Annotated in this window: 50 protein-coding genes and 3 pseudogenes (1 of these 53 cut by a window edge); 18 read left to right on the forward strand and 35 right to left on the reverse strand. The window is 69.7% G+C overall.

Annotated features, from left to right (window positions below; genetic code table 11):
• On the forward strand, positions 1-856 hold an 856-nt coding region (locus ACIDOCELLA78_RS89780; protein ID WP_201728833.1), incomplete at its 5' end, for a tyrosine recombinase XerC.
• On the opposite strand, the gene ACIDOCELLA78_RS89785 is transcribed toward ACIDOCELLA78_RS89780, so the two are convergent.
• From ACIDOCELLA78_RS89785 to ACIDOCELLA78_RS89800, 4 genes and pseudogenes are all read right to left on the reverse strand, one after another.
• Positions 849-1,382 (reverse strand): GNAT family N-acetyltransferase, encoded by a 534-nt coding sequence (locus tag ACIDOCELLA78_RS89785; protein ID WP_201728896.1) that lies wholly within the window; start codon positions 1,380-1,382, stop codon positions 849-851. The two genes, ACIDOCELLA78_RS89780 and ACIDOCELLA78_RS89785, sit on opposite strands and share 8 nt — an antisense overlap.
• Before the next feature lie 24 nt (positions 1,383-1,406).
• Positions 1,407-2,660 (reverse strand): annotated as a pseudogene (locus ACIDOCELLA78_RS89790) (RsmB/NOP family class I SAM-dependent RNA methyltransferase); the annotation flags it as partial.
• 3 nt (positions 2,661-2,663) lie between these two features.
• Positions 2,664-4,163: an IMP dehydrogenase gene (gene guaB, locus ACIDOCELLA78_RS89795; protein WP_201728834.1), complete on the reverse strand. Its 1,500-nt coding sequence runs from the start codon at positions 4,161-4,163 to the stop codon at positions 2,664-2,666.
• A 110-nt stretch (positions 4,164-4,273) separates the two neighbouring features.
• The gene (locus tag ACIDOCELLA78_RS89800; protein ID WP_201728835.1) at positions 4,274-4,924 is read right to left on the reverse strand and encodes a hypothetical protein; all 651 of its coding nucleotides are present in this window, start codon (positions 4,922-4,924) and stop codon (positions 4,274-4,276) included.
• A 204-nt stretch (positions 4,925-5,128) separates the two neighbouring features.
• Here ACIDOCELLA78_RS89800 and ACIDOCELLA78_RS89805 point away from each other — a divergent pair, with 204 nt between their 5' ends.
• A complete protein-coding gene (locus ACIDOCELLA78_RS89805; RefSeq protein ID WP_201728836.1) occupies positions 5,129-6,754 on the forward strand; it encodes an acyl-CoA synthetase in 1,626 nt (541 codons plus the stop codon).
• 13 nt (positions 6,755-6,767) lie between these two features.
• Here ACIDOCELLA78_RS89805 and ACIDOCELLA78_RS89810 read toward each other — a convergent pair whose 3' ends face one another.
• The 5 genes from ACIDOCELLA78_RS89810 to ACIDOCELLA78_RS89830 are packed head-to-tail and all read right to left on the reverse strand — an operon-like array spanning position 6,768 to position 10,183.
• Entirely contained in the window at positions 6,768-7,730 is a 963-nt protein-coding gene (locus ACIDOCELLA78_RS89810) for a glycosyltransferase family 2 protein (protein WP_201728837.1), read from the reverse strand.
• Between the two features lie 10 nt (positions 7,731-7,740).
• The gene (locus ACIDOCELLA78_RS89815; protein WP_201728838.1) at positions 7,741-8,646 is read right to left on the reverse strand and encodes a polyprenyl synthetase family protein; all 906 of its coding nucleotides are present in this window, start codon (positions 8,644-8,646) and stop codon (positions 7,741-7,743) included.
• Positions 8,643-8,909: an exodeoxyribonuclease VII small subunit gene (locus ACIDOCELLA78_RS89820; RefSeq protein ID WP_201728839.1), complete on the reverse strand. Its 267-nt coding sequence runs from the start codon at positions 8,907-8,909 to the stop codon at positions 8,643-8,645. The genes ACIDOCELLA78_RS89815 and ACIDOCELLA78_RS89820 overlap by 4 nt, the downstream gene beginning before the upstream one ends.
• 38 nt (positions 8,910-8,947) lie before the next feature.
• A complete protein-coding gene (locus ACIDOCELLA78_RS89825) occupies positions 8,948-9,877 on the reverse strand; it encodes a histone deacetylase family protein (protein WP_201728840.1) in 930 nt (309 codons plus the stop codon).
• 27 nt (positions 9,878-9,904) lie between these two features.
• Entirely contained in the window at positions 9,905-10,183 is a 279-nt protein-coding gene (locus tag ACIDOCELLA78_RS89830) for a sulfurtransferase TusA family protein (protein WP_201728841.1), read from the reverse strand.
• An 85-nt stretch (positions 10,184-10,268) separates the two neighbouring features.
• Between ACIDOCELLA78_RS89830 and ACIDOCELLA78_RS89835 the strand changes: the two are divergent.
• A pseudogene (locus ACIDOCELLA78_RS89835) lies at positions 10,269-11,164 on the forward strand (ROK family protein).
• Between the two features lie 9 nt (positions 11,165-11,173).
• Here ACIDOCELLA78_RS89835 and cysQ read toward each other — a convergent pair.
• Positions 11,174-11,944, reverse strand: coding sequence for a 3'(2'),5'-bisphosphate nucleotidase CysQ (gene cysQ / locus ACIDOCELLA78_RS89840; RefSeq protein ID WP_201728842.1), 771 nt, complete (start codon positions 11,942-11,944; stop codon positions 11,174-11,176).
• Between the two features lie 92 nt (positions 11,945-12,036).
• Between cysQ and ACIDOCELLA78_RS89845 the strand changes: the two genes are divergently transcribed.
• Complete coding sequence (locus ACIDOCELLA78_RS89845; RefSeq protein WP_201728843.1) at positions 12,037-13,581, forward strand: leucyl aminopeptidase; 1,545 nt, start codon at positions 12,037-12,039, stop codon at positions 13,579-13,581.
• Entirely contained in the window at positions 13,520-14,662 is a 1,143-nt protein-coding gene (locus tag ACIDOCELLA78_RS89850) for a DUF563 domain-containing protein (protein WP_249675903.1), read from the forward strand. The genes ACIDOCELLA78_RS89845 and ACIDOCELLA78_RS89850 overlap by 62 nt, the downstream gene beginning before the upstream one ends.
• Here the strand turns inward: ACIDOCELLA78_RS89850 and ACIDOCELLA78_RS89855 are convergent.
• Genes ACIDOCELLA78_RS89855 through ACIDOCELLA78_RS89880 form a run of 6 tightly spaced genes read right to left on the reverse strand, consistent with a single transcriptional unit; the run spans position 14,653 to position 22,621 of the window.
• Complete coding sequence (locus ACIDOCELLA78_RS89855; protein WP_201728844.1) at positions 14,653-15,180, reverse strand: YqhA family protein; 528 nt, start codon at positions 15,178-15,180, stop codon at positions 14,653-14,655. The genes ACIDOCELLA78_RS89850 and ACIDOCELLA78_RS89855 overlap by 10 nt on opposite strands.
• The gene (locus ACIDOCELLA78_RS89860; RefSeq protein ID WP_201728845.1) at positions 15,177-17,243 is read right to left on the reverse strand and encodes an FUSC family protein; all 2,067 of its coding nucleotides are present in this window, start codon (positions 17,241-17,243) and stop codon (positions 15,177-15,179) included. The genes ACIDOCELLA78_RS89855 and ACIDOCELLA78_RS89860 overlap by 4 nt, the downstream gene beginning before the upstream one ends.
• The gene (parC, locus tag ACIDOCELLA78_RS89865; protein WP_201728846.1) at positions 17,230-19,464 is read right to left on the reverse strand and encodes a DNA topoisomerase IV subunit A; all 2,235 of its coding nucleotides are present in this window, start codon (positions 19,462-19,464) and stop codon (positions 17,230-17,232) included. The genes ACIDOCELLA78_RS89860 and parC overlap by 14 nt, the downstream gene beginning before the upstream one ends.
• Positions 19,454-20,209, reverse strand: a complete 756-nt coding sequence (gene recO, locus ACIDOCELLA78_RS89870) for a DNA repair protein RecO (RefSeq protein ID WP_201728847.1) — start codon at positions 20,207-20,209, stop codon at positions 19,454-19,456. Before recO ends, parC begins: the two co-directional genes overlap by 11 nt.
• Positions 20,210-20,228: 19 nt before the next feature.
• A complete protein-coding gene (locus ACIDOCELLA78_RS89875; RefSeq protein WP_201728848.1) occupies positions 20,229-21,455 on the reverse strand; it encodes a hypothetical protein in 1,227 nt (408 codons plus the stop codon).
• An 11-nt stretch (positions 21,456-21,466) separates the two neighbouring features.
• Positions 21,467-22,621 carry a M20 aminoacylase family protein gene (locus tag ACIDOCELLA78_RS89880; RefSeq protein WP_201728849.1) on the reverse strand — a complete coding sequence of 385 codons (1,155 nt, stop codon included), beginning with the start codon at positions 22,619-22,621 and terminating at the stop codon, positions 21,467-21,469.
• A gap of 276 nt (positions 22,622-22,897) precedes the next feature.
• On the opposite strand from ACIDOCELLA78_RS89880, the gene ACIDOCELLA78_RS89885 reads away from it, so the two are divergent.
• Together ACIDOCELLA78_RS89885 and panB are read left to right on the forward strand one after the other, a co-directional pair.
• Positions 22,898-23,386, forward strand: coding sequence for a carbonic anhydrase (locus tag ACIDOCELLA78_RS89885; RefSeq protein WP_249675906.1), 489 nt, complete (start codon positions 22,898-22,900; stop codon positions 23,384-23,386).
• Between the two features lie 165 nt (positions 23,387-23,551).
• Positions 23,552-24,358 (forward strand): 3-methyl-2-oxobutanoate hydroxymethyltransferase, encoded by an 807-nt coding sequence (gene panB, locus ACIDOCELLA78_RS89890; protein ID WP_201728850.1) that lies wholly within the window; start codon positions 23,552-23,554, stop codon positions 24,356-24,358.
• Positions 24,359-24,452: 94 nt separating this feature from the next.
• Here panB and ACIDOCELLA78_RS89895 read toward each other — a convergent pair whose 3' ends face one another.
• From ACIDOCELLA78_RS89895 to ACIDOCELLA78_RS89955, 13 genes are all read right to left on the reverse strand, one after another.
• On the reverse strand, positions 24,453-24,593 hold the full coding sequence (locus ACIDOCELLA78_RS89895; RefSeq protein ID WP_201728851.1) for a hypothetical protein: 141 nt from the start codon (positions 24,591-24,593) through the stop codon (positions 24,453-24,455).
• 99 nt (positions 24,594-24,692) lie between these two features.
• Entirely contained in the window at positions 24,693-25,307 is a 615-nt protein-coding gene (gene rpsD / locus ACIDOCELLA78_RS89900) for a 30S ribosomal protein S4 (RefSeq protein ID WP_007423933.1), read from the reverse strand.
• A gap of 166 nt (positions 25,308-25,473) precedes the next feature.
• Positions 25,474-27,000: a Hint domain-containing protein gene (locus tag ACIDOCELLA78_RS89905; protein ID WP_249675909.1), complete on the reverse strand. Its 1,527-nt coding sequence runs from the start codon at positions 26,998-27,000 to the stop codon at positions 25,474-25,476.
• Positions 26,898-29,972 carry a hypothetical protein gene (locus tag ACIDOCELLA78_RS89910; protein WP_249675911.1) on the reverse strand — a complete coding sequence of 1,025 codons (3,075 nt, stop codon included), beginning with the start codon at positions 29,970-29,972 and terminating at the stop codon, positions 26,898-26,900. Before ACIDOCELLA78_RS89910 ends, ACIDOCELLA78_RS89905 begins: the two co-directional genes overlap by 103 nt.
• 63 nt (positions 29,973-30,035) lie before the next feature.
• Complete coding sequence (locus tag ACIDOCELLA78_RS89915; protein ID WP_201728852.1) at positions 30,036-31,682, reverse strand: class I adenylate-forming enzyme family protein; 1,647 nt, start codon at positions 31,680-31,682, stop codon at positions 30,036-30,038.
• Between the two features lie 10 nt (positions 31,683-31,692).
• Positions 31,693-32,661: a cyclase family protein gene (locus tag ACIDOCELLA78_RS89920; protein ID WP_201728853.1), complete on the reverse strand. Its 969-nt coding sequence runs from the start codon at positions 32,659-32,661 to the stop codon at positions 31,693-31,695.
• Between the two features lie 94 nt (positions 32,662-32,755).
• Positions 32,756-33,985 (reverse strand): NO-inducible flavohemoprotein, encoded by a 1,230-nt coding sequence (hmpA, locus tag ACIDOCELLA78_RS89925; protein WP_201728854.1) that lies wholly within the window; start codon positions 33,983-33,985, stop codon positions 32,756-32,758.
• Between the two features lie 192 nt (positions 33,986-34,177).
• Positions 34,178-35,338 (reverse strand): rod shape-determining protein RodA, encoded by a 1,161-nt coding sequence (rodA, locus tag ACIDOCELLA78_RS89930; RefSeq protein WP_201728855.1) that lies wholly within the window; start codon positions 35,336-35,338, stop codon positions 34,178-34,180.
• A complete protein-coding gene (mrdA, locus tag ACIDOCELLA78_RS89935) occupies positions 35,335-37,218 on the reverse strand; it encodes a penicillin-binding protein 2 (protein WP_201728856.1) in 1,884 nt (627 codons plus the stop codon). The genes rodA and mrdA overlap by 4 nt, the downstream gene beginning before the upstream one ends.
• A 6-nt stretch (positions 37,219-37,224) precedes the next feature.
• Positions 37,225-37,749, reverse strand: a complete 525-nt coding sequence (locus ACIDOCELLA78_RS89940; protein WP_249675914.1) for a rod shape-determining protein MreD — start codon at positions 37,747-37,749, stop codon at positions 37,225-37,227.
• Positions 37,750-37,771: 22 nt separating this feature from the next.
• Positions 37,772-38,629, reverse strand: a complete 858-nt coding sequence (mreC, locus tag ACIDOCELLA78_RS89945) for a rod shape-determining protein MreC (protein ID WP_201728858.1) — start codon at positions 38,627-38,629, stop codon at positions 37,772-37,774.
• Positions 38,630-38,709: 80 nt separating this feature from the next.
• The gene (locus ACIDOCELLA78_RS89950) at positions 38,710-39,123 is read right to left on the reverse strand and encodes a phage holin family protein (RefSeq protein WP_201728859.1); all 414 of its coding nucleotides are present in this window, start codon (positions 39,121-39,123) and stop codon (positions 38,710-38,712) included.
• A 30-nt stretch (positions 39,124-39,153) separates the two neighbouring features.
• Positions 39,154-39,567, reverse strand: coding sequence for a DUF883 family protein (locus ACIDOCELLA78_RS89955; RefSeq protein ID WP_201728860.1), 414 nt, complete (start codon positions 39,565-39,567; stop codon positions 39,154-39,156).
• 166 nt (positions 39,568-39,733) lie between these two features.
• On the opposite strand from ACIDOCELLA78_RS89955, the gene ACIDOCELLA78_RS89960 reads away from it, so the two are divergent.
• The 7 genes from ACIDOCELLA78_RS89960 to ACIDOCELLA78_RS89990 are packed head-to-tail and all read left to right on the forward strand — an operon-like array spanning position 39,734 to position 46,973.
• Positions 39,734-40,678, forward strand: a complete 945-nt coding sequence (locus tag ACIDOCELLA78_RS89960) for a LysR substrate-binding domain-containing protein (RefSeq protein WP_201728861.1) — start codon at positions 39,734-39,736, stop codon at positions 40,676-40,678.
• The gene (locus tag ACIDOCELLA78_RS89965) at positions 40,675-41,394 is read left to right on the forward strand and encodes a lysophospholipid acyltransferase family protein (protein WP_201728862.1); all 720 of its coding nucleotides are present in this window, start codon (positions 40,675-40,677) and stop codon (positions 41,392-41,394) included. The genes ACIDOCELLA78_RS89960 and ACIDOCELLA78_RS89965 overlap by 4 nt, the downstream gene beginning before the upstream one ends.
• Complete coding sequence (locus tag ACIDOCELLA78_RS89970; protein ID WP_201728863.1) at positions 41,379-42,617, forward strand: 3-deoxy-D-manno-octulosonic acid transferase; 1,239 nt, start codon at positions 41,379-41,381, stop codon at positions 42,615-42,617. Before ACIDOCELLA78_RS89965 ends, ACIDOCELLA78_RS89970 begins: the two co-directional genes overlap by 16 nt.
• Entirely contained in the window at positions 42,617-43,564 is a 948-nt protein-coding gene (lpxK, locus tag ACIDOCELLA78_RS89975; protein ID WP_201728864.1) for a tetraacyldisaccharide 4'-kinase, read from the forward strand. The genes ACIDOCELLA78_RS89970 and lpxK overlap by 1 nt, the downstream gene beginning before the upstream one ends.
• Positions 43,561-44,448 carry a lysophospholipid acyltransferase family protein gene (locus ACIDOCELLA78_RS89980; protein WP_201728865.1) on the forward strand — a complete coding sequence of 296 codons (888 nt, stop codon included), beginning with the start codon at positions 43,561-43,563 and terminating at the stop codon, positions 44,446-44,448. Before lpxK ends, ACIDOCELLA78_RS89980 begins: the two co-directional genes overlap by 4 nt.
• 51 nt (positions 44,449-44,499) lie before the next feature.
• A complete protein-coding gene (locus tag ACIDOCELLA78_RS89985; protein WP_201728866.1) occupies positions 44,500-45,909 on the forward strand; it encodes an APC family permease in 1,410 nt (469 codons plus the stop codon).
• Entirely contained in the window at positions 45,909-46,973 is a 1,065-nt protein-coding gene (locus ACIDOCELLA78_RS89990; RefSeq protein WP_201728867.1) for a tartrate dehydrogenase, read from the forward strand. Before ACIDOCELLA78_RS89985 ends, ACIDOCELLA78_RS89990 begins: the two co-directional genes overlap by 1 nt.
• A gap of 6 nt (positions 46,974-46,979) precedes the next feature.
• On the opposite strand, the gene ACIDOCELLA78_RS89995 is transcribed toward ACIDOCELLA78_RS89990, so the two are convergent.
• Genes ACIDOCELLA78_RS89995 through ACIDOCELLA78_RS90005 form a run of 3 tightly spaced genes read right to left on the reverse strand, consistent with a single transcriptional unit; the run spans position 46,980 to position 49,605 of the window.
• On the reverse strand, positions 46,980-47,414 hold the full coding sequence (locus ACIDOCELLA78_RS89995) for a GNAT family N-acetyltransferase (protein ID WP_249675922.1): 435 nt from the start codon (positions 47,412-47,414) through the stop codon (positions 46,980-46,982).
• Positions 47,414-48,184: an inositol monophosphatase family protein gene (locus tag ACIDOCELLA78_RS90000; protein ID WP_201728869.1), complete on the reverse strand. Its 771-nt coding sequence runs from the start codon at positions 48,182-48,184 to the stop codon at positions 47,414-47,416. The genes ACIDOCELLA78_RS89995 and ACIDOCELLA78_RS90000 overlap by 1 nt, the downstream gene beginning before the upstream one ends.
• Positions 48,181-49,605 (reverse strand): cytochrome c family protein, encoded by a 1,425-nt coding sequence (locus ACIDOCELLA78_RS90005; protein ID WP_201728870.1) that lies wholly within the window; start codon positions 49,603-49,605, stop codon positions 48,181-48,183. The genes ACIDOCELLA78_RS90000 and ACIDOCELLA78_RS90005 overlap by 4 nt, the downstream gene beginning before the upstream one ends.
• A 104-nt stretch (positions 49,606-49,709) precedes the next feature.
• Here ACIDOCELLA78_RS90005 and ACIDOCELLA78_RS90010 point away from each other — a divergent pair, with 104 nt between their 5' ends.
• From ACIDOCELLA78_RS90010 to ACIDOCELLA78_RS90025, 4 genes are all read left to right on the forward strand, one after another.
• A complete protein-coding gene (locus tag ACIDOCELLA78_RS90010; protein WP_201728898.1) occupies positions 49,710-50,441 on the forward strand; it encodes a 3-deoxy-manno-octulosonate cytidylyltransferase in 732 nt (243 codons plus the stop codon).
• Entirely contained in the window at positions 50,438-51,301 is an 864-nt protein-coding gene (locus tag ACIDOCELLA78_RS90015; protein WP_201728871.1) for a prephenate dehydratase, read from the forward strand. Before ACIDOCELLA78_RS90010 ends, ACIDOCELLA78_RS90015 begins: the two co-directional genes overlap by 4 nt.
• A 183-nt stretch (positions 51,302-51,484) precedes the next feature.
• Positions 51,485-53,329 (forward strand): Hint domain-containing protein, encoded by a 1,845-nt coding sequence (locus ACIDOCELLA78_RS90020; RefSeq protein ID WP_201728872.1) that lies wholly within the window; start codon positions 51,485-51,487, stop codon positions 53,327-53,329.
• A gap of 181 nt (positions 53,330-53,510) precedes the next feature.
• Complete coding sequence (locus ACIDOCELLA78_RS90025; RefSeq protein ID WP_201728873.1) at positions 53,511-53,804, forward strand: hypothetical protein; 294 nt, start codon at positions 53,511-53,513, stop codon at positions 53,802-53,804.
• Positions 53,805-53,992: 188 nt separating this feature from the next.
• Here the strand turns inward: ACIDOCELLA78_RS90025 and ACIDOCELLA78_RS90030 are convergent.
• The 3 genes and pseudogenes from ACIDOCELLA78_RS90030 to ACIDOCELLA78_RS90040 all read right to left on the reverse strand — a co-directional run.
• A pseudogene (locus ACIDOCELLA78_RS90030) lies at positions 53,993-54,588 on the reverse strand (ribonuclease HII).
• Positions 54,581-55,078 carry an NADH-quinone oxidoreductase subunit B family protein gene (locus ACIDOCELLA78_RS90035; RefSeq protein ID WP_201728874.1) on the reverse strand — a complete coding sequence of 166 codons (498 nt, stop codon included), beginning with the start codon at positions 55,076-55,078 and terminating at the stop codon, positions 54,581-54,583. Before ACIDOCELLA78_RS90035 ends, ACIDOCELLA78_RS90030 begins: the two are co-directional and overlap by 8 nt.
• Positions 55,071-55,558, reverse strand: partial view of a Ni Fe-hydrogenase III large subunit gene (locus ACIDOCELLA78_RS90040; RefSeq protein WP_249675979.1) — the end only. The gene runs 781 nt beyond the window's last position; 488 of the gene's 1,269 nt are visible here — the last part of the coding sequence; the start codon falls outside the window, past its right edge; its stop codon occupies positions 55,071-55,073. The genes ACIDOCELLA78_RS90035 and ACIDOCELLA78_RS90040 overlap by 8 nt, the downstream gene beginning before the upstream one ends.

Consider the following 55,558-nt stretch of genomic DNA (forward strand, 5'->3'; position numbering starts at 1 on the left):
CGCCCTCACGGTGTCGACCTATGGCGCGGACCTCGCCGAATTTCTCGGCTTCGTCAGCCAACATATCGGCGCCGAGCCGGCCGGCGCCGATCTCGCCGCGCTGAGCCTTGCGGATTTCCGGTCCTGGCTGGCCAGGGCCGCCACCGATGGCATCGGCAATGCGACACGTGCGAAGAAACTCTCCGCGGTGCGCAGCTTCTTCCATTGGCTCCGCCGGCGCCATGGCATCGTCAACGAGGCGCCCGGCCTCCTGCGCACACCCAGATCCCGCCGCCCCCTGCCGCGTGCGCTGAGCGCGCCGGATGCCGCCGCCGTGGTCGAAAGCCTCGGCGACGATGCGTCAAGCCCCGCGCTCGCGGCGCGCGACACGGCGCTGATGGCGCTGCTCTACGGCGCCGGGCTGCGAATTCACGAGGCGCTCGGGCTCGATATCGGCGATCTCCCGCCGGACGGCGCGCCGCTGGCGGTCCATGGCAAGGGCGGGCGACAACGGATCGTGCCGCTGCTGCCGGTGGTTCGGCGGGAAATCATCGCCTGGCTGCGGCATCATCCCTCCTCCGCGCCCGATGCGCCGCTGTTTCTCGGCGCGCGCGGTGGGCGGCTCAATCCCGGCGTGGTGCAGCGCCGGCTGCGCGAGTTCCGCCGGCTCAACGGTCTTCCCGAACACGCAACACCGCACGCGCTGCGGCATTCCTTTGCGACCCATCTGCTGGCCAACGGCGCCGATCTCAGAGCGATCCAGGAGTTGCTCGGCCATGCCAGCCTATCCACCACCCAGCGCTACACCGCGGTGGATACCGAGCGGCTGATGGATGTCTGGCAGGCGGCGCATCCGCGCGCGAGGGGGATCAGATGAAGCGCTCGATCCCGTCCCAGCGATAGGCGATCTGCGGCACGTCGACCCCGCCGACCTCGACGCTGCCATCCGCCACCCGCCGCCCGCCCATGCGCTCATAGAACCAGCGGGCGGGGTTGTCGGCCAGAACCCACAGCATCGCCGAGGCGCAGCCCCGTCCGGCAAGATGCGCCAGCGCCGCCGTGAGCAGCTGCCGCCCGAGCCCGCGCTCGCGGAAATCGTCGAGCACGTAGAGCGTCTCGATTTCGGCATCGGCCACGCCGTCGCCGCGGCGCCGCCCGGTCACAAAGGCGACGACATCGCCGCGGCGGCCGGCTTCCGGCAGTTCGGGACCGGAGGCGACGGCCACATGCACGACGGCGCCGCTGCGGATCACCCGGTTGTAATATCCTGCCTGGTCCGGCGCCGAGAGGCCGGTGAGCACCGGTTCAGGCAGCACGCCGGCATAGGCGCTCCGCCAGCTCTCCACATGCACGGCGCCGATGCCGCGCGCATCCGCGGTCCGGGCGCGGCGGACGGTGATCATCCGCGCCGCTCCATCCGGCAGGCGAAAAAACCCGTCAGTGCCGTCCCGCGCGGGGGACAGGCGCAGCATGTCGCCATGCAGGTAAGGCGGCAATCCGTCGGTGACCGGCAGGATGGCGAAATCGGTGTGCCGGGCCAGAAACGCTTCGATCTGCGCCTCGTTCTCCGGGCGCAGCACCGAGCAGGTCGCATAGACCAGCCAGCCGCCGGGCTTGACCAGTCGCTGCGCCGCATCGAGGATCACCGCCTGCTTGGCCGTGAGTTCGGCGAGATCGGTCTCGGTCAGCTTCAGCCTTGCATCCGGATTGCGCCGCCAGGTGCCGGCACCGGTGCAGGGCGCATCGACCAGCACGCGGTCGAATTTCTTTTCCTGCCGCTTCACCCATTTGTCGCCCGCTTCGAGCAGATGGCGCTCGGCATTGTGCACCCCGGCGCGGCGCAGCCGGCGGATCGCGCCGTCGAGCCGCGGCGCGGAGACATCGCAGGCAATGATGTGTCCCTTGTTGGCCATCGTCATCGCCATCGCCAGCGTCTTGCCGCCGGCGCCGGCACAGTAATCGGCGACGCGCATGCCCGGTTGCGCCCCGGCGAGCAGGGCGACGAGCTGGCTGCCCTCGTCCTGGATTTCCACCAGCCCGTCGCGGAACGGCGCGGCGGCCGTCACGTTCTGCCGGCCGGCAAGGCGCAGGCCCCACGGGCTGAGCCGTGTCGGCTCCGCCTTCAGCCCGGTGCGCGCCAAAGCATCCAGCGCCGCCTCGCGCGTGGCCTTGAGCAGGTTGACCCGCAGATCGAGCGGCGCTGGCTGCATCATCGCCGCGCATTCCGCCTCGAGCCTGTCGCCGAAGCGCTCGCGCAGCAACGGCAACGCGAACCCGGGCATTTCCAGCCGCACTGCCTCGGGCATCGACGGATGGTCGAGCGTATGAGTGTCGAGCCGGTCGAGCGCGCGCCGCTCGGCGGCGTCGAGCGGCGGCGGGGCGAACCGCATCACGCCGAACAGCCCGGCGACGCGCGGCGCCGGCATGCCGGTGAGCACGCGCAGGGCGGCGATGAGCAGGCGCGGCGTCGCCTCGGCGCCGACCCGTTCCAGCCACCAGCCGAGCCGGCGGCGGGCGCGCAGCACCGACCAAACGATCTCGCCGATCTCGCGCCGGTCGCCACCGCCGATGAAGCGGCGGGTGCGCAGGAAGTCGTTGGCAATGGCGTCGGCCGGCCGGCGATCTGCCTCGATCGCGTCCAGCAGCTCGATCGCCGCCTGCAGCCGGCCCGCGGGGGTCAAGGCTCAGTCCTGCCGGTAATTCGGGGCCTCGCGGGTGATCGCCACGTCATGAACGTGGCTCTCGCGCAGGCCGGCGCCGGTGATGCGGCGGAACCGCGCCTTGGTCTGCAACTCCGCGATCGTCGCACAGCCGGTATAGCCCATGCCGGCGCGCAGGCCGCCGACGAGCTGATGCACCACCCCGGCCATCGGCCCCTTGTAGCCGACCCGGCCTTCGATCCCTTCGGGCACGAGCTTCAGCGAGTCCTTGATGTCCTGCTGGAAATAGCGGTCGGCCGAGCCGCGGGCCATCGCGCCCAGGCTGCCCATGCCGCGATAGGATTTGTATGACCGGCCCTGGTAGAGAAACACCTCGCCGGGCGCCTCGTCGGTGCCGGCGAGGAGCGAGCCGATCATCACGCAGTCGGCCCCGGCCGCGAGCGCCTTGACCACGTCGCCAGAGGTGCGGATGCCGCCATCGGCGATCGCCGGCACATCGGCCGCGTGGCAGGCGGCGGCGGTTTCCATCACGGCGGAGAATTGCGGCACGCCGACGCCCGCAACCACGCGGGTGGTGCAGATGCTGCCCGGCCCGATGCCGATCTTGACCGCATCCGCCCCCGCCGCGATCAGCGCCGCGGCGGCTTCGGGGGTGGCGACGTTGCCGGCGACGATCTGAACCGCGTTCGAGCGTTCCTTGATCCGGGCAACCGCGCGCAGCACGCCCTCGGAATGGCCATGCGCGGTATCCACCACCACGACATCCACACCCGCCGCGATCAACGCCTCGGCGCGGCGCGCTCCATCCTCGCCAACGCCGGTCGCCGCGGCAACGCGCAGGCGCCCCAGCTCGTCCTTGTTGGCCAGCGGATGTGCCTCGGCCTTGTCCATGTCCTTCACGGTGATCAGGCCGACGCAGCGATACGCCTCGTCCACCACCAGCAGCTTCTCGATCCGGTGCTTGTGCAGCAGCGACCGCGCAACCTCGGGCGCGACATTCGCCGGCGCGGTGACGAGATTGTCCCGCGTCATCAGCTCATGGACCCGCGCGGCCGGGTCGGTCGCGAAGCGGACGTCGCGATGGGTGAGAATGCCGACAAGGCGATTGGTGCCGCGCTCGACCACGGGAACGCCGGAAATCCGGTGCTGCGCCATCAGCGCCTGCGCCTCGGCCAAAGTCTGCTCGGGATGGATGGTCAGCGGGTTGACCACCATGCCGCTCTCGAATTTCTTGACCTGGCGCACATGGTCGGCCTGGTCCTCGATCGAGAGGTTCTTGTGCACCACGCCGATGCCGCCCTGCTGCGCCATGGCGATCGCCATCTGCGCCTCGGTGACAGTATCCATCGCGGCGGAAATGACCGGGATGTTGAGCGAGATGGTGCGCGTCAGCCGCGAACGGGTGTCCGCCGCCGCCGGCAGCACCGTCGAAAAGCCGGGCACGAGCAGAACATCGTCGAAGGCATAGGCCTCGGTGATGCGGTCTGCGCCGCGCGGGAGAGAGAGTTCGTTGCTGGGAGCCATGGTGCGTCCTTGCCGGTTTGCGGACCTTGGCGATCCCTACTATCTGGCTCCCACCGATCCGGCAAGGCCGGCGGCGCAGGGCAGACCGCGCGCCACCGGAGCTTGCGGCCTCAACCGACCGCGTGCGCCCGGCCGGGAACCAGATCCTCCGCCTCGATCGTCTTCGAGGGCGGCGGCAGCGCGTCCGCCGGCAGGCGCGGATGGGCCTGCGGGTGAAGCGCCCGCGGCGGATAGCCGCTAAGTGCCCGCGGCGGATAGCCGCTAAGTGCCCGCGGCGGATAGCCGCTAAGTGCCCGCGGCGGGTAGCCGCGAAGCGCCTGCGGCGGGTGGCCCGGCATGGCGGCGGCCTGCGGCGGGCAGCCGGCGCTGCGGCGAACGAACACATGCATCCGGCCATCGCGCCCCGGCACGATCGCCATCTGCTCGCTGCACACACCCTCGCCGTCCCCCGCGCGGGCCATCGTGATCCGGGTGACGCCGCCGGGCACCGCGCCGGGACCCGCCATCGCCGAAACCAGCGCCAGCGGGCTGGCGGCGAGCTGCCCCAGCGCTTGCATCCGAACCTGCATCGCGCGCTGCATCTCGTCGATCTGGCGGATCAGCGCGGCCGGGGCGGCCGGAATCGCCATCACCGGCACAGGCGCCACCGCGACGGGCACGACAACAATTTCCGCGGGCACATTCCCGGCGGGCGGCGCGGCAAGGGCGGCGGCCGGCATCGCCAGAATAGCCACGGCAAGGGGCAGGAACGAACGAATCATCGGCGTGACTCCTCCAGTGCGGGATCAGCGGTTCGGCTCCGGCGGGCTTGGCGCCGCACGTCCGCGATCTTGGCGCCCCACCCCCGCATGTCCAGCATCATCCGCGCCCCGCCCGTTCACATCGTCGCGCGCGGGCGGGATGGCGGCTCCGGAGGGCGGCTGATATCCTCAAGGCAACCAAACCGCCAAGCCGAGGAAACCACCATGACCGATTTCACCACCGGCCTCGAAAAGACCGAAGCGAACTATCAGGCGCTGTCGCCGCTGTCCTTCCTTGCGCGGACAGCGAAAATCTGGCCGGAGCGGACGGCGGTCGTTCACGGCTCGATCCGGCGCACATGGTCGGAAACCTTCGCCCGTTGCCAGCGGCTCGGCGCGGCGCTCGCCGCGCGGGGAATCGGTCCGGGCGACGTCGTCGCGGTGATGGCGCCGAACATCCCGGCCATGGTCGAAGCGCATTTCGGCATCGCGATGGCGGGTGCGGTGCTGAACACGCTCAACACAAGGCTGGATGCCCCGACCATCGCCTATATCCTGCGCCACGGCGAGGCGAAGCTGCTGCTGACCGACACCGAATTCGCTCCCGTGATCGGCGCGGCGCTGGCGGAACTCGGCGATGCCGCGCCGCCGGTGATCGACATCGACGATCCCGAGGGGCCGGGCGGCACGCGGCTTGGCATCATGGAATATGAGGCGTTGCTCGCCACCGGCACGGCGGCGTTCGACTGGCGGTTCCCCGATGACGAATGGTCGGCGATCGCGCTGAACTACACCTCGGGCACCACCGGCAAGCCCAAGGGCGTCGTCTATCACCATCGCGGCGCCTATCTGAACGGGCTCGGCAACGCCATCACCTGGAACATGCGCCAGCACCCGGTCTATCTCTGGACATTGCCGATGTTCCACTGCAACGGCTGGTGCTTCCCCTGGACCATCACCGCGCTGGCGGGAACGCATGTCTGCCTGCGGCGGATCGACGCGCCGAATATCGCCGCCGCCGTCGAGCGCCACGGGGTGACGCATCTCTGCGGCGCGCCGGTGATCATGAACATGATGATCAACGCGCCGGAGCCGCAGCGCGCGGTCTATGCCGGGCGCGGCGTCGCGATGATGACCGCCGGCGCGCCGCCGCCGGCCGCCGTGATCGAGGCGATGGAAGGGCTCGGCGTCGATCTCACCCATGTCTACGGGCTGACCGAAACCTACGGCCCGGTCACCTACTGCGCCTGGCAGGAGGACTGGAACGGCAGCCCGGCGGCGGAACGCGCAGCACTGCGGGCGCGGCAGGGCGTGACCTACGCGGTCGAGGAAGGGGCGATGGTCGCCGATCCGGCCACCCGCGCGCCGGTTCCGGCCGACGGGATGACGATGGGCGAGGTGTTCCTGCGCGGCAACATCGTCATGATGGGCTATCTGAAAGATCCGGCTGCAACGGAAAAATCCTTCGCCGGCGGCTGGTTCGCGACCGGCGATCTCGGCGTCATGCACCCCGACGGCTATATCGAGCTGAAGGACCGCTCGAAGGACATCATCATCTCCGGCGGAGAAAACATCTCGACCATCGAGATCGAGACCGTGCTCTATCGCCATCCGGCGGTTCTGGAAGCCGCTGTCGTGGCCGCGCCGGACGACAAATGGGGCGAGGTACCCTGCGCCTTCGTCGTGCTGCGGCCGGAGATGACCGCCACGGCGGAGGACATCATCGCCTTCTGCCGGCAGAACATGGCGCATTTCAAGGCGCCGAAGCGAATCGTGTTCAGCGACTTGCCGAAAACCTCGACCGGCAAGATCCAGAAATACGTGCTGCGCGAGCGCGCGCGGGCGGGCTGAGCCACGGCCGCGGTCAGAACAGGAAACCGCGCTCGCCGTTCCATCGCGCGACCAGGCCGCGCGCCTCGGCCGATTCGTCGAGCAGCCGGCCGTGGGCGCGAGCCAGCGCCTCGGCATGGTGCAGCGCCGCGGCAAGCGCGCGCATCGCCGGATCGGACGGCGCCGTGTGGCGCAGTTCGCCGCCGCGATAATCGATCGGGTCGCATACCATCCGCACCGGATCGACCGGCTGGGCCAGATAAGCCGGCTCGCGCAGCAAGCTCGCCGGCGCATCGCGCAGCCGCTCGAAGGGCACCCGGTAATGCGCCGAATATCCCGCCTGCTCCGCCAGCCCGCCGGCGGCCAGCACCTTGAGCCAGCCGATCCCGCTCTTCTGCAGGTCGTGCCAGCCGGAGCGGCGGGGAAAATGCGCGAGCGCGGCACCGGCAAGACTGAACTGCGGCAGCGCAACGCCGTCGACCGACGCACCATGATTGCCTGGCGCGACCGCGCAGCGCGCACCGAATCCGCCGCGCACGAAGACCTTCGGCACCAGCGGTATCTCCCGCGCGCGCCAGCGCATCCGCCGCGGAATCACCAGCTCGGCGGGATCGTCATCCATCGTGTCGAAATAATGCACGAGCGGCAGCATCACCGCCGGTGCCCGGGCCCCCGCAAGCGAGGCCGCCAGCCCGTCCCCACCCGCGACGATGAACTCGTCAACGTCGAGAAACGCCACCCAGTCCGGCCGATGCAGCCCGTCGGCGGTCTCGTAGAGCCACGAATTCACCCGCGCTTCATCAAAGCCCACGGCGCGCGCCTGGAACACCGAGAGCGGCAGCCCCTCGTCGCGCAGCGCCCGCAGGATCGCGAGCGTGCGGTCGGTGCTGCCATTGTCGAGGAAGAGCAGATGCGCCGCGAAGGCGGCGTTGTGGCGCACGAACGCCTCGACAATGTCCTCCTCGTTCAGGATCCGGCTGGCGATGACGATCCGCATCGCCCGCCGGTCAGCTCCGGCGGCTGACGGTAAAGGCGGCGAGCGCGCGCAGCAGGTCGGCCTTTGCGCCGAAACTGTCGAGATAGGCGGCGGCCTGGCTTGCGAGATGCGCCGCATGGGTGCGCGCGCGCTCGATCCCCATCACCGCGACCATGGTCGCCTTGCCCTGGGCCGCATCCTTGCCGGCGGTCTTGCCGAGGCTTGCATCAGAGCCCTCCTCGTCCAGAATGTCATCGGCAATCTGGAACGCAGCACCGAGATCCCGCCCGTACCCCGCGATATGATGCCGCTGCGGCCCCTGCGCGCGGCCGAGAATGGCACCGGCCTCGGCGCTGAACTGGATCAGCCGCCCGGTCTTGAGCGCTTGCAAGCGGGTGATCACCGGCGGTTCGAGCTGCTTTCCTTCCGAGACGATGTCGATCATCTGGCCGCCGACCATGCCGCGCGCGCCGGAGGCCGCCGCAAGGGCGAGCACCAGCTCGCAGCGCACCTCGGGGTCGGAATGGGTGTCCGGCTCGGCCAGCACCTCGAAGGCCCGGGTTTGCAACGCATCGCCGGCGAGGATCGCGGTCGCCTCGTCGAACGCCTTGTGGCAGGATGGCTTTCCACGGCGCAGGTCGTCATCGTCCATCGCCGGCAGGTCGTCATGCACCAGCGAATAGGCGTGCAGCATCTCGACCGCGGCGGCCACCCGCACCGCGCAGGTGAGGTTGACCGAAAACAGCCGCGCTGTCTCGATCACGAGAAACCCGCGCATCCGCTTGCCGCCGCCGAGCACCGCATAGCGCATCGCCTCGACCAGCGGCCGCTCCTCGCCGTCCGGCAAGGGCAGCAGCACGTCCAGCTCGGTCTCGATCAGCGCGGCGGCATCCCGCAGCGCCGCGGCGAGCGCGGCTTCCGGCCCGGCGGCGCTCATTGGTCGTCCTTCAGCGCGAGCGCGCCATCGGCCCGCGCGACGATCGACTGCACACGGCTCTCCGCTTCGGCCAGCCGAGCCTCGCATTGCTGCTTCAGGCGGCTGCCCCGCTCATAGGCGGCAATCGCGTCCTCCAGCTTCTGCTGCCCGGTTTCAAGCCCGCGCACGATGCGCTCGAGCTCGGCCAGGGCATCCTCGAACGACATCTTGTCGATGTCCGGGCCCGAATCGGGGACGCCGGCATCCGGCTTGGCTGCGGCCATGATCGAAACTCCCAAGTTTTCCCCGCGATAGCGCCGGATCAGTGCCGCATCAAGGCGCGGACATGGGCGGCGGTGCCGGCGGCGAGCGCATCGAGGTCGTAGCCGCCCTCGAGCAGCGAGACCACCCTGCCGCCGCAATGCCGGTCGGCGACGCCCACCAGCGACTCGGTCAGCCAGGCGAAATCGGCGGTTTCGACATTGAGTTCGGCGAGCGGATCGAATTTGTGCGCATCGAACCCGGCCGAGATGATCAGCAGTTCCGGCGCGAACCGCTCCAATGCCGGTATCAGCGTCTCCTGCCAGGCGGCGCGGAAGGCGTCAGACCCGGAGCCGGGCGGCAGCACCGCGTTGACGATGTTGCCGGCAACGCCGCGCTCGGAAGGCCGGCCAGTGCCGGGATAACATGGAAACTGGTGCGACGAGGCGTAGAACAGATCGGCGTCGGTCTCGAACATCGCCTGGGTGCCGTTGCCGTGATGCACGTCGAAATCGACCACGGCGATGCGCCGAAGGCCGTGCGCGCGGGCATGATGCGCGGCGATCGCGGCATTGGCGAACAGGCAGAACCCCATCGCCCGGTCGGGTTCGGCGTGATGGCCGGGCGGGCGCGTGGCGACGAAGGCGGCCCGCGCCCAGCCCTCCATCACCGCGTCAACCCCGCGCATCGCGCCGCCGGCCGAGCGCAGCGCCGCGGCAAGACTGCCGCTGCTCATCAGCGTGTCGGCATCGAGATGCACCGTCTCGCCCTCAGCCGGCAATTTCGCGAGAATCGAATCGACATAGGCATCGTGATGCACGGCCCGCAACGCCGACTCCGGCGCTTCCGGCGCCACCTCGCGCAGCAGATGCTGGAATTCGGGGGTCTCCAGCGCGCCGAGCACGGCGCGCAACCTTGCCGGACGCTCAGGATGGTGCGGGCCGGTATCGTGCTCGAAGCAGGCCGGGTGGGTGATCAGCGCAACGGACATTTTTCTTGTTTCTCCCCAGGCGTTTCCTCATTTTGCCGGACCGCGCGGCGCCGTTTCATGGGGCGCGGCCTCGCGCGCGGCGCCCGCCGCTCGAATGGTGAAGCTGAACAAGCCCTTCACCTCGCTCCACGAGACCAGGGCATGCCCTGCATCGCGGCAGAAATCGCGAAAATCGACGACGGTGCCGGGATCAGTCGCCAGCACGCGCAGCCGGGTTCCGGGGGCGAGGCTGCGCAGCTCCCGGGCCGCCCTCAGCACGGGCATCGGCCCTTTCAGATAGCGCGCGTCGAGCTGTCTGTCCGCCATGGCAACATGGTGACGCCTCGCCGCCTCTTGAGCAATAGGCCCAATGGCGTGATAGAGGCGCGGAACGCAACGGACGGGACAGATCATGACCTATCGCATCGGCATCGACCTGGGCGGGACCAAAATCGAGATCGCGGCGCTGATGCCGGACGGGTCTCTCGCGCATCGCATGCGCGTCCCGACCCCCAGGATTACGGCCGCACGATCGAGACCATTGCCGATCTCGTGCGGGAGGCCGAGGCGAAGCTCGGCACCGCGCACGGTATCGGCATCGGCATTCCCGGAACGATCAGCCCGGCCACCGGCCTCGTCAAGAACGCCAATTCCGAGCGGCTGAACGGCAACCCGTTCGACAAGGACCTCGAAGCGAAGCTCGGCCGGCCCGTCCGCGTCTCGAACGACGCCAACTGTTTCGCGATGAGCGAGGCGGCGGACGGCGCCGGTGCCGGCGCGCATTGCGTCTTCGGCGTGATCATCGGCACCGGCTGCGGCGGCGGCATCGTCGTCGATGGCAAGGTGCTCGAAGGGCGGCACCACATCGCCGGCGAATGGGGACATACCCCGCTGCCCTGGCCTCGAATGGAGGAAATGCCGCTGCGCCGGTGCTGGTGCGGCAAATCCGGGTGTCTCGAAACCTACATCGCCGGCCCCGCCCTTGCCGCCGAGGCGGACGGGCCGGGCGCGCGCGACGCCGGCCGGCTGCCGGCGCGCGCCGCCGCCGGCGAGGAGCGCGCCGTTCGCGCCCTCGCGACACATGCCGAGCGGCTGGCCCGGGGCCTGGCGATGATCGTCAATATCCTCGACCCTGACGTGATCGTGCTGGGCGGCGGGCTGTCCAATCTCGATCACCTCTACACCGACCTGCCGGAACTGATGAAACCCTACATCATCAGCGACACGTTCGACACGCCGGTAGTCCGCAACAAGCACGGCGATTCCTCGGGCGTGCGGGGCGCGGCCTGGCTCTGGCCAGCGCCCTGAGCCGGGTCTTCAGCCGTCGGCGCGGCCGAAGCAGAGGAAGTGGGGGTTCTCGAACCCCGCCTTGCCGTAGCGCAGCGGGGTTTCATCCGCCATGGTGACGACCCGGCCGCCCGCCGCTTCCAGCACCGCCTGCGGCGCCGCGGTGTCCCATTCCATGGTCCGGCCGAGGCGGGGATAGAAATCCGCCACCCCCTCGGCAAGGCGGCAGAATTTCAGCGCCGAGCCGATATTGGTCAGCCGCGCCACCTTGTAGCGGGCAAGATAGGCGGCGAGTTGCGGATCGTCGGCATAATGGCGCGAGGCATAGACGGTAATCCCCTCGTCCGGCGGCGTACGCGCCGCGATCGGATGCCGCCCGGCACCGTTCTGCCGCCAGGCCCCCTGCCCGACGATCCCGCCATACACCGCCCCCTCCGCCGGCGCGCCAACCGCGCCGAGACGAACCCGCCCATCGACCACGAGCCCGATGCAGACGGCGAACTCGTCGCGCCCCGCGGCGAATTCCCGCGTGCCGTCGAGCGGATCGACCAGCCAGAAGCGCCGGCCCGGATCGGTCTGCCGCCCGGCCGCGACCTCTTCCTCGGCGATCACCGGAATTTCGGGCGCGGCGCGGCGCAGACCATCGACGATCAGCCGTTCGGCCCGCATGTCGGCGAGCGTGACCGGGGTTTCGTCGGCCTTGCGATCGACCGAGAAGCCTCCGGCGCGGACGGCGAGGATTTCACGCCCCGCGTCCTCGGCCAGCGAGGCGGCGAGTTCGAGCAATTCACTGTCATTCATGGACGCCTGATATCGCGGGGCTTGGAAAACGCCAAATTGGCGGGCATGCTGGATCGCGACGCGAAACAAAACGGAAAACGGGACAAGACGGCATGATCGACATCGGCTTCGCCAAGACCGCACTGCCCGAAAGCGGCGCCCTCGCTTTGCTGCTGGCCGAGGGGGCGGCGCCGGAGGGTGTGGCGGCCGCGCTTGATGCGGCGCTCGAAGGCGGGCTTGCCCGCGCGATGGCGGCGGCGCGCTTCACCGGCAAGCGCGGGCAGACCGCGACGCTGATCGCACCCGGCGCCGGTCTCGACCGGGTCGCGCTGGTCGGCCTCGGCGCCGCCGACGACATCACGCCGCATCGCGCCGAGCGCGCCGGCGCTTCAGCCGCAGCGCTGCTGCTGAAGGAACCGCTTGCCGCGCTGGCCGCCGATGCGCTCGATCCCGCCCTGCTCGCCCATGCTGCCCTCGGCGCGCGGCTGCGCAGCTACCGGTTCGACCGCTACCGCACCCGCCAGAAGGAAGAGCAGAAGCCGAGGCTCGCCCGCCTCACCGTGCTGGCGCAGGATGCCGCCGCGACGCGCACCGCCTTCGCCCCGCTCGCCGCTCTCGCCGCCGGGGTGGAGCTGACGCGCGATCTCGTCTCCGAACCCGCCAACATCCTCACCCCGGCCGAGATGGCCGACCGCGCGAAGGCGCTGAAGTCGCTCGGCGTGAAGGTCGAGGTGATGGACCAGCGCGATCTCGAGAAGCGCGGCTTCGGCGCGCTGCTCGGCGTTGCCCGCGGCAGCGTCAACGAGCCGCGCGTGGTGGTGATGCAATGGCTCGGCGCCTCCGAGCCCGAAGCCCCGGCCCGCGGCCGCAAGGCGCAGGCGAAACAGGCGGCGAAGCCCGCGCGCAAGGAGCGCGCCGCCCCGCGCGATCCGCTGGTCTTCATCGGCAAGGGCGTCACCTTCGACACCGGCGGCATCTCGCTCAAACCCGCCGCCGGGATGGAGGACATGAAATGGGACATGGCCGGCGCCGGCACGGTGATCGGCCTGATGGCCGCCCTGGCCGGGCGCAAGGCGCGGGTCGATGCGGTCGGGCTGGTCGGCCTGGTCGAGAACATGCCCTCCGGCAGCGCGCAGCGGCCGGGCGATGTCGTGACCTCCCTGTCCGGCCAGACGATCGAGGTGCTCAACACCGACGCCGAAGGGCGCCTGGTGCTCGCCGACGTGCTGACCTACGCGCAGGAGCGGTTCAAGCCGCGCTTCATGATCGACCTCGCGACGCTGACCGGCGCGATCATCGTGGCGCTCGGCCACGAGAATGCCGGCCTGTTCTCAAACGACGACACGCTGGCCGGGCAACTCGCCGAGGCGGCGAGGATCACCGGCGAGGGCGTATGGCGCATGCCGATGGGCGAGGCCTATGACAAGCTGATCGACTGCGACATCGCCGACATGAAGAATATCGGCGGCGGCCGGGCCGGCGGCTCGATCACCGCGGCGCAGTTCCTCCAGCGCTTCGTCGACAAGGTGCCCTGGGCGCATCTCGACATCGCCGGCATGGCCTGGGCAGGCAAGGACGGCGCCGTGGGCCCAAAAGGTGCGACCGGCTTCGGCGTGCGCCTACTCGACCGGCTGGTGGCCGACCATTACGAGCGCTGAAGCCTCCGGCCTGCTGCGCGCGGCGGGCGGCGCGATCCCGCGGGTCCGCCTCGTCGGCGCGGCGAAGCCGGCGCCCTTGCCCATACCGCAGCCGGCGGACCCCGAATTCATCGCGCCGGAATGGATAGCGCTTCACGCCGAGGCGCCGCGCGCGCCCTTCGATCTTGCCCTGCTCGGGCCGATGCGGGCGCGCCTCGCCGGGCCTGGGCTGGTCTGGCATGGCGGCGCGCTGCTCGACGACGAGAGCGTCATGCCCGTCTATGTCCGCCGGATCGTGCAGCAGGAGGACGGGGCGATGCCGGCGCATCTCGCCGCCCTGCCGGTGCGGCGCGAGACCCGGCCGGGCTTCGTCTTTCACGGCTGGGGCGTGCGGGTCTATGGCCACCTGCTGATCGAGATGCTGCCGAAGCTGCTGCTGGCCATCCGGTTCCTGTCGCTGCTCGACGGGGTGCGCCCGGTGCTCGACCGCGAGATGCCGGACTGGTTCATCGCGATCATGCGCGATCATTTCGGTATCGATACATACGAGGCGATCTGGTACGATTCCGCACGGGAACAGCTCGATCTCGACCACGCCATCGTCCTGCCGCTGCTCGGCCGGACAGGCGGGTATCATCCGCTCACGGGCGGGCTGATCGACCATATGCTCTCCCGCATCGCCCGCCCGCCGGCGACGCCGATGACGCGGATCTTCGTTGCCCGCGGCGATTTTGCCAACCCGCATGCGCCGCTGCGCCGCTACGCCAACGAGGAGGAGATCGCCGCCATCGCCCGCGACGAATTCGGCTTCGCCGTGCTGCGGCCGGAAACCCTGCCCTTCGCCGAACAGATGGGGCTGTTCGCCGGCGCGCGGGCGATCGTGGGGCCGATGGGCTCGGGGCTGCACAACGCGATCTTCGCCGGGCCGGACTGCGTGACCGGCGTGATCCGCTGCCACGCGCTCGACCAGTCGGCGATCGCGGCACTGCGCGGCCAGCGGATCGGCCTGCTTAGCGAGGGCATCCACGAGACCGCGCCGCAGGCCTATACCGTGGAGCCCCGCCGGTTCCGCCGGTTCCTCGCGGCGCTGCTTCAGTCGTGACCCGCGATGCGGTCGGTCAGCGCCAGCAGCAGGCCGGTAAGCACGAGGGCGAGCATCAGGCCTGACTGATACAGCACGACCCGATCGGGCTCTGCGCGGACTTCGAGAAACACCCGCAGGACATGCACCGCCGCGATCACGGTGATCGAGCCCAGCATTTTCAGCTTGAGCCCGCCGAAATCGATGCTGCCCATCCATTCCGGCCTGCGGTCGCCTTCCGCCAGGGTGATGCGCGCGACGAAATTCTCGTAGCCCGAGAGAATGACGAGCACGATCAGGTTGGCGGTGAGCGAGAGGTCGATCAGCGACAACGTCGCCATGATCACCTGCGTCTCGCTCATCGCGATCAGGCCGGGCGCGGCATGGATAAGCTCGACGATGAACCGCGCGACGATCAGCGCCAGCAGCACCAGCATCGCGAGATAGAGCGGCGCGAGCAGCCAGCGGCCGCCGAACAGCAGCGCCTCGATGATGCGCACCACGCCGCCATTGCGGCGGGCCGGGCCTTGATCGCTCATGCGATGGTCTCCGAAGTGACGGGTTGGCGGACAAGTTCCGCCTGCCGGGCCAGCCGCGCAAGCCCGTCATCGATCGCGGGCAGGCCTACCGGCAGGGGCAAGGGCGGCGGATCTGGCAAAGCAGGGTCGAACCAGGCGGCGAGCACCTCGCCCCAGGCCCGGCACCCGGCCCTCGCCGCCACCTCCAGGCGGGGTTCGAGGGCCAGCGCCGCCAGCCGGCCGGCCGTGCGGCGCAATGCGGCATCGGTGACGATCGCGGCGCGCAGCAGCTTGTCGTCGTCGCGATGCGGCTCCATCATCACCCGCGCGATCGACGCTTCGAGATTGTTGCTCGCCAGACCCGCCTGCCGCCGCGCGGCCTCCGGCGGCGGCGCATCGCCGGCCAGATGGGCGAAAGTCGCGACGAGATAGGCCCGGTGCGCGGCGACGGCCTCGCGCCGCGCTGCGCCAAGCCGGTTGCCCTCGAAACTCGGCCAGAGGGCGAGATTGGCGGCAACCGCGAGGATGCCACCGGCCAGCGTGAAGCCGACGCGCGAGGCGGCGACAACCCACTGGTTCGCCCCCGGATCGATCTGCTCGATCAGCAGCACGATCATCGGTGTGAGCAAAACGACCCAGGCGCTGTAGTTCACCCCGCGCACCGCGAAGGCGAACAGGGTAAGCGGCACCATCGCCATCGCGAGTTCCTGCCTGGTGTGAACCAGCAGGCCGATGCCGGCGGCGAGCAGCCCACCCGCCACGGTGCCGCCGACGCGCTCGACCGCGCGGACCCAGGTGGCCGAGAAATGCGGCTGCAACACAAGAATCACGGTGATGGCGAGCCAGTGGCCGAACGGATTGCCAAGCCAGGCAACGAAAGCGAGAACCAGCGTCGCGACCAGCGCGGTGCGCAGCGCATGGCGCAGCGGCACCGACGCCAAGGTGAGATTGGAGCGCAGCGGCGCGAGGATCGCTTCCTTCAGCCCCGGCTGCGCGCTCTCGGCCGCAACCGGCGCGCCGGGCGCGTTCGAGACCGTGATAAGCACCGAAAGCCGGTCGAGAGATGCGGCCAGCGGCCGGCGTAGTGCCGGATCGCCCCCGTCAATGGCGACTCCATCGCGCAGCGCCGCAAGAGCGGCGCGGAACGAGGCGGTATCGAGCGACTGGCCCGCCTCCAGCGCCGGCGCCATCGCCGCCAGCACGTCGCCGATCCCGGCCACCGCCCGTCGGGCCGCCGGATCATCGGTGCCACGGGCCGCCATGTCCTCGCCCAGTGCGATCAGCGCGCCGAACAGCTGATCGAAGGTGGCGATGCGCAGAACGAGCGCGTTCGCCCGCTGGCTGGCCGCGCCGCGCCGGCGGAGCGTTGCCTGGGTCACGGCGCGGGCACGCTCGATCGCCTCGCGCACCGCCCGACGATGGCCGCGGGCATGCAGGTCGAACCCGGTCTCGCCCTCGGCATCGGCCTTGCGCGCAGCAAGGTCGCGGGCAAGCTCGGCGAGCGCCAGCGCCGCATCGGCCAGCGCGGCGCGCGCCGGGCCGAACGGGCGGATGCGCCAGAGGGCAAGGGTCAGGATCGCGGCTTCCGCGGCCCCCGCCCAGAAGCCGAACGCCGCATGCAGTGCCGCGACCGGGGAGCCGGTCGGCATGTCGAGCGCCAGCACGATGGTGACGCCGAGCAGATTGCCCGCGAGCAGCCCGCCCTGCCCATAGATCCGCGCGAGGCTGCAACAGAAAATGCCAAACCCCGCAACCGGAATGGCCAGCAGCGGGCTCACCCCGTCCAGCAGCCGGAACAAACCAAGGCAGATCGCCCCGCCGACGCCGAACACCAGCATGGGCGGCAGGCGGGCGCGCAGCGCGCCGCCGGGATCGGTAAAACAGGCCAGCAGCGCGCCGAGCGCGGCAAGGCCGAGCTGCGGCAGGCCGAGCACGGCGCCGGCGCCCAGCGTGCCCGCGACGGCAATCGCGGCGCGTACCCCCTCAAGCAGCGAGACGGCACGGAAATTCAGGGCGAGGCTGCCACCCGCCAGCGGCAACCCGGCGCGATCGGTCAGGCGCGGCCGGGCATCAGCCCGCGTCATCATCCGGCGGGCCGAACGTGCCCGAGCGCGGGAAGCCGGTCGGCGGCAGCCGTCCGGCCTGCCCGCGCGCGCCCAGCCATTCGGCAAGCCGCGTCTCGGTGCGCAGCTTGTCACCGAGGCGCCAGCTCAACCCGGCGGCAAGGGTGAAGCCCTTGGCATCGGCCAGCCCGCCATCCTTGTATTTCTGCAGCATCACACCGGCGCCGCGCGCCATTTCCGGCACCTGATCGAGCGGAAAGACCAGCAGCTTGCGGTTCTGCCCGATCACCGCGAGATGATCGCCCGCAACCTTGCGGCACAGCAGGGCCTCCTGCCCCGGGCGGACGGCGAGGATCTGCTTGCCGGTGCGTTTCTCCGCGCCGAGTTCCGCGCCAGCCACGATGAACCCCCGCCCGTCGGTGCCGGCGACGAGGTAACGCGCCTCGGGTTCGGCGACGAAGAGCGCCGTCACCTCGTCCTCGTTGCCGAGATCGACCATCAGCCGGATCGCCTGGCCATCGCCGCGGCCGCGCGGCAGCTCGGCGGCGCGCAGGCTGTAGACGCGCCCATTGGTCGCGAACACCGTTACCCGATCAAGGCTGGAGCAGCGCAACAGCGCCTTCAGCCGGTCGCCCTCCTTGAATTTCAGCTCGGACTCGGCCACGGCATGACCCTTGAGCGCGCGGATCCAGCCTTTTTCCGATAGGATCACGGTGAGCGGCTCGCGCTCCACCAGCGCCTCGACCGCCACCTCGGTGACCGGCGCCGCACCGCTGATCGTGGTGCGCCGCGCCCCCGGACCGCCGCCGAATGTCTTCGCCGTCGCCTCGATTTCAGCCTCGATCCGCGCCCAGCGCTTCGCCGGGTCGGCGAGCATCGCATCCAGCGCCTTGCGCTCGGCGGTCAGCGCCTTGTGTTCCTTGCGGATTTCCATCTCCTCAAGCTTGCGCAGGCTGCGCAGACGCATGTTGAGGATCGCCTCGGCCTGGGTATCGGTCAGGGTAAAGGCGGCGATGAGGGCGGGTTTCGGCTCGTCCTCGGTGCGGATGATGCGGATCACCTCGTCGAGATTAAGAAAGACCGCGAGATAGCCTTCGAGGATTTCCAGCCGGCGGGCGATCGCGGCGAGCCGGTGGCGGGAGCGCCGCTCCAGCACCACGTGCCGGTGATCGAGCCATGCCAGCAGCATCTCGCGCAGCCCCATCACGCGCGGCGTGCGGTCGGCGTCGAGCACGTTCATGTTCATGCTGAACCGCTGCTCGAAAGCGGTGGCGCGGAACAGGCTCGCCATCAGCATGTCGGGATCGACGGTGCGCGATTTCGGCTCCAGCACGATTCGCACACGCTCGGTGCTCTCGTCGCGGATATCGCCCAGCAAAGGCAGCTTGCGCTCGGCCATCAGCTGCGCGACCTGCTCGATGAGCCGGGATTTCTGCACCTGATACGGAATTTCGGTGACCACGATCTGCCACGTCCCGCCCTTGAGATCGCTGCGGCTCCAGCGCGCCCGCACCCGCAGCGAGCCGCGGCCGGTCTCATACGCCGAGAGCAGGGTCGCACGGTCCTCGACCAGTTCGCCGCCGGTCGGGAAATCCGGCCCCTGCACGACATCGAGCAACGACGCGGTGTCGGCGTCCGGATGACGGATCAGATGGATCGCGGCGGCGCACAGCTCGGCCGCGTTGTGCGGCGGGATCGACGTCGCCATGCCGACGGCGATGCCGGCCGCGCCATTGGCCAGCAGGTTGGGAAACGCGCCGGGCAGGACGACGGGCTCGGAATCCTCGTTGTCATAGGTCGGGCGGAAATCGACGGCGTCCTCGTCGATCCCTTCCAGCAGCGCGGCGGCGACCTCGGTCAGCCGGCTTTCGGTGTAGCGCATCGCCGCGGCGTTATCGCCGTCGATATTGCCGAAATTGCCCTGCCCCTCGATCAGCGGATAGCGCGAGGCGAAATCCTGCGCGAGGCGGACCAGCGCCTCGTAGATCGACATGTCGCCATGCGGATGGAACTTGCCCATCACGTCGCCCACCACGCGGGCGCATTTCTTGAAGCCCGAGCCCGGATCGAGCCGGAGCTGCCGCATCGCGAAGATCAACCGGCGATGCACCGGCTTCAGCCCGTCGCGGACATCCGGCAGCGATCGCGCCATGATGGTCGAGAGCGCATAGGCAAGATACCGCTCGGAAAGGGCGGTGGCGAGTTTCGTGTCCTGAACATTGCCCAGGAGATCATCGGGCATCGTCGTCTCCGTTCAGTCTGCGGTTCAGCCGGTCATAGAGGTCGAGCCGGGCCGTGGGAAGCGGGGCATGGCGCGCGCCGAACGCATCGCGGGTGAGGAAATGGCCGGTAAGCGCCAGCCCGTCGCGGCAGGCGGCAAGGTCGGCCTCGTCGTCGGCGCCGTCCTCATCGAGCAGGAAGCCCGGCAGCCTCAGCAGCCGCGGCGCCCAGTCCCCGGCGGCTTCACGCGCCACGGCGCGGCCGGTGCGCGGCGAGACGAAGGCGAGATCCTCGGCCACACCGGACAGCGCGCAGCACGACAGGTCAAGCCCGTAGCCGAGTTCGCGCAGCAATTCGAGTTCGAAGCGCACCAGCGCTGGCAGCGCCGCGCCGGCGACGCCGATGCCCCCCAGCAGCCGTGCGAGCCGGATGAAGACGCCGCGATGCGCCTCGCGCTCCGGCAGCGCGCCGGCCGCAACCGAACAGGCCGCGCGCAGCACAGCCAGCGCCAGCTTGTCCGCCATCGCGATCGCGGCGGCGGGGTGCACCAGCTCGCCGCTGAGACTGCCAAGCTGTTCCGGCAGGCGCGCGACCCAGCGGGCGTTGATCAGATTGCCTTCCTGCCAGGTCGCCGCGCCGCGCCGTCCGGCCCCGCCGCGCGCGAGGCCATGCCAGGCGCCATGCGTCTCGGCAAGGACAACGGCGCGCAGGTCGCTCTCGCCGAACGCGGCGACGCTGAGGACGATCGCCGGCTCGCTCCACTCCACCCGGAAGGCCCGTCGCCGTTCAGAGCAACGCCGGATCGTGGAGTTCGAGCCACCCGCCCTGCCCGTTCCCCTCGGCCACCGTCGCCTCGAAAACAATCTCCAGCTCGCCGAAAAACACCGGCAGGTCGAACCGCCAGATCACGCTTTCGCCCGGCCTGATCTCGCGCGCGGCGCGATGGATCGTGCGGCCCGTGTCCGCGGCGGCGAACCCGATCGCAAGCCGGGTCGGTGCGACCGGCGCGGGCAGCAGCCGCAACCCCGCCTCGAACCCTGAAGCGCCGGCGGCGAAGCAGCGCAGCGCAAGCCGCACCGCCTCCCCGCCGGCAGGCGGGGCGAGGCAGAACCCGGTCTCTCCGGCCGGTCGCCAACCCTGCGCCGGCATGGTGCAGGCGATGGTCTCGCCGGCAAGGTCGAACACCTTCTGGCGGCGCGACGAGGCGCGCGGCCCGGCAGCGGCGCGATCGAAGGTAACATGACGCGGCGCCCTCCCAGCCCGCCAGGCCGGCGGCGCCAGACGGTCGGCCAGCGCGATCTCCGCCCCCGCAGCCCCAACCCTGACCATGATCCGTCTGAAGGCGGACAGATCGCCGTCGATCGCGGGGTTGGCGAGGTCGGGGCAAACCGCCGGGTCGATCACCAGCAGGTCGGCATCCTGCCAGCCGAAATGCCGCAACACCTGGCCGAGGCCGAGTGTCGCGATCTCGCCGTTCGGATCCGCCACCAGCAGCTCGCCGCCGGTCGCGGGATCGGTAAAGACCGAAAGGCGGGTGCCAGCGACGCCGACGGGATTGTGGACGGTGGCAATGCGTCGCCACGGCAGCGTGTTGAGCGCGTGCAGCCGGGCGCGGTCCGGCACCGGCTCGACGCTGACCAGCCCGGCATCCGGATAGGATGCGGCAAGTGCCACCGCGAGATAGGCATCGCCGATCACCATGATCCGGTGCGGCAAAAATGGCAGATCGAGCCCGCCGCCCGCCTCCCGCACCGCCGCGATGGCAGCCGCCGCATCGCCGCTGCCCGCGCGGATCCACAGCGGATAGGCAAGGCTGGGCAAGGCGACACTCACCAGCCCGATCCGCCCGGCCACCGCCGCGCCCACAAGACCAGCGGCGTCCTCCGCCACCGGGCGGCGGTCCGCGGCGGCCGCCGCGCCGGCATTGCCCTCGCCCGCGGCAAGCCGGCGGGCGATATCGCGCCGCATCGCCGCGGTGAGCGCAACCGGCGGGCGGGGCTGAAACTCTTCCATCGCCGTCCCGTTCAGCCGGCCAGCGCCGCTTTCGCCACGCCCGCGAGATAGCCGGCGGCAACCGGCAGGATCGCGTCGTTGAAATCGTAGTTCTGATTGTGCAGGAACGCGCCCTGGTCGGCAGGGCCATTGCCGATCCAGGCATAGGCGCCGGGAATGTCCTGCAGGAACCAGCCGAAATCCTCGCTCGCCATGGTCGGCGGCAGGCCGGCGAGAACCGGCATCCCACGCTCCTGCGCCACGCGCCGGCCCATTGCCGCCTCGTCCTTGTGGTTGATGGTCGCGGCGAGCCGTCGCTCGAAGGTCACCTCGCCGCGGCACCCCATCGCGGCGGCGGTGTGCCCGACGATCTCGCGAATTCGCGCGGCGACGCTGTCGAACACCTCGGGCAGCAGGGCGCGCACCGTGCCGCGCAGCGTCACCGTGTCGGGCACCTGGTTGTCGGCCTCGGCCCCCCGCAGCCCGCAGATCGACACCACCGCGGCGTCGAGCGGATTGACGCTGCGCGCGACGACCGATTGCAACGCGACGATGATCTGCGCCGCGCAGACCACCGGATCGGCGGTCAGATGCGGCATGGCCGCATGGCCGGCATGGCCGTGGATGGTGATGCCAAGGCGCTCGCCCTGCGCCATCATCGGCCCGTCATGGATCATGATCGCGCCAGCTTCCAGGCCAGGCCAGTTGTGATAGCCGAAGATGCGCTCCATCGGGAACCGGCGGAACAGCCCGTCCTCCATCATCGCCAGCGCGCCGCCGAAGCCTTCCTCGGCGGGCTGGAACACGAAATGCACGGTGCCCGACCAGTCCGGGTCGTCGCGCAGCAGCATCGCCGCGCCGAGCAGCGAGGTGGTATGCCCGTCATGCCCGCAGGCATGCATCACGCCGGGGGTTTTCGAGGCATAGGGCAGGCCCGTCGCCTCGGTGATCGGCAGCGCATCCATGTCCGCCCGCAGGCCGACGCTGCGGTTGCCGCCGCGCCGCAGCGTGGCGACGACGCCATGCCCGCCGATCCCCGCCTCGAATGGAATCCCGAGCTCGCTGAGCCGTTCGCAGACGAACGCCGCGGTATTCTGCTCCTGCAACGAGAGTTCGGGGTGCTGGTGCAGGTAGCGGCGCCATTCGGTCAGTTGCGGGGCAAGACGCTCGGCATGGGTATCGGGCATGGATCACCTGTGAAGCTTGCGTGGCAGAGTATGCGCCGCCGCCGCATCGCGGCAAGGGGTGGCGTCGCCTCAGGCCAGGCGGTTCACGGAATGAGACAAGGTTTGCCGCATCGCGGCATGGGTGTTAATCGACAGAGGAGACGGCGTCCCGCGCCTTCAATTCGTGGGTGAATCCCAGGGACGGGCAGGCCGCCGCGACGCCGAGTTTTCAGAGTGTCCATCCTGAGCGTGAAACCCGGTGGTTTTCAGCTTCGGGACACTGGATAAGGAGCCGAGATGGATGAGCTGCTGGCCGGATATCGGCGGTTCCGCAACGGACGCTGGCCGTCGCAGCGGGAAACCCTGGAGGCGCTGGCGCGCGACGGGCAGAAGCCGCATACGCTCGCCATCGGCTGCTGCGATTCCCGGGTGACCCCGGAGATGATCTTCGACTGCGCGCCCGGCGATGTCTTCACCGTGCGCAACATCGCCAATCTCGTGCCCCCTTACGCGCCGGACACCGCCAATCACGGCACCTCGGCGGCGCTCGAATTCGCCGTGCGGGTGCTGCGGGTTCGGCGCATCGCGGTGATCGGCCATTCCTCCTGCGGCGGCATCGCGGCGCTGCTGCACGAGCCGCCGCCCGAGGCGCGCGATTTCGTGGCGAACTGGGTGCGGATCGCCGAGCCGGCCCGCAAGCGCGCCGCCCGCTTCGCCGACGATCCGGTCGAGGCGCCCGCCGCGCCGAGATCGAGAGCGTGCGGGTCTCGCTCGAAAACCTCATGACCTTCCCTGGATCGCCGAGGCGCACGAAGCCGGCCAACTCGGCGTCTATGGCTTCTATTTCGACGTGTCGAGCGGTACGTTGCGCGAGGTGACGGCGGATGGCGAGCGGCTGATTGCCGAAGCCTCGTGACGCGCGGGCAGGTCCCGGCACAGAAAGGCAGGACGATGGAAACGGCAGATCGCAAGGCCGACCGGAAATCGATCGGATCATGGGAACGCGCGAAGCGCAACGGCGAGCGCCGCGCCCTGATCACCGCCTATGACTATCCCTTCGCGAAGCTCGCCGAGGCCGCCGGGATCGACGGCATCCTGATCGGTGATTCCCTCGGCATGACGGTCCAGGGCGAGCGCGACACGCTGCGGGTCACGCTGGAGCAGATGGTCTATCACACCGGCATGGTCGCGCGCGGCGCGCCCTCCTGCCTGATCATGGCCGACCTGCCTTTCGGCAGTTTCGAGACCGGCCCAACCCAGGCCTTCGCCAGCGCCGCCCAGCTGCTCAAGGCGGGCGCCGACATCATCAAGCTCGAAGGCGGTGCGGCGATGGTCGAGACCGTCGGGTTCCTGTCCGCCCGCGCCGTGCCGGTCTGCGCGCATATCGGCCTGACGCCGCAGCATGTCCGCCAGCTCGGCGGCTTCCGCAAGCAGGGCAAGACCGAGGACGCGGCGGCGCGGATGATTGAGGAGGCCGGCGCGCTCGCCGAGGCCGGCGCGCGGATGGTGCTGATGGAGGCAATCCCGGCCGGGCTCGGCGCCGAAATCACCAAACGCGTCCGCGTGCCCACCATCGGCATCGGCGCCGGCAACGGGACCGACGCGCAGATCCTTGTGATGCACGACGTTCTGGGCCTGACCGGCGGCTATGTGCCCGGCTTCGCCAAGGTCTATGTCGATGGCGCCCGGGTGGTCCGCGAGGCGATCGGCGCCTACGCCGAAGAGGTCCGCGCCGGCGCCTTCCCGCCTGCCGAATAGGGCCTTAGCCGCCCGTCCGCGCCGCAGCGCTCAGCCGCCCTCCGCGCCACGGCGCTCAGCCACCCGTCCCGCGCCACGGCGCGGTGGCGGGCGGTCAGCGCCCCTGCTGCGGAATGGCGATGGTCGCCCGGCCCGGCCCGGCCGATCCGCCCGATCCGAAAATCCCGCAGCCGGAGAGCGTTCCCGCCAAGGCCAGCGCGAGAGCCAGGCCGATGATGCGCTTCGTCGTGTTCATGTCGCCTCTCCTTGGCCAAAAACAAACGGCGGACCGAAACGAAACGGGGCCCATACCCGATCCGGATATAGGCCCCATGACGTCGAACCGGAAGCAGGCTCAGCGCGAGTAGAACTCGACGACCAGGTTCGGTTCCATCTGCACGGGATAGGGAACGTCGGCCAGCTTCGGCGCGCGGGCGAAGGTGCCCTTCATCGCGCGGTGATCGACCTCGATATATTCAGGAACGTCGCGCTCGGCGCTCTGCACCGAGTCGAGCACCATGGCGAGCTGCTTCGACTTCTCGCGCACCTCGACGACATCGCCGTCACGCACCTGATACGACGAGATGTTGACGCGGCGGCCATTGACCAGAACGTGGCCGTGGCTGACGAACTGACGCGCGGCGAACGGGGTGATCGCGAACTTCATGCGATAGACCACCGCATCGAGCCGGCGCTCGAGCAGCTCGATCAGATTCTCCGAGGTGTCGCCCCGGCGGCGCACCGCCTCCTCGTAATACTTGTAGAACTGCTTCTCGCTGATATTGCCGTAATAGCCGCGAAGCTTCTGCTTCGCCATCAGCTGCACGCCGAAATCGGACGGCTTCTTGCGGCGCTGGCCGTGCTGGCCGGGGCCGTATTCGCGCTTGTTGATCGGGGATTTCGGCCGCCCCCAGAGATTGACGCCGAGGCGGCGGTTGATCTTGTACTTGCTCTCGGTACGCTTGGTCATGCGTGCCGCACTCCTTCTTGTTGACGCGGACATGCCGCTGATGTTGCACCGGTAGGTTCTGCCGCGCATGCGCGACAGAACGGGCGCGCACCCCGCAGGTGCGTCCACGTTCCCGGCCGTGACGGTGCGCTTATTGACATCGCGGTCTCTTGTCAAATCCGCCGCGTCAGAGCGCGAGCATCGCCGGGTTCCGCACCCAGCGCGGCACGCTGCCCACAAGATCGAGGGTGATCCGGCGCGCCGGGCGGGCGAACACCAGCTCGGCGGTCCCGCCACTCCACATGCCGCGATCCCCCTCGTCCGGGCTGTACCAGCCTGCGCCGTGCCAGGCTGGCAAGCGCACGCCGTTGGCAACAACCCCTCCCGTGCAAATGCCGAGGCAGCGGCGATCCTCGGATGCCGGGTCAGTATAGGCGGGCGGCGTCGCGCGGGCACGCAGCACCAGCCGCGAAACCGGCGCCGGCAGGCTGAAATCGAGACGCCCGCGCCGCCGCCGCGGCTGGATCGGCGGCGCATCGCCGGCCAGCGCGTCCACCTCGGCGCCATGCACGATCTGATATCCGAGCGCGATGGCACGGCTGTGCAGCTTCGCCCGAACCGAGCGCAACGCCGCGCCGGAGGTGACGACCGGGCAGCAGGACGCCACCGACGCCCCCGGCGCGCCGAGCGCCATCGCGAACCTGTCGCGGTTGCCGTCGTCGCGATAGGTCTCGCACGGCAGGTTATCCGCCCGGATCACCGCGTGGCGGGCGAGTTCCACATGGTAATAGGTCACGGCGAACCGGGCGCAATCCCGCCGCACGGTTGCGCCGTTCACCAGCAGCATCGCCGGCACCAGCACACCTTCCGCGAAAACGGCGTGCAAGGGTGAAAGCGTCACCTGGCGGGTTGGCGTGAGGGGAGCGAAAGCGCCCGGCGTGATGACGACCGGGTGCAGCAATGCGGCCGCCTCGTCGCGCGAGAGATCGATCGTCCGCCAGCCGATCCAGACAATCGGCTCCGTCGCGCCGCTCTCGGTCACCAGCCGCTGGCTGGGCCGCAGCGTCTCGACCGGCCGGTATCCGTCCGGCGTCAGCAGCCTCGTGCCGCGGGCAAAGCAGGGCATGGCGCCGCCAACCGTGACATAGGTGCCGCCAACCCCGTCCGCCCCGATCGCGATCGCCGCCTGCGCCGCCGCCTCCGCAAGGCCGAATCCGCCCTGCCCGCCGACCGTGAGCGTGCCGCTCGCATCGCTGACCAGCGATGGCGCGACGCCGATCAGGTCGATCGCGTCGCCGGCCGCCATGTTCACTACCGGATCGGTCATCGCCGCGACATCGCCGAGCGCAAGAATACCGTTTGCGCCGGCGAAGGCGATGCTGCCGCCGGCGGCCGGCCCCACCAGATCAAGTGCTGCGCCGGCGCCGATCATAGCGCCGCCGGCCAGCGTGCCGCCCACCACCAGCGTGCCGCCGGACGCCGCCAGCACGCCGCCGACATCGACGGGAACGAGGCCGGCCGGGCCGGCCGCGCCGATCAACCCATGCCCGGTGAGCGTGGCACCGGCGGCAAGGCTGATCGCCGAGGCACGCAGCGCGCCCTCCGCCAGGGTCAGCGTCGCGCCCGCGGCAAGCGTCGCGGCGCCGGCCAGCGCGATTGTGCCGCCCGCGAGCGTGGCCGAAGCCGAATCGAGCAGGGAGCCCGCGTCGAGCACGCCGCCCACCGTGAGCACCGCGCCGCCCCCAGCACCAGCCCGCCGCCGAGCGATGCCGAAGCGAGCCCGCCGATCGCCAGTGTCCCGCCGGTGAGATCGAGCCCGGCAGTGCCGGATAGCCGGCTGGAATCCGCAAGCCGCAGGGTGCCCGCGGTGATCGTGGCAGGGCCGAGGGCAAGGCTGCCTTCGCCCCCGAGCCCGACCGTGCCGCCCGCCAGCGTGAACGTGCCGAAATCGAGCGCGGCCGTGCCCAGCGCCGTGACCGCGCCGAAACCATCGATCGTCGCCGCGCCGAAAGCAGCCGTCCCCGTCAGGTCGAAGGTGCCGGCGGCGCCGCCCCCCAGCACCAGCGCCGCGGCGGCGATGCTGCCGGTGACATCGAGCCAGCCGGACGCCGCACCGCCGGCGACCACGATCGTTCCCGCGGCTTCGAGAGACCCGGCGATGCCGAGCGTGCCCGCCCCCGCCGCATCGCCGACCGCCACATCGCCGCCAAGCGAAACCACCGCGCCGGCATCGAACAGCGCCAATCCGCCCGCGCCGATATCGAGAGCCGTTCCGGTGCCCGGCAGATCGATCGTGCCGGTGAAATCATACGCACCGCCGACCGAGGCGCTGCCTGCAACCCCGGGGCCCACCACGAGAAGCGGGGCGCCGGCATGGCTGGCAAACACCGCCACATCGCCATTGGCCGGCGGCACGCCCCCCCGCCAGGACGAACCGGCATTGAACAGACTGCCACCGGCGCCGGAGAAATCGAGCGTGCCGGCATTGGCAATGGCGACGCCGATCGCCGCACTCAGCCCGGCAAGTCCGGTGCCGCCGGTGAAGTTCAGCACATCGCCGGTGCCGCCGCCGGACGCGGTATAGGCGAGTGCAGCAAGTTCAGCGTTCATCGCAAGCGCGTTCGCCGCACTCAGCACCAGCGAGCCCGAAGCCGTCCCGCCGCCGCTGGCGATCTGCCCATGAACGGCGCTGACGGTGAGTTGCAGCCCGGCCGAACCATTGCCGGGCACCAGCAGGCCAAGGCCGATCAGCGGCGTGGCGACGCCGCTCACCGCCTCGATCGAGGCGCCGGCGGCCGGCACGTCGTTCAGCGTCAGCGCGGCCGTGGCGGCGCGCAGCCCGATCACCGGATCCCCGGCGCGGTCCGTCTCCACCACCGGCGCCACCCCGGCGGGGATCGCGGCATGGATGGTGACGATCTCGCTCTGCGCGGTGTTGCCGGCGACGAGGCCCGCGACCTCGAACCCGGTGGTCGAGACGTTGAGCACCGACAGGCTGGTGAGACTGGGCAGGACGATCCGGTCGCCGGGGACGAAGCCGGCCAGGGTGGCGGCGAAATCGGCCGGGCTGTCGAGCACCAGGACCCCGCCCTGCTCGCCGAGCGTGCTGGCATAGGCGGTGGCGTCCTGCGCCGTGCTGGCCCCCGGCGCGAAGCTGATCGTGGCGTCGGCGCCGACAGTGACGGGCGTGGCGTTGAACACGCCATAGAGCGGCGAGACCGTGCCCAGCTCCAGCACGCCGCCCGGCGCGATCGCGAGATCGACCCCGCCGCCGATGCTGCCGGCGGCGATGGCGAGCGGCGTCGGGCCGGGGGCAAGAATGGTGCCGGGCCCGACAATGGTTTCCGGTTCGCTGAAATTGCCCGCCACCAGCAGCCCCGCCCCTTCGAGCGTGCTGCCGGCGGCGAGGGAGATGGCGTCGAACCCGGTGGCGAGCGACGCGGCGTCGGCTTGCAGCGTGCCGGCGAAATCCACCACGCCGCCGGACGCGAGATCGAGCGCGCCGGCCAGCGTGCCGCCGCCCGGCAGCAACGCCGTTCCCGACGCCGAGAGCCCGCCGGCCGCGAGCGCGCCGAAGGCGACGAGCGCGCCATCCGCGCCGATCGTGATCCCGGCGGCATCGAGCGTGCCGGAGGCGCCGACCACCAGCGTCGCGGCATCGAGCACAAGCCCGCCGGCGATCGACAGCGCGCCATCGATGGCGACCGCGGCAGCGCTGCCGAACGTCGCCGTGGCGACGCCGAATGCGCCGTCGAGCCCGACCGATGCGCCGGGTGCCACATCCAGCGCCGGGCCGAGCCCCTCGCCGCCGATCACCGCGCCGGTGCCGATCGTCACATCCGTGCCCACGCCCGGCACCACCCCGCCGGACCAGTCCGCCGCGCTCTGCCAGTTCCCGGCGCCGCCGGCCCAGCTCGCACTCCCGCCGGCGACCGCGCCGGTGACGGCGATGCTCAGGCCGCCATTGGTCACCGCATCGGGCAGCACGCCGCCGGACTGGCGGAGCACGTATTCGAGCGTGCCCGCTGCCGTGGCGGCGAAGCGCACCGCGTCGAGCGCGCTGGTGAGGCCGGCGAGATCGCTCGCCGCAGCGCTCAGCACCAGCGTCCCGGTGCCATTGCCGGCAACGCCGATCGCCGCAACTGACGCGGTATCGAGCAGGAACGCACCCGTATCGGCGATCAGGCTGACGGTGAGGGTCTCGCCGCCGAGGCCGAACCCGGCGAGCAGGGCCGCGGGATCATCGGCGATGGCAAGGCCGAGCGTCTGCCCGACCCCGGCGGCAAGGGTGAGTGCGGCGGGCGGCGCCACGAAGGCGGGCGGCGAGTCCGGAAATACCCGCACCGCCACGGTGGAGGACAGCGTCGTCCCGCCGCTCGCCGCGGTGATGGCGATGGTCCCGGTGCTGGCCGCCGTGGCGCTGATCGCGAGGCTGGCCAGCGCCGCGTTCACCTGCGTCGCGCTGCCGCCGATGGTGATCGCGCCGCCGCCGGAAGACACGGTCGCCCCGCCGGCGGCACTCGCGGAAAATCCGTAAGCGCCCGAGAGGGTCACGCTCGCCACCGCCCCGGCGGCAAGTCCGGCGAGCGCGAATCCGCCGGGCGGCACGCCCGCGAGAGACGACGTCGTCAGCCCCTCGATCAGCCCAATCGCGTCCGGCCCGACAAGTTCGAATGAAGCCGACATGCCGCCCCCATGCGTGAGGGCGGCATGATATTATTCTACCTAAAGTAGTTCAACCCAATCGTTCTACCCGCGCAACTCCCGCCGCAGGATCTTGCCCGTCACGGTCTTGGGCAGATCGTCGATGATCTCGACCGCGCGGGGATATTTATAGGCGGCCATCCGCTCCTTGCAGAAGGCGATGATCTCGTCCTGCGTCACGTTCGCGCCCGGTCGCAGGCTGATCACGGCCTTCACCGTCTCGCCGCGATAGGCGTCGGCCACACCCACCACCGCCGCCTCGCGCACCGCGGGATGGGTATAGAGCACGTCCTCCACCTCGCGCGGCCAGACCTTGTAGCCGGCGGCGTTGATCATGTCCTTCTTGCGGTCGACCAGATAAAACCAGCCATCCTTGTCCATGAACCCGACATCGCCGGTATGAAACCGGCCATTGCGGATCGCCTCGGCGGTCTTGTCCGGCTTGTTCCAGTACCCCGGCACGATCATCGGCCCCTGGCTGACGATCTCGCCGACCTCGCCCACCGGCAGTTCCCGCCCCTCATCGTCGCAGATCCAGGAGATGGTGTTGTAGGCCGGCACCCCGATCGACAGCGCGCCCGAGGCAGGATCGACCGGCGCCTCGCGCGACAGCGGCACGACATGCGTGGGCGAGTTGGTTTCGGTCAGCCCATAGCCGTTATGGATGTAGTGTCCGAACGTCTCGCGGAAGGCGGTGACCACGCTGGGCGGAATCGGCGCGCCGCCGGAATAGATCTTGGTCATCGAGGCGAGCTTGGCGGGGGCCGCGTTCTGGTGGTTCATCATCGCGATGAAGGCGGTGATGGCGCCGATAGTAAAGGCCGCCTTGTGTTCCTCGATCGCGTCCAGCATCACCCCCGGCTCGAAGCGATAGGCGAGGATCAGCGGGGATGCGGTGATGAAGGCGGCGGCGATATGGCCGATCAGCCCGGTGATGTGGAACAGCGGCGCGATGCCGAGGATCGGCTCGCCCTCCCCCAGCCCGATCCAGTCGCGATAGGTCTGGGCGTTGAAGGTGACGTTGCCATGCGTGTTCATCGCCCCCTTGGGCACGCCGGTCGTCCCCGAGGTGTAGACGAGGAAGGCGATGTCGCCCGGCTTGTAGGCGGGGGTGGGCGGCAGCGCCCCGCCCGCCGCGATCGCCGCCTCGAAATCGACCGTTCCAGAACAGGCCTGGCGCTGCATCCCCGCGAACAGGCGAGGATCGTTGCGGGTCTGGAAGGCGAGCGCCGAGGTGGTCAGCACGATCTGCGGCCGCAACCCCGGCTCCAGCGCGCCCACCGTCTCCTCGCAGGTCGTGTCATGGCAGACGACCGCCTTCGGCGTGCAGTCGGCGAACAGGATGCCAATCTCCCGCGCCCGGTTCATCGGGTTGACCGCCACTGCGATGCCCCCCGCCTTCCAGGCGCCAAGAATCGCGATGACGAATTGCGGCACGTTCTGCAGATAGACCGCCAGCCGGTCGCCCGCGCCGAAGCCGTGCGCCGCGAGATAGCCGGCCAGACCGTCGCTCTGCCGGTCGAGTTCGGCATAGGTCATCCGGCCGTCGAAATAGAGAATGGCCGGCGCTTGCGGCGCGCGCGCCACGGCGGCGCGGAACATCGCCAGCGCATCGGTGAAATCGGGCACGATCTCGCCAGTCTGGCCCGCGTCGTAGAGCGCGAGCCAGGGTTTCTCGTCGTAGATGCTCATCCAGGCGTCCTTACTTGATCACGACGGGGTTCACCGGCGCGCCGGTGCCGTTGACCACCTTGAGCGGGGCTGCGGTGTAGAGGAAGGTCCACTGCCCGTCCTTCGCGCAATCCTCGGCGAGGTCATCGAGGGCAGCGATCTCGGTGAAGGTGACGCCGAGATTGCGCATCAGCGCGTTGTGCAGCGGCAGGACCACGCCGGAGACCGGGTCGGCGGTGATCTCGTTAGCGATCGTGTCGGTGACGAGATTGGGGATCTCCATCTCGTGGAACCACTTCACCAGCTCCTTCGAATAGGTCAGGCCCGGCTCCATGAAATCCTTGTAGAATTCGTCCTTCTCGCGCTTGTAGTAGGAGCCGATCCAGCCGGTGCGGATGATCAGGATGTCGTGCTTCTCGATCTTCGCGCCCTGTTTCTCGGCCGCCGCCATCAGGTCCTCATGGGAGAAGGTCTCGGCGCGTTCCAGCCAGGGCTTGCCGCGATGGCGGGCCATGTCGATCAGGATGCCGCGCCCGACGATGCCGCGCTCGGCGATCGGCAGCACGCTGGCCTTGGTCATGCCGCCCGCCGTGGTGCGCGCGTCATAGCCGTTGTAGAGCGTGTCGTCGCACCAGACATGGCCGAGCGCGTCATACTGCGTCGAACCCTGCAGATACATGAACAGCACGTCGTCGGCATATTCGGCATGGCCGGGAAACACCGGGCCCTTGCCGCACATGTAATGGCCCTTGTCCATCACGTTGATCCGCACCGGGTCCTTGCGGCCGGGCCAGACCGGATCGCCCTTCGGGTGGCACATCTGGATCTGCAGGGTGAAGGTCTTGCCCTGCTTCACGGATTGAACGCCGCGCAGCACCTCCTCGCTGGTGAGAAAGTTCAGGCCGCCGACCTCGTCGTCCGGCCCCCAGCGCCCCCAGTTCTTCGGATCGTCCTTCAGCAGTTCGGTGACGGGAATCTCGGCGCGCAGTGATCCGGCCATCTTCGTTTCCTCCATGATGGGGCGGATCGTTGCCGCCCGGGCGCATCCTGCAACGCGCATCCGGGCGGCACAAGAGGCAGCGAGACTGCCCGGCTCAGGCTGTTTCCGTCTGGAACACCGCGGCCGGATGTTCGTCCGCCGGGCCGAAGAACTCGAAGCGCAGCCGCTCTTCCGGCACGCCCAGCCCGGCGAGCCCGCCGATCACCGCGCGCATGAAGGGCTTCGGTCCGCAGACGTGAAAGACCGTGTCCGCCGGCACATGCGCGTGCAGGAAGGCGGCGGTGACGAGGCCCTCGTGGTCATAATCAATGCCCGGCCGGTCCTCTTGCATGGGCTCGGCGTAAAATGTCGCGGTGGAAACGCCCGGCGCCCGCGCCTCCAGCGCGCGGACATGCTCGCGCATCGCATGGACACGGCCGTTCAGCGCGCCATGCACCCAGAAGGTCGGCCGCGCGGGCGATGTCGCCGCGATGGTCTCAAGCATGCTGATCATCGGCGTGAGGCCAACGCCGCCGCTGACCAGGGCGACCGGCGAAGCCGACGCGGCATCGAGGAAAAAATCCCCCGCCGGTGCCGCCACCCGCAGCATGGTGCCAGGCCGCGCATGGTCGTGCAGCCAGTTGGAAATCCGCCCCATCTCCTCGCGCTTGACGGTGATGCGATAGGTGCGGTCGTTCGGCGCGCAGGAGATCGAATAATTGCGCCGCTGCGCGCCGATGCCCGGCACGTCGAAGGCGAAGCCGAGATACTGGCCCGGGCGGTGCCGCAGCACGGGCCCGCCATCATCCGGCACCAGGGTGAAGGAGCGGATGACGCTGCTCTCTTCCACGACATCCTCGACCACGAAATCCCGCCAGCCGTTCCAGCCGCCGGGTGCGGCGGCGAGATCGCGGTAGATCGTGGCCTCGCGGCCGATCAGCAGCTCGGCGAGAAACCAGTACGCCTCGCCCCAGGCGGCGAGGATCTCGTCGGTCGCGGCATCGCCCAGCACATCGCCGATGGCCGCCAACAGCGCGGTCGCCACATGCGGATAATGCTCGGGCAGGATGTTCAGCGCGACATGCTTCTGCGCGATCCGCTCGACCGCGCCGGCCAGCGGCGCAAGATCGTCGATATGTCGCGCATAGGCCAGCACAGCGCCGGCCAGCGCCTTCGGCTGCGCGCCCGCGCCATCCTGGTGCGACTGGTTGAACAGCTCGGCGATCGCCGGATTGCGGAACATCCGTTCATACATCCGGCGGGTGATGGCCAGCCCGTGCCGTTCAAGCGCGGGCACCGTGGCCTTGATGAGAGCGATGGTCTGGTCGGAAAGTGGAGCGGGCATGGGCAATCTCTTCCTGCGGCCTGGGGCGGACCCCGAATAAAACATGTATTTGATATGAATGTTTATACGCCTTAAAAGGTTCATTCAAAATACGTGTTTTGAGGATCACCCATGCGCCCGCGGGCCTCGACGTAAATCGAGCCCTTTCCGATTTCAGAGCATCATCCGATCCGGATGCGGCGCCCTGTCGGCCTACTGGCTGTCGGCAGCCTCGAACTCGACGTCGCGGTGAACATGCACCGACATCAGCACCCCGAATCCCAGCATCACGGCGGTGAGCGCCGAGCCGCCATAGGAAACCAGCGGCAGCGGCACGCCGCCCACCGGAATAAGCCCCATCACCATGGCGAGATTGACGAAGCAATACAGAAACAGGTTCGTCGAGATCCCGATGGCGACGAGCCGGCCGAACTGGTGGCGGCAGCGCAGCGCCGTATAGGTCGCCATCGCCACCATCGACAGCAGGATGGAGAGCAGCACCGCCGATCCGGCGAAGCCGAATTCCTCGGCGATGATGGTGAAGACGAAATCGGTCTGCTTCTCGGGCAGGAAGTTGAGCTGGTTCTGCGAGCCGTGCAGATAGCCCTGCCCCCACATCCCGCCCGAGCCGAGCGCGATCTTCGACTGGATGATGTTGTAGCCCGCGCCGAGCGGATCGCGCCCCGGATGCAGGAAGGTCAGGATCCGCTCCTTCTGGTAGCCATGCAGATGGTGATAGGCGAACGGCGCGATCACCGCGACGAGCGCGAGCACGATCGCGAATTTCCACCATCGCACCCCGGCGCCGAACATCACTGCGCCGCCGATGCTCATGGTGATGACGGCGGTGCCGAGATTGGGCTCCTTCAGGATCAGCGCGGCCGGCAGCAGGATGGTCAGCGCCGGCGGAACCAGGAAAAGCGGATTGCCGACCTGCTCGTGGCTGGCGCGCTGAAACCAGGCGCCGAGCGCGAGCGCGAGAAACAGCTTCATCAGCTCCGAGGGTTGCAGGTGCACGCCGCCGACATCGAGCCAGCGCTTGGCACCGAGCCCGACATGCCCGAACTTCCAGACCGCGACCAGCAGCAGCAGCCCGAGCCCGTAAAGCGGCCAGGCCATTTTCGCGATCAGCCGGATATCGACCATCGCAATCGCGATCATCATGATCAGGGCCGCGAAGAAGCGCTCGATCTGCGGCGTGGCATAGGGTTGCCCATGGCCGCCCGCGGCCGAGTAGAGCGCCGCGTAGCCGATGCCCGCCACAGCGCAGCAGGCGAGCACGAACAGCCAGTTCATCCGCAGCAGCTTGGCCGGAATGCCGGTGCCGCGCTCGTAATAGGGCCGATAGGTCTTGTCGGTCAGCAATGGCGTCATGCCGGCCCGCTCCGGCCCGCGCTGGCCTCGGCCGGCGTCTCGACCACGGTGCCGGGCGGCGCTGCGCGCAGGTCGCGGGTCAGCGCCGCGGTGACGAGGTCATGCGCGATCGGAGCCGCCGCGGTCGCCCCCTCATCGCCATGCTCAACCGCGACCGCCACGGCCACGCGGGGCGCGTGCGCCGGGGCAAAGGCGATGAAGAAGGCGTTCGGCCGGAATTTCCAGGGCAGCGTTGCGTCGCTGAGATTGGCCTTTTCCTGCGCCTGGGTGTTGTCATGGACCTGTGCCGTGCCGGTCTTGCCCGCCATGAACACGCCCGGCAGCGCTAGCCGCGCGCCATAGGCGGTGCCCTTGGTCGTGTTCACCACCTCGAACATGCCCTGGCGCACCGCGGCAAGGCTGCGTTCGTCAAGGCCAAGCTCCGGCCAGCGGTCCGGCTGGTCCTGATGCAGAAGGTCCCGCCCGATTCCCCGCGCGACATGCGGCTCCACCGCCCGGCCGGTCGCGATTCGCGCGGTCATCGTCGCCAGCCCCAGCGGCGTCACCTGGGTGTAGCCCTGCCCGATGCCCTGGATCACGGTATTGCCCTTGGTCCAGACCAGCCGGCGCCGCCGCGCCCAGCCGGAGGTCGGCAGAAACCCCTCGGAGACCGCCGGCAGGCCGAGCGGCAGCCTGCCGATCAGCCCCAGCCGCCGGCCCATCGCCGCCATCCGGTCGATCCCGACCAGCAGGGCCGCATGATAGAAGAACACGTCGCAGCTCTGCTGCAGGGCGGTGACCACATTGATATGGCCGTGTCCGTAATGATCCCAGCAATAGAAGGTATGATTGCCGAGCTTGAGGTACCCCGGGCAGAAGAACCGGGTCTGCGGCGTGATCACGCCCGCCTCCAGCGCCGCCAGCGCGGTGCAGGGCTTGAACGTCGAGCCCGGCGCATAGAGCCCGCGCGTCGCCCGGTCGCTCATCGGGTGCCGCGGGTTGGACATCCACGATTTCCACACCGATTCCGGCACGCCGGTATCGAACAGCGTGGGATCGAACCCCGGCTCGCTCGACATCGTCAGCACTTCGCCATTCTGGGTGTCGATCATCACCGCGGCGCCCGACTGCCCGCTGAGCCGCTGCGCCGCGATCGATTGCAGGCCGGCATCGAGCGTCGTCTGCACCGTGCGGCCCTGCACGCCGTTGTCGCGGTCCAGCACGCGCACCACGGTGCCGTGGACGTTCACCTCGGTCTGCACGATCCCCGGCGTGCCGCGCAGCGCCGCGTCGCGCACCCGCTCGATGCCGGCGCGCCCCACCCGCATGCCCGGCAGGGCGAGCAGCGGATTGGCGGCGGCCTCGGCCTGGGTCGGCCTTGCGACATAGCCGACCACATGCGCCATCTGCTCGCCGAACGGATAGACCCGCGAAGCCCCGACATCGACGAACACGCCCGGCAGGTCGGTGGCATGCACCTCGATGCGCGCCATATCCCGCCAATCCAGATAATCTTTCAAAAGCAACGGAATATAGTGTGGTTTTCCCTTGAGATCGCGCATGATCCGGGCCGTCTCGGCGGGATCGAGGCCAACGATCCCGGCAAAGCGCGTCACCACCGCCGCAGGGTCCGGCGCCTCGACCATCATGAACATCGCCCGCCAGTGTCGCTTGTTGCTGGCGAGCAGCGTGCCGTAGCGGTCGGTGATCAGCCCCCGCATCGGCGCGACGAGACGCTCGTTGATCGAATTGTGCTTCGCCAATGTCGCGTATTTGCCGTGTTCGAGCACCTGCATGCGATACAGGCGGGAGCCGAGCACGCCGAACGCGCCAAGCTCGGCCGCGCCCAGCAGCAGGGCGCGCCGGGTGAAGATCGGCCGGATCTCGCGTTCGCGCTTCATCGCCGCTCAGGCCTGTTCCGGCGCGGCCGGGCCGGCATGGGCGCGCGCCAGCGGCACGACCACGAGCGGATAGATCAGCACGCTGAGGGTGAATTCCAGAACGGTCGGCATCAGCGGCAACGCGGTGAATGACAGCAGCATCCGGGCCAACCACTCCAGGGACACCACCGCCAGCACGCAGCCGGAAAACGCCAGCCAGACCAGCATGAAACCCTGCCTCAGCAGAACCCGCCGCGACATGCCGGCAATCGCCTGTTCGAGCAGCAGCAGCACCGACCAGATGCCGAGCGGCACATCGCCCAGCAGGCCGAGCAGCACCCCGATCAGGGCGACGACCGGCGCGGGCAGCGCCGCTGGACGGTAAATCGTCCAGAAAAACACCGAGGACATCACGAACCCCGCCCGCAAATCGGTTGCCGCCGGCAGCAGGCCGGGCAGCGCCAGCAGAACCATGACCACCACGATCACCGCGGTCGGCAGCATCGCCCTAGCCGTGCGGTCGAGTGCGCGCAGAATTTCCGCGACATCCATCATCCGCGGGCAACCCGCCGCCTCACGCCGCCCCCGGCGCGTGCGCGCCCGCCGTCTTGCCGCCGGCATCGGCGGCGCCGTATTCGAAAATCCGCAGCACCCGCAGGCTGTCGAGCTGGGCGAAGGGCAGCACCACGGGGTCGTTGCGCCCCACATAATGCACGATGCCGATCGGCAGCCCGTTCGGAAACACCCCGCCGACGCTGCTGGTCAACACGATCGCTCCCTCGCGCGGGGGGGAGCCGGGTGCCCAGTAGAGCAGTCGCGGCGCGCCGGTATTCTGCCCGATCATCATCGCCCGCGCGCCGCCCGGCCCGATCGCCACCGGCACCTTGCTGTTCAGGTCGGTGATCAGCAGCACCCGCGCCGAACGCGATCCCACCTCGATCACGCGGCCAACTACCCCGGCCCCGTCCATCGCCACGGCATCGTGCACATCGCCCGGATCGCGCGGCAGGGTCACGAGCACCGAGCGGGAATACAACCCGCCGAGATCGGCGATGACCCGGGCGGTGAAAAACGACGGCGTGGGCGTCGGCACATAATGAAGCTGCGATTTCAGCGCCTCGTTCTGCGCCTCGAGCGCGAGCGCGACCGCGCGCCACCGCCGCAACGCGCGGTTCTGCCGCGCCAGTTCGGAATAGCCGGCGCGAAGATGCAACCATGAGCCCAACGCCCCGCGGTCGCTCTCCAGGGCCGCCACCGGCGCGATCGCGGCGCGATAGAGCGGCGCCAGCGCGTCGTCCACCTGGGTGCGCAGGAAATCGCCAAGGTGCCGGTCGGCCCGGCCGGCCAGAACCAGGGCCAGTGACGCCAGCAGCATCACGGGAAGGGTTAGCCGGGCAAGCGCGGCTCGCACGGGCATGGACAGCCGCAGCATGCGGCAAGCTCCGTTAATGGATGTTTATGGTGCGGCCGTCTTACGCCAAACCGCACCCGAGTCCAAGCCACCGCCCTGGGTTACGGCGGCGCGGCGTCATCCGGTTCGCGGTCCTGCAGATATTCGGCCAGCGCACCCAGCACCAGCCCCGCCAGCACCATCTTCGCCGGATCGCGCCGGAGCAGCGCGAGCGCCACGGCCAGCCCCTCCCGCAACACCCCGGCGCGCGCCGCCTCGGCCACCGGGCGCCGCCGGTGGCGCCAGCGATAGGTGCCCACCGCATGGAGCGCCGCCGCGACGAGGATCAGCCCGCCGCCGAGCGCCAGCGCCGCATGCACGGGCCCGATCGCCGCACCCAGCGCTTCCGCCGCGGCGGCGAGCAGAAGGCCGAGTCCCGCCAGCAGCAGGGCCAGCGCAACAGCCGCAAGCCCGATCCTCGCCCCCAGCCGCCGCAGGGTCACGCCATCGAACAGCTCGACGAGAACGCGCAGCACCTCAGCGTCCCGCCGGACCCGGCCCGGCGCTCACGGCGCCCGGCGCCGGCGGAACAGATGCGCGGCGACGAAGCCGAGCCCGGCCGCCATCGCCAGCGCCGCCAGCGGTTTCTCGCGCACCGTATCCTCGATCCGCCCGGCGACAGCGCCGCCCTGCTCGCGCAAGGCGCGGCTCAGCGTCTCGATATCGCGCTCGATGCCGGCGAGCCGCCCATCGAGCGCGGCGCGCAACTCGGCAAGCGCCCGCATCCCGGCCTGCGTGCCCGCCGCGGCACGGCCATCGGCCCCGGCCTCGCCCACAATCTCACCGCCAGTCTCACCGCCTGTCTCGCTGGCCAGCCCGGCCAGCCGCGCGCGCAGCGACTCGAATTCGTGCTGGAACCGGTCGAACTCGCCGCCCAGCCGATCCGCGGCCTCACGCCCTTTTGCCGTCCAGTCCGTCATCCGGGCCTCCTTTCGCGTCTCGCTGCCGTCACGGGCGAAAATCACCCGTTCATCATGGAATGGGGCTCGCCGCTTGCCGCTTCAAGCCACCGGCTTCCGCAGGCCGCAACATAGGATTTGACTATGACAGGGTTCTTCGGTCGGGAAAATCGATTAAACACAGGCCATGAATACCCCCGCCGCCGAACTGCCCCGCTCGCTTGCCGGCCTCTCGCTGCGGGATCTGGAATATGCCCAGGCCGTCGCCGAGCTGCGGCATTTCGGCCAGGCGGCGGAGCGCTGCGGCGTCTCCCAGCCGGCGCTCTCCGAACAGATTCGCAAGCTCGAGGCGATTCTCGGCGTCACCCTGTTCGAACGCGCGCGGCGGCGGGTCACGCTCACCCCGGCGGGCACCGCCCTGCTGGCGCAGATCGAGCGGGTGATGGCCGAAGCCCGCCATCTCCTCACGCTCTCGCACGAGCAGCCGGAGGGTCTGGCCGGCACGGTCGGCCTCGGCGCGATCGAGACGCTCGGCCCCTATTATCTGCCCGCCCTGCTGCGGCTGCTGCGCGCGGTCCGGCCGGACGTCTCGTTGCGCCTCACCGAGGGGCGGACGGCGCGCCTGCTCGAACGGCTGGCCGATGGCACGCTCGACATGGTGCTGCTCGCGGCCCCGGTGCCGCGCGGCCGTTTCGGCGCCGCGCCGCTATTCTTCGAACCGTTCCAGCTTGCCGCCCCGCCCGGCCACGCGCTGGCCGGCCTCCGCCGGCTGATGCTCGACGACCTGCCGACCCAGGACCTGCTCCTCCTCGAAGAGGGCCACTGCCTGCGCGACCATGCGCTCTCCCTGTGCGATGCGAAGCCGGTCACCCGGCACGCCACCAGCCTGGAGACACTCTGGCAGATGATCGCCGCCGGCGAGGGCTACTCGCTGCTGCCCGAACTCGCGGTGGTGGCGCGGCCCGAACTGCGCGATCTCGTCGTCTGCCGCCGGCTGGACGACACGACAGCCGGGCGGACCATCGTGCTCGCCTGGCGCGCCTCCGACCCGCGCGAGGCGGCATTCCGCGACCTCGCCACGCTGCTCGCCAAGAACCGGCCGCCCTGCACCCATGCCCCGGCGCCCGGATGACGCCGCCCCCGGCAGGTGCTACCGCCACCGCGATGTTGAGCGCCCTGAAATCCCGCACCCAGTCCCCCGCGATCCAGGCCCGGATCGGCGAAGCGATCGGCGCCGTCCTTGCCTTCGGGCTGCGGACGACACGCTGGCGGATCGATGCGGACTCTCTCCTCGCCACGGTCGGCGCCGGCGCCCCGGCGATCGTCGCCTTCTGGCACGAATGCCTGCCCACGATGCCCGCCGCGGTGCGCCCCCTGCGCCGCCCGGACGACGCGCCGACGATCCACGTGCTCGCCAGCCGCCACCGCGACGGCCAACTGGTGGTCAACGCGCTGCGCCGCTTCGGACTCGAAGCCATCTCGGCCTCGTCCTCGCGCGGCGGCGCGGCGGGGCTGCTCGAACTGGCCCGCCTGGTGCGCGCCGGGCATCCCGTCGCGATCACGCCGGACGGACCGCGCGGCCCCAGGCGGCAAGCGGCGGCGGGCGTTGCCCAGCTCGCGGCGCTGACCGGCGTACCCGTCATTTGCGCCGGCGCGGCCACCAGCCGCGCCATCGGGCTCGACAGCTGGGACTCGATGCGCCTGCCCCTGCCCTTCGGCCGCGGCGCGCTGGTCGCCGCGGCGCCGATCGCCGTGCCCCGCGACGATTGGGCCACTTCACTGCCGCGGATCGAGGCCGAGATGAGCCGCACGCTGGACGAGGCGCTCGCGCGATGCCGCCGTCCCTGATCGCCTATCGCCTCGCCACCGCCGCCATCGCCCCATTGCTGCCGCTCTGGCTGGCGCGGCGGGTGCGGCGCGGCAAGGAAATCGCCGGCCGCCTGCCGGAGCGCTACGGCATCGCCGGGCTGGCACGGCCGCCGGGCCGCCTCGTCTGGGTCCATGCCGCCAGCATGGGCGAGACGATGTCCGCCCTCGGGTTGATCGACGCGCTGGCCGACACGGCAACCGTTTTGCTGACCACTGGCACCCGCACCGCGGCGGCCCTTGCCGAATCGCGGGCGCGGGCGCTGCACCAGTTCGTCCCGCTCGACGTCGCCGCCCATGCCGCGCGCTTCCTCGACCATTGGCGGCCGGACGCGGCGATCTTCCTCGAATCCGAGATCTGGCCGAACCTGCTCGCCGCGCTCGATGCGCGGCGCATCCCCCGCTTCCTGTTCAATGCCCGCCTGTCCGCCCGCAGCGCCGCGCGCTGGCGCCGCGCCCCCGGCCTCGCCCGCGCCCTGTTCGGCGGATTTCGCCTGATCGCCGCGCAATCGGCGCCAGATGCCGACGCCCTGCGCGGCCTCGGCCTCACCCGCGTCGAGACCTGGGGCAACCTGAAATTCGCCGCCCCCGACCTGCCGGACGATCCCGCCGCGCGCGCCGCACTCGCCGCCGCCGCAGCCGGCCCGTTCATCCTCGCCGCCAGCACCCATTCCGGCGAGGATGCGCCGGTCATCGCCGCGCACCGCAGGCTGCGCGAAACCCGCCCCGGCCTCGTCACCATCATCGCGCCGCGTCATCCCGAACGCGCCGCCGCGATCGCCGATCTCGCGGGTGATCTGCGAGTGGCCCGGCGCTCGCGCGGCGAGGCGCCGCCCGCCGGCGGGCTCTACATCGCCGACACGCTGGGCGAACTCGGCCTGTTCTACCGTCTCGCCGCCGTTTCCTTCATCGGCGGCTCGCTGGTCCCCGTCGGCGGCCACAACATGATCGAGGCGGCCCAGCTCGGCTGTCCCGTGCTCACCGGCCCGCATCTTGCGAATTTCGCCGAAGCCGCGGCAACGCTGCGCGCTTCCGGCGCCCTTGCCGATCTCGCCGGCCCGGACGACCTCGCCCCCGGCTTCGCCGCCCTGCTCGACGATCCCGCCCGCCGCGCCGCGATGGCCGCATCCGGCCGCACCGCCTGCGCCGGGCTCGCCGATCTGCCCGCCCGACTCGCCCATATCGTTCTTGACGAGGCCGCCTGATGCGCGCCCCCGCCTTCTGGACCACCGATGCCTTCCCCGCACCGCTCCTCGCCCCGCTCGGCGCGATCACCCGCGCGCTGACCGCCCGGCGCGTCGCCCGGCCGGGATTCCGCTGCGGCACGCGCGTCTTCTGCGCCGGCAATGCCGGGGTCGGCGGCGCCGGCAAGACCATCCTCGCCCGCCATCTGCTCGCCCGCCTCGCCGACCGGGGCGAGACGGTCTTCGCCCTCACCCGCGGGCATGGCGGGCGCCTCGCCGGGCCGCTGCGGGTCGATCCCGCCCGGCACGGCGCCGCCGATGTCGGCGACGAGGCGCTGCTCCTCGCCGCAACCGCGCCCACCATCCTCTCCCGCGACCGCGCGGCCGGCGCCGCCGCCGCGGTCGCTGCCGGCGCGACCGCCATCGTCATGGATGACGGTCTGCAAAACCCCGACCCGGTGAAAACCGCATCGTTCCTCGTTATCGATGGCGGCGCCGGTTTCGGCAACGGGCGGCTGCTGCCGGCCGGGCCGCTGCGCGAGCCGGTCGCCGCCGCCGCCGGCCGCTGCGCCGCCGCGGTGCTGATCGGCGCCGACCGCGCCGGCGCCCGCGCCGTCCTGCCGCAATCGCTGCCGGTGCTCACCGCAAGCCTCGTCACCGATGCCGGGAAGCTTGCCGGCACCCGCATCCTCGGATTCGCAGGTATCGGCCGGCCGCAGAAATTCTTCGAATCGCTGAGCGACGCCGGCGCCGTTCTGGCCGGCACGATGCCCTTCCCCGATCATCACGCCTATCGCCCGGCCGACCTCGCCCGGCTCGACGCCGAAGCGAAGCGCCACGACGCCCGCCTCGCCACCACCGCGAAGGACGCGGTGAAACTGCCGCCGGCGTTCCGCGCACGCTGCGCCGTGATCGAGGCGGGGCTTGCCTTCGACGACCCGGCCGCGCTTGATCGGTTCCTGACATGAGCCTCCTGCACCAGATCGAAACCACCGCCGCCCGCGCCTTCCTCGGCATCTTCCGCGCCCTCGGCCCGGTAGCGGCCAGCAACCTCGCCGGCGCTCTGGGGCGCGGCATCGGCCCGCTGATCCCGACCTCGCGCGTCGCCGATGAGAATCTCCGCCGCGCCATGCCCGAACTCGACGAGGCCGCGCGCCGCCGGATCATCCGCGAGGTCTGGGAAAGCCTGGCCCGCACCGCCGGCGAATTCCCGCATCTCGCGGCCCTGCGCGAAACCGAATCCGGCCCTGGCTACGAAATCATCGGCCGCGAGCATTGCCTGGCCCTCGCCGCGCAGGGCGGCCCGGCGCTCATCTTCACCGCGCATTTCGGCAACTGGGAGCTGATCCCGCCGGTCCTGCACCGGCTCGGGGTCAGGCTCGCCTTCTTCTACCGCGCCGCCGCCAACCCCGCGGTCGACCGCCTGATCCTCGACCTACGCGAGCAGGCCACCGGCGAGCCCGTCACCATGTTCGCTAAGGGCGCCGCCGGCGCGCGCGGCTCCTACGCCCATCTGGTGCGCGGCGGCATTCTCGGCATGCTGATGGACCAGAAACTGAACGACGGCATCGCCTCGCCCCTTTTCGGCATCGACGCGATGACGGCTCCAGCGCTGGCCGTCTTCGCCCGCAAGTTCCGCTGCCCGATCCTGCCGGTGCGCGCGGAACGCATCGGCCCCGCGCGCATCCGCATCGTCTTCGAGGCGCTGCACCGGATCGAGATCACCGACGACCGCGAGGCCGACATCGCCGCCGGCACCGCCTGGATGAACGCGACGATCGAGCGCTGGGTGCGCCAGCGGCCCGGCCAGTGGCTCTGGCTGCACCGGCGCTGGCCCAAGCCGGTGGCCTAACGCCCATCCGTCGGGTAAGGTGACCGGACAATAACAAGACCGGGAGCCATCATGTCTGTTCTGGGTTCGCATCACCGACTGAAGCGCGACGCGCTGGGCCTGCCCCAGATCGTCGCCTCGACTCTCGCCAATATCGCGCCGGCGATGAGCTTCTTCTTCGGCTTCGGGCTGATCGTCAGCGGCGCCGGCGTCGCCGCCCCGCTCACCATCCTGGTCGCCATGGTGGTGGTGCTGTTCCTGACCAACACGCTTGCCGAATTCTCGAAATACCGGCCCTCGACCGGCTCCTTCGTCACCTTCATCGGCATGGCGTTCGGCCCGGTGGCGGGGGCTGCGGCCTCGATTTTCGTGGTGTTCGGCTATGTCGTCGCCGCCTCCTCGGTGGTGGTGATCTCGGGCGGCTGGGCGCATGACACGCTGAAATTGTTTCTCGGCCTGAACATTCCCTGGCAGCTCCTCAGCCTGCTCGAAACCGGCCTGGTCGGCATCCTGGTCTCGCGCGGCGTCGCGCTCTCGACCACCTGGGCCGCCGTGTTCTTCTATTTCGAACTCGCCCTGCTGCTGATCGGCGCGATCACCATGCTGGTGGTCAATGCCGGCCATCTCAGCCTTGCGCCGTTCGAGTGGAGCCACCTGTCGGGCGGGCTCAAGGGCATCGGCCTCGGCTTCCCGATCGCGATCTACCTCTTCATCGGCTGGGAGAACTCGGCAACGCTGGCCGAGGAAACCCGCGATGCGCGGCGCAACATCCCCCGCGCCCTGATCATCGGCACGCTGTCGATCGGCATTCTCTACATGTTCCTCGCCTATGCCACCGAAATCGCCTTCCACAACAACGCGACCGCGATCGGCAAGGCGGACATCCCCTTCGTCGACGCGTTCAAGGCCTCGGCGGCGTCGTTCCTGATCATCGCCTATCTCGCCGGCGTCACCAGCATCTTTTCCTCGCTGCTGGGCCTGACCAACAGCCAGGCGCGCATCCTGTTCAGCTCCGGCCGCGAGGGGCTGCTGCCGCGCTTCTTCGGCAAGATCCACCCGCAGCACCGCACGCCCTTCGTCGCGATGTGGAGCTACGTGCTGGTCGCCCTCGGAATCGTCATCTTCTTCGGCTGGAACATCAAGCCGGTCGATCTCTTCGGCGAGACCGGCTCGCTCGGCACGATCCCGGTGATCCTCACCTATCTCGTCACCAACATCGCGCTGCCGGTCTACATGCTTCGCCACCACCGCAACGAGTTCAACCCGGTGAGGCACGCGCTGATCCCCATCCTCGGCACGATCCTGATGCTCTTCCCGCTCTGGGGCCTGATCCAGCCCGGCCAGCCCTACCCCTACAACATCTATCCCTGGGCGGCGCTCGGCGTGCTGGTCCTCTCGGTCATCTACGGCATTACCCTTGCGAAGCGCGACCCCGATCTCGTGCAGAAGATCGGCGCCTACGTCGCCGACGAGGAATACTGATGCCGCGCCGCCACCGCATCGCCGTCATCGAGGGTGACGGCATCGGTCGCGAGGTCATCCCGGCGGCCCGCACGGTGCTCGACCGTGCGGCCGCCGCCTGCGGCTTCACGCTCGACTGGCGGGATTTCGACTGGAGCTGCGAAACCTGGAAGGCCACCGGGCGGATGATGCCGGAAGACGGCATCGCCCGCCTCGCCGATCACGACGCGATCTTTCTCGGTGCCGTCGGCTATCCCGGCGTGCCGGACCACATCTCCCTCTGGGGCCTGCTGATCCCGATCCGCCGCGAATTCGACCAGTATGTGAATCTCCGCCCCGTCCGCCTGCTGCCCGGCGTTCCCTGCCCGCTCGCCAACAAGCAGCCCGGCGACATCGATTTCTGGGTGGTGCGCGAGAATGTGGAGGGCGAATACAGCCAGATCGGCGGGCGCATGTTCGCCGGCACCGAGCGCGAATTCGTCGAGCAGACCGCGATCTTCACCCGCGCCGGCACCGACCGCATCCTGCGCTACGCCTTCGACCTCGCCCGCCGCCTCGGCCGCCCGCACGTCACCTCGGCGACCAAGTCGAACGGCATCTTCCACTCGATGCCGTTCTGGGATGAACGCTTCGCCGCGGTGGGCGCGGAATACCCCGAGATCCGCACCGACCAGTACCATATCGACATCCTCGCGGCGCGCTTCGTGATGAGCCCCGAGCGGTTCGATGTCGTCGTCGGCTCGAACCTGTTCGGCGACATCCTCTCCGATCTCGGCCCCGGCGTGACCGGCACGATCGCCGTCGCCCCCTCGGCCAATCTCAACCCGGAGAAGAAATTTCCCTCGATGTTCGAGCCGGTGCATGGCTCGGCCCCCGACATCTTCGGCCAGCGCATCGCCAATCCGGTCGGCGCGATCTGGGCCGGTGCGATGATGCTCGATCACCTCGGCGAGACCGAAGCCGCATCGCTGGTCCTCCGCGCGATCGAGACCGCCCTCGGCGATCCCGCATCGCCGCGCACGCCCGATCTTGGCGGCACCGCGAAGATGGACGATCTCGCCGCGGCGATCACCGCCGCGGTCTGATCCCGCTCAGAGTGTTTTCGCGAACCCGAACAGGGTGATGGCAAGGCCCTCGCGGAAATAGAACCGGTGCGCCCGCTCGCGATGGGTGCCCGATTCGAGCGTCAGCCGGGTGCAGCCGCGCCGGCGCGCCTCCGCCTCGCACCAGCCGAGCAGGGCGGCGCCATGCCCGGCGCTGCGGCGATCGGGGGCGGTGACGAGATCGTCGATATAGAACCTATAGCCGTTCGCCGTGTCGTGAAAGGCGCGGAACACCGCCAGCGCCCGCGGCGCGCCCGCCTCGTGCAGCAGCGCCATTTCTGCTCCCCCGGCCAGAATCCGGCGCATCGTGCCCTCGTAATCGGCGGGAAGATGCGGCCGCAGCACGCGGTGCAGCGCCTCGGAACACGCCAGCCAGTCCGCGAGATCATCCGCGCCGGCGGTCAGATGGACGATCGGCGGCATCATCCGCCGAGCAGCGCCACGGCATCGCCGAGCAGGGCCGGATTGCCGAGCGCCAGCGCGGTGCCGTCGCTCTCCAGGGTAAGTGGCGCGCCCCGCCAGTCGGTCATCGCCCCGCCCGCCGCCTCGATCACCGGGGCCAGCGCCGACCAGTCCCACGGCTTGAGATCGGCCTCGGCGATGACGTCGATCTGCCCCAACGCCAGCAACCCGTAACCATAGGCATCGCCGCCATAGCTCACCCGCCGGCAGGCGCCGGCAAGCCGGCGAAACCGGCCGAATTGCGGCTCGGTGAACATGTCGGGCGAGGTGCAGGAAAGCTCCGCCTCGGCCAGCGAGGCCACAGCCCGCGTCCCGGGTTCCCCGCCATGCGGGCCGGAAAAGTGCAGCTCGCCCTCATGGGCAAGCCACCGCTCGCCCAGCACCGGCTGGTCGATCAGCCCGAGTATCGGTCGCCCATGTTCCAGCAGCGCGATCAGCGTCGCGAAGACCGGCCGGCCAGTGATAAAGGCCCGCGTGCCGTCGATCGGGTCGATCACCCAGGTGAACCGCCCGCCTTCCCGCCCGCCCATTTCCTCGCCGATCACGGCATGGTCCGGGCAATGCTGGTCCAGAACACGGCGGATCGCGGCTTCCGCGCCCCGATCCGCAAGCGTCACCGGACTTGCATCCGCCTTGGTGTCGACATCGATCCGCGCCCGGAAATGCGCGCGGATTACCGCCCCCGCCGCGTCCGCCGCGGCCGAGGCCACGGCGACCGGATCAAACCTCATTTGAAGGTTTCGGGATGGTCGGACTGCTGGTTGAGATAGGCGATCATGTTGGCGCGGGCGACGTTGTTCTTGATGCCCGGATAGGCCATGTGCGTGCCCGGCACCGCCTTCATCGGATCATAGAGCCACTCGTTCAGCTCATGCACGGTCCAGTCGCCGGTCGCGTGCGTCTTCGCGGCCGAGGAGAAGCTGTAGCCGGCGGTCGCGAACATCTTGGAGCCCAGCACGCCATACAGGTTCGGCCCGACGCCGTTGGCGCCCCCCTTGTTGATCGAGTGACAGGCCGAGCATTGCTGCTGGAACATCGCCTGGCCCTTGGCCGGCGCGGCCTTGGCCATCAGCGTCTTCACCGGCGGCGCGCTGGCATCGAGCCCTGTCGGCGCGGCGCCCGCGGCAGAAGCGGTCGTCGCGGCGGGGCCCGACGCGGCGGCGAGGTTCACCGGATGGTCGGACTGCTTGTTGAGATAGGCGATCACGTCGGCCCGGGTCTGGTTGTTCTTGATCCCCGGATAGGCCATGTGCGTGCCCGGAACCGCCTTCATCGGCGCATACAGCCATTCATCAAGCTCGTGCGGGGTCCACTTTCCATCGGCATGCTGCTTGGCCGCGCCGGAGAAGGTGTAGCCGGCCTTGGCGAACATCGGCGCGCCGACGACACCGTAAAGATTCGGCCCAACGCCGTTCGCCCCGCCCTTGTTCACCGAGTGACAGGCCGAGCATTGCTGCTGGAAGAACGCCTGGCCCTTGCTCGCGTCGGCACTGGCGTAAAGGGTGGCGATCACCGGCGCGCCGGACTCAAGACCCGCCGGCGCCGCCCCCTTCGAGGCCACGGCGGTGCCGCCGGCGCCCGGCTTGGGCAGCGGGATCGGGCTGTCCGCCAGCGTGCGCAGATAGGCGATCGCATCGGCGCGAACATGATCATTCTTGATGCCGGTGTAGCCCATGCGGGTGCCCGGCGCGAATTTCTGCGGATCGTCCAGCCACTCGTTCATCTTCTGGTAGGTCCAGACGCCGTTGGCGACCTTCTTCACCGCGCCGGAGAAGGTATAGCCCGCCTTCTTGAACATCGGATCGCCCATCACGCCGTAGAGGTTCGGCCCCACGCCGGCCGCGCCGCCCTTGTTGAGTGTGTGGCAGGCCGCGCATTGCTGCTGCACGAAGGCCTGGCCCTTCTTCACATCGGCCTTGACGATCAGCCCGTCGATGGAGGGGATGCCGCTGCTCTGCGCCGCGACGGGCGCTTCGGCGGTCTTGATGACCGGCTTTTTGACGTCCTTCTCGCCGGTAATCACCCCGGCGGCGTGGATCGCGATCCAGACCAGAAGCCCGGCCGAGAGAATGCCACCGGCAATCTTGTTCAGCAGCAGCGGGTCGCGGCCCTTGCCGCCGTGTCCGGAAGACGGGTGGTTCTGATCACTCATAAGCGCGGTCCCTCCAAAGCTTTACGGAGGGATGTATAGCGATTTAGGAAAGTGCGACAAGCGATAACAATGGTGTTGGCCCCATATCCTTCAAGGAGGCAGATATTCCGGCTCCCATCGTCCTGATTCCCGCCCGCCTGGGCTCGACCCGGCTGCCCGGAAAACCCCTTGCCGATATCGGCGGACTGCCGATGATCGTCCACGTCCTGCGCCGCGCCGAGGCCGCCGCGATCGGCCCGGTTGCGGTCGCCTGCGCCGAATCGGCGATCGCCGACGCGGTGCGCGCGGCCGGCGGCACGGCGGTGCTGACCGACCCTGACCTGCCCAGCGGGTCCGACCGTATCCATGCCGCGCTTGCCACACTCGATCCGGCGGGCGTTCATGACATCGTGGTGAATCTTCAGGGCGACCTGCCCGGCTTCCCCCCGCGCGCGCTGCGCGACCTCGTCGCGGTGCTCGACGATCCCGGATTCGACATCGCCACCCTGGTCGCCCCGGTCACCACCGCGAAGGAAGCCGCCGCCCCCTCGGTGGTCAAGGCCGCCTGCGGCTTTGGCGACGCCGCCACCGCCCCCGCGCTCTATTTCTCGCGCCACCCGATCCCCTCCGGCCCGGGGCCGCTCTGGCACCATGTCGGCGTCTACGCCTATCGCCGCGCGGCACTCGAGCGTTTCGTCGCCGCCCCGCCCTCGCCGCTCGAGTTGCGGGAGAAACTCGAACAGCTTCGCGCTCTCGAACTCGGCCTGCGGATCGGCGCGGCGCGGATTGACCGGGCTCCCTTCGGGGTCGATACCCCTGAAGACCTCGACCGCGCCCGCAGGAACCTTGCCGCATGACATCCCGAATCGCCTTCCAGGGCGCGCCCGGCGCCTATTCCGACCTCGCCTGCCGCACCGCCTGCCCCGGCATGGCCACCCTGCCCTGCCAGACCTTCGAGGCGGCGATCGAGGCGGTGCGCACCGGCGAGGCGGAATACGCCATGCTGCCGACCGAGAACTCGCTCGCCGGAAGAGTGCCGGACATGCATGCCCTGCTGCCCGACTCCGGGCTTTCGATCATCGGCGAGCACTTCCAGCGCGTGGAGCACTGCCTGCTGGCCCCGCGCGGCGCCGTGATCGACGCCATTCGCCAGGTGCATTCCCACGCCGTCGCCCTCGGCCAGGTGCGCGCCCTGGTCCGCGAACTCGGCGCGCAGGCGGTTGTCGAGGCCGACACCGCCGGCTCGGCCGAACTCGTCGCCCGCTGGAACGACCTTTCCCGCGCCGCGATCGCCTCGTCTCTCGCCGCCGATATCTACGGGCTCGACATTCTCCGCCGCAACGTCGAGGATGCCGCGCACAACACCACCCGTTTCTACATGATGGCCCGCACCCCGCGCCTGCCGCCGGTCGAAACGCCGGACCTGATCACCAGCTTCGTCTTCCGCGTGCGCAACGTGCCGGCTGCGCTCTACAAGGCGCTCGGCGGCTTCGCCACCAACTCGGTGAACATGACGCGGCTGGAGAGCTACATGGTCGGCGGCCAGTTCGCCGCCACCCAGTTCCTCTGCGAGATCGACGGCCACCCCGAACAGCGCAACGTCCGCCTCGCCCTTGAGGAACTCGATTTCTTCTCCCGCGAAATCCGGATCCTCGGCGTCTATCCCGCCGCTGCCTTCCGGCTGGAACAGCGCATGGCCCGGCAGGGCGCCGACTGAAACCTCAAGTAGAAAAATCCTTAAAAATACTCATTTTTCAGTATTTTTTTAGAAATTGGTGAAGAATTTGTTTGAACCCTCCACGGAGCCCTGCTAACCCGGCGACAGTTTCGGGCGCAAAACACCGCCCTCTTCACGGTCACCGGCACATGACGTGCGAGGCCCGGCCGTTGGAGACATTTGATGACGGGCGATTTGACGACAGATACTTTCCAGCCCCCTGCCGGCGCCGTCGCCGACTGGAGTGCCGCATGGAACTGGAGTAACGGCGCCGTCCCCGGCCCGGCCGGCGCGGCGGAGATCGATGGCAGCGTGGCTCTGGTCGATCCGGGTGTGACGATCGCGGGCGCGCTCCGGCTCGACGGCCGGCAAAGCGCCGCCGGCCTCACCGGCAATGGCGGCGCCGTCGCCCTCGGCACCGACTCGCGGCTCGACATCGCCGGCACGGCCGCACTCTTTGCATCCGACCAGATCATGACCGCGGGGACGATCACGCTCGAAGGCGGCGCGTCGGCCGATGTGGTGGTCGATATCGGCGCGCTTACCGGCCTGCCCGGCGCGGCCGCACCGCAATTCGACAATACCGGAACCATCGCGGTCGGCGCCGGCGCCACGCTGTCGGTCGGCAGCACGGCGTTCGACAATGAAGGCGCCGTCAGCCTCGCCGGCGGCACGCTCATCATCGATGGCGGCGCGCTGTCAGGCGGCGGCACGATCGCGCTCGACGATGGCAGTTCGGTGCGCCTCGCGGATGCGGTCGCCAGCCAGACTTTCCAGTTCGGCCCGGGCAGCGCAACCCTCACCCTCGCCGACCCCTGTCTCGGTGCCAACGTGACCATCGGCGGCCTGTCCGGCGGCGACGCCATCCTGCTGCCATCGCTGGTCGGCGGCTCGATCCGCCAAAGCGGCGCCACCGTCAGCCTGCTCGACGCGCGGGGCCATGTCGATGGCAGCTTCACCAGCGCCAATGCCGCGCCGCTCTTCGCCACCACCGGCCCGGGCGGGCTCAGCCTCACCGCCTCCATCGCCACGCACACCGCCGGCCCGAACCCGAACTGCTATGCGCGCGGCACGATGATCCTCACGCCGAACGGCCCGCGCCCGGTTGAAACCCTCATGGCCGGCGACCGGGTGGTTACCGCCGCAGGCCAGACCGTTCCCGTCATCTGGACCGGATCGCGCGTGCTCGATCTGACGGCGCATCCCGCGCCCGAGCAGGTGCAGCCCATCAGCCTCGCCGCCGGGTCGCTCGCGCCCGGGCTGCCGGCGCGCCGCCTGCGCCTGTCACCCGACCACGCCCTGCTGCTGGACGGCGTGCTGGTGCCGGCGCGGCTTCTCGTCAACGGAGCCACCATCCGCCGGGACGAGGCCTGCCTCGCAATCTCCTATCACCACGTCGAACTCGCCCGGCACGATCTGTTGCTGGCCGAAGGCGCGCCCTGCGAAAGCTATCTCGACACCGGCAACCGGGCGGGCTTTGCCAGCGCCGAAACCTGTGCCGTGCGCGATCTGAGCTGGGATCACGACGCCTGCGCGCCGCTCTGCACCGGCGGCGCCCGCCTGCGCGCAATCCGCGAAACCCTGCATGCCCGCGCCCTCGCGCTCGGCTTTGCGGTCGAGACACATCACGATGCGGCCCTCTGGGCCGGCGGCACAGTCATGCCGATCACGCCCGACAAATGGATCGCGCTGCCGCACGGCCATGGCGGCAGGGCCTTCCTGCACTCGCCCCGCTTCGTGCCCGCCTGGATCGATCCCGCCTCCGAAGACCGGCGGGAACTCGGCGTCGCGCTCGCGGAATTGAGAACCGAGACCCTCGGTCTCGACATCGCCGCCAGCGCGGCAAGCGGCTTTCACCCCAAGGCCGCAGGCGATCAGACGATCTGGTCGTCAGGCCATGGCGAACTTTGCCTTCCACCCGGTGCGACTCGCCTTTTTATCCGGCTTGCGGCTTTCCCACAGCTTTGGCGCCGCGTAGACTCATCCGAGCAATTACACACAGCCGCCCACAATCTGTGCCGCTTTTAACAATATGGAAACGTTTTTGATGTTAAAATTGTCTAAAATATGATCCAGTTCATCTCAAGAATAAATTTGCTCAGGAGAGCGAAATATGAAATTTTAATTCGAATGAAATTCGTTCATTAAAAAGTATGGTATTTCGATTACTATTTGGTAATATGGTCTCAGAAATAACAGGAATTCGAGCATGTCCCTGACCGACAACGACCACCAGACCCCCGCCGTCGAAGACACCGGCAAGGCCGAGCGGTCGACAACCCGCTACAGCCGCCGCCTCTCGGACAAGATCCTGATCGCATTCCACCATGCCTGCGACCAGGACGATTACGAAATCGCGGAAGATCTCCTGGGCATTCTCGAACGCCTGCTGACCCGCCGTTCCGTCCACCCGGACGCCAACCGCAGGAAAAGCATCGAGAGCCTCGTCGCCGCTCATGAGCGTCTGTGGCATTTGCGCCACCCCGAACGCCGCTACGCCTGACCGGCGAAGTCCTGACGGATTCCGTCTCGCCCGGCGCGGATCAGGGCCGCGCCAGGCCCAGCCCCGCCGGCTGGATCATGTGACTTAGAGCATCATCCGATCCGGCTGGATCAGAAAGTGCTTTAGTGTCCTGAATCCGAAATCCGATGGATTTCAGATTGAAAGTGGATACTAGAAAAATCAATCATTTAGCTTCTCAGTAGCGGGCCGAACCCACGCCGGTGATGCGCGGTGGCGCCGAGACTGACAATCGCCGCACGATGGCTCGCCGTGCCATACCCCGCGTTGCGCTCCCAGCCATAGCCCGGATACCGCCGCGCCAGCCGCTCCATCGCCCTGTCGCGCACCACTTTCGCGGCAATCGACGCCGCCGCGATGGACAGCGACAGCGAGTCCCCCCAACCAGACACTGACAGGGTATCGGCAGGTCGGGGCCGATCTTGCCATCGACGAGCACGCGGTCGGGCCAAACCCGCAACCGCGCCACCGCCCGGCGCATCGCCAGCAGGCTCGCCCGCAGGATGTTCATTTCCTCGATCTCGGCGACGGACGCCGCCGCCACCGCAATGTCCGCGCCGGCGCCGATCAGCGCCGCCAGCGCCGCCTCCCGCCGTGCCGCGGATAAACGCTTGGAATCATCGACCATCGCGGCAATCTGCGCCGGCAAGTCCGGCGGCAGCACCGCGGCGGCGGCCATCACGGGTCCGGCCAGCGGACCGCGCCCGACCTCGTCCACCCCCGCGACCACGCCGCCAAGGACGCGCTCATGGCTGAAATCAGGCATGCGGTTCGGTGCGCCTCACCCGCGCTTCGCGCGCATTCGCCTCCAGCAGCGCCACCAGCCCCGCGAGGATCTGCCGTGGCGAGGGCGGGCAGCCGGCGATCAGCAGATCGACCGGGATCACCGCCTGCACCCCGCCCAGAACCGGCGGCGCGCCCTTGAACACGCCGCCATCCAGCGCGCAGTCCCCGGCCGCGACGACGAAACGCGGCGGCGCCATCCCGGCAAGGCTCTTGCGCACCGCCTCCGCGAGGTTGCGCGTCGCCACCCCGGTCACCAGCAGGATATCGGCGGCGCGGATGTCGTCCACGAGCGCGATACCTTGCGCCGCCATGCCGCCCCGCAACCGTCGGCAGGCGCCGATCTCGATCTCGCAGCCGCCGCAACTGCCGGCATCGACATGCCGCACCGCGAGGCTCCGCCCGAGCAGCGCCTGACCAGTCGCCGCAAGCCGAGTGCTGAGCACCCGGACCGGATCGTCCGCGTCATCCATCGATCGCCCCCGGCGGCACCGCGTAGCAGGCCTCGAGCACGCCGAACCCCTCGATGTCCAGCCCGGCGGCCGCAACCTCCAGGCGGCCAGCCAGCCGAGGCGCGGGGTCCATCAGCGCCGCGGCGGCGATCTGCCCGTCATGCAGCTTCACCCAGTGATGCACCATCCCCCGCGACGAGCCCGCCGAACCGAGCCCGGCGGCGCTGACCGGCGGCAGCGCCGCCACGATCTCGCCCGGCGGCGCCGCCTCGATCGCGGGCACGATCGCGGCCCCGCGCGCCAGCACCGCCCGCGCCCTGTCCCGCGCCAGCGCCGCCGCCGGCCCCAGCGCCCGGCGGACGCGAAATTCCCCTACGCGCCGGACCGACGCCGCAGCCTCGGCCAGCGCCGCGGCGAGCGCCGGCAGCGCCTCCGGCCGGGCGTCCACCTCCAGCCCTCCGGGCGTCACCGCGTCCATCATCAGCCGATGGCCGAACAGCA

This window comes from Acidocella sp. C78, assembly GCF_907164655.1.

Coding starts and splice junctions, on each gene's coding strand:
- ACIDOCELLA78_RS89785 (WP_201728896.1), bottom strand. CDS start 1,382: ATGATCACCGTCCGCCGCGCCCGGACCGCGGATGCGCGCGGCATCGGC.
- guaB (WP_201728834.1), bottom strand. CDS start 4,163: ATGGCTCCCAGCAACGAACTCTCTCTCCCGCGCGGCGCAGACCGCATC.
- ACIDOCELLA78_RS89800 (WP_201728835.1), bottom strand. CDS start 4,924: ATGATTCGTTCGTTCCTGCCCCTTGCCGTGGCTATTCTGGCGATGCCG.
- ACIDOCELLA78_RS89805 (WP_201728836.1), top strand. CDS start 5,129: ATGACCGATTTCACCACCGGCCTCGAAAAGACCGAAGCGAACTATCAG.
- ACIDOCELLA78_RS89810 (WP_201728837.1), bottom strand. CDS start 7,730: ATGCGGATCGTCATCGCCAGCCGGATCCTGAACGAGGAGGACATTGTC.
- ACIDOCELLA78_RS89815 (WP_201728838.1), bottom strand. CDS start 8,646: ATGAGCGCCGCCGGGCCGGAAGCCGCGCTCGCCGCGGCGCTGCGGGAT.
- ACIDOCELLA78_RS89820 (WP_201728839.1), bottom strand. CDS start 8,909: ATGGCCGCAGCCAAGCCGGATGCCGGCGTCCCCGATTCGGGCCCGGAC.
- ACIDOCELLA78_RS89825 (WP_201728840.1), bottom strand. CDS start 9,877: ATGTCCGTTGCGCTGATCACCCACCCGGCCTGCTTCGAGCACGATACC.
- ACIDOCELLA78_RS89830 (WP_201728841.1), bottom strand. CDS start 10,183: ATGGCGGACAGACAGCTCGACGCGCGCTATCTGAAAGGGCCGATGCCC.
- cysQ (WP_201728842.1), bottom strand. CDS start 11,944: ATGAATGACAGTGAATTGCTCGAACTCGCCGCCTCGCTGGCCGAGGAC.
- ACIDOCELLA78_RS89845 (WP_201728843.1), top strand. CDS start 12,037: ATGATCGACATCGGCTTCGCCAAGACCGCACTGCCCGAAAGCGGCGCC.
- ACIDOCELLA78_RS89855 (WP_201728844.1), bottom strand. CDS start 15,180: ATGAGCGATCAAGGCCCGGCCCGCCGCAATGGCGGCGTGGTGCGCATC.
- ACIDOCELLA78_RS89860 (WP_201728845.1), bottom strand. CDS start 17,243: ATGACGCGGGCTGATGCCCGGCCGCGCCTGACCGATCGCGCCGGGTTG.
- parC (WP_201728846.1), bottom strand. CDS start 19,464: ATGCCCGATGATCTCCTGGGCAATGTTCAGGACACGAAACTCGCCACC.
- ACIDOCELLA78_RS89875 (WP_201728848.1), bottom strand. CDS start 21,455: ATGGAAGAGTTTCAGCCCCGCCCGCCGGTTGCGCTCACCGCGGCGATG.
- ACIDOCELLA78_RS89880 (WP_201728849.1), bottom strand. CDS start 22,621: ATGCCCGATACCCATGCCGAGCGTCTTGCCCCGCAACTGACCGAATGG.
- ACIDOCELLA78_RS89885 (WP_249675906.1), top strand. CDS start 22,898: ATGGATGAGCTGCTGGCCGGATATCGGCGGTTCCGCAACGGACGCTGG.
- panB (WP_201728850.1), top strand. CDS start 23,552: ATGGAAACGGCAGATCGCAAGGCCGACCGGAAATCGATCGGATCATGG.
- ACIDOCELLA78_RS89895 (WP_201728851.1), bottom strand. CDS start 24,593: ATGAACACGACGAAGCGCATCATCGGCCTGGCTCTCGCGCTGGCCTTG.
- rpsD (WP_007423933.1), bottom strand. CDS start 25,307: ATGACCAAGCGTACCGAGAGCAAGTACAAGATCAACCGCCGCCTCGGC.
- ACIDOCELLA78_RS89910 (WP_249675911.1), bottom strand. CDS start 29,972: ATGTCGGCTTCATTCGAACTTGTCGGGCCGGACGCGATTGGGCTGATC.
- ACIDOCELLA78_RS89915 (WP_201728852.1), bottom strand. CDS start 31,682: ATGAGCATCTACGACGAGAAACCCTGGCTCGCGCTCTACGACGCGGGC.
- ACIDOCELLA78_RS89920 (WP_201728853.1), bottom strand. CDS start 32,661: ATGGCCGGATCACTGCGCGCCGAGATTCCCGTCACCGAACTGCTGAAG.
- hmpA (WP_201728854.1), bottom strand. CDS start 33,985: ATGCCCGCTCCACTTTCCGACCAGACCATCGCTCTCATCAAGGCCACG.
- rodA (WP_201728855.1), bottom strand. CDS start 35,338: ATGACGCCATTGCTGACCGACAAGACCTATCGGCCCTATTACGAGCGC.
- mrdA (WP_201728856.1), bottom strand. CDS start 37,218: ATGAAGCGCGAACGCGAGATCCGGCCGATCTTCACCCGGCGCGCCCTG.
- ACIDOCELLA78_RS89940 (WP_249675914.1), bottom strand. CDS start 37,749: ATGGATGTCGCGGAAATTCTGCGCGCACTCGACCGCACGGCTAGGGCG.
- mreC (WP_201728858.1), bottom strand. CDS start 38,629: ATGCTGCGGCTGTCCATGCCCGTGCGAGCCGCGCTTGCCCGGCTAACC.
- ACIDOCELLA78_RS89955 (WP_201728860.1), bottom strand. CDS start 39,567: ATGACGGACTGGACGGCAAAAGGGCGTGAGGCCGCGGATCGGCTGGGC.
- ACIDOCELLA78_RS89960 (WP_201728861.1), top strand. CDS start 39,734: ATGAATACCCCCGCCGCCGAACTGCCCCGCTCGCTTGCCGGCCTCTCG.
- ACIDOCELLA78_RS89965 (WP_201728862.1), top strand. CDS start 40,675: ATGACGCCGCCCCCGGCAGGTGCTACCGCCACCGCGATGTTGAGCGCC.
- ACIDOCELLA78_RS89970 (WP_201728863.1), top strand. CDS start 41,379: ATGCCGCCGTCCCTGATCGCCTATCGCCTCGCCACCGCCGCCATCGCC.
- lpxK (WP_201728864.1), top strand. CDS start 42,617: ATGCGCGCCCCCGCCTTCTGGACCACCGATGCCTTCCCCGCACCGCTC.
- ACIDOCELLA78_RS89980 (WP_201728865.1), top strand. CDS start 43,561: ATGAGCCTCCTGCACCAGATCGAAACCACCGCCGCCCGCGCCTTCCTC.
- ACIDOCELLA78_RS89985 (WP_201728866.1), top strand. CDS start 44,500: ATGTCTGTTCTGGGTTCGCATCACCGACTGAAGCGCGACGCGCTGGGC.
- ACIDOCELLA78_RS89990 (WP_201728867.1), top strand. CDS start 45,909: ATGCCGCGCCGCCACCGCATCGCCGTCATCGAGGGTGACGGCATCGGT.
- ACIDOCELLA78_RS89995 (WP_249675922.1), bottom strand. CDS start 47,414: ATGCCGCCGATCGTCCATCTGACCGCCGGCGCGGATGATCTCGCGGAC.
- ACIDOCELLA78_RS90000 (WP_201728869.1), bottom strand. CDS start 48,184: ATGAGGTTTGATCCGGTCGCCGTGGCCTCGGCCGCGGCGGACGCGGCG.
- ACIDOCELLA78_RS90005 (WP_201728870.1), bottom strand. CDS start 49,605: ATGAGTGATCAGAACCACCCGTCTTCCGGACACGGCGGCAAGGGCCGC.
- ACIDOCELLA78_RS90015 (WP_201728871.1), top strand. CDS start 50,438: ATGACATCCCGAATCGCCTTCCAGGGCGCGCCCGGCGCCTATTCCGAC.
- ACIDOCELLA78_RS90020 (WP_201728872.1), top strand. CDS start 51,485: ATGACGGGCGATTTGACGACAGATACTTTCCAGCCCCCTGCCGGCGCC.
- ACIDOCELLA78_RS90025 (WP_201728873.1), top strand. CDS start 53,511: ATGTCCCTGACCGACAACGACCACCAGACCCCCGCCGTCGAAGACACC.
- ACIDOCELLA78_RS90035 (WP_201728874.1), bottom strand. CDS start 55,078: ATGGATGACGCGGACGATCCGGTCCGGGTGCTCAGCACTCGGCTTGCG.